Below are 57,671 nucleotides of genomic sequence, written 5' to 3' on the forward strand. Positions count from 1 at the left end.
AATCTCTAAGAGATGGAACTCTCTTAAAGTATAATGCACCCATTTCTAATGTCTCTCTAAACGAAAGAGCAAACAGTTCTTTTAAAACTGCTAAGGAAAGAATTAGTGCGTCTGGGTATTTCTTAGGTCTACCTTTGGAGGTAGATTTTTGAGGAAGTTGTGGTAAAATATTGTTGTAAAATTTTTTAACAAGTTTGAGTATTTTCTTTATGTTAGTTCTTCTCATATCAGGGGAGATTATATCATCTCCCCTTTTATTTTTGAACCACTTCCTCTTATTTTTGAAACACTCCCCAAAAGGTATTGACTATTTTACATTTTATGTTAAAATAAATTACGGTGACGCCGGGGTGGCGGAATTGGGAGACGCAGCGGACTTAAAATCCGCTGGGGGTTACACCTCCGTGTCGGTTCGAGTCCGATCCCCGGCACCACTTGAGAATAATAGGAGTGTTGTTATATACGATGCGGGGTGGAGCAGTCTGGAAGCTCGTTGGGCTCATAACCCAAAGGCCGCAGGTTCAAATCCTGCCCCCGCTACCAGAAAAAGGTGGAACCAAAAAGGGTTCTACCTTTTTTTTATCTAGTCTGGGAGTGTTTTAGGTGTTAGTATCGAGAAAGAATTGTTTTTCATTTGTTGACTGTGAAAACATTCGTAGTAATTTTCTTGATATTTTTTACAAATTTGTGGAGAAAATTACTATAAAGACTGAAGATTTTTTGCATAAGATGATGAAAAGATTGTTGTGGTAAAATCTTCAAGGAATATTAGAATTTAGTAGATATTATTTGGTAGCACATTGGTTGCCAATTACATCGTTTATAATAGAATAACAAAAACATTTTGTGAAAATTTTATGACGAGAGATGTTTTTCTTTTTTTTAAAAATAATGAAAGGTAAGAAAAAGTAGATTAATAATGATAATTTTCATACTATGACTTCTAAATTTATATTTATCACTGTAAGATTTATTGGGATAGCTATAAATTTTTTAATTACGAAGGGGGAGTTGTATGAGATTTCACAGATATCATTTTATTTCAGTATGTTTTTCTATATTGTTTTATTTAATAACTTCATATGTAAACTCAATGGGTTCGAAATTGGGGTTAGCATATTCGCAGATTGGTATGATAAATTTTTTTGGTGCACTTTCTTACGTGATAACTAGTATTAGTATAGGTCATCTTGGTGATAAGTTTGGTTATAAAAAGATATTGATAGTGGAGTTTTTACTGTATTTTTTCTTTTTAGTTGTTTCATTGAATTTATCAGGTGTATTTTCTTTAGTAGTAATAGCTGTTATATCAAACTTATTTTTTGGAAGTTTTTATCCTCAAATTGAAGGACTAATATCAAAAAGCGAATCGTTAGCAAATTTTCCACATTCTAAAACAGTTATGAGATTTAATCTTTCGTGGAGTTTTGGAAATATCATTGGGATGGCTTTGGGCCCATTTATGACTGTAAAATATCCACAAATAATATTTGGATATGGTTTATTTCTTTCTGCTGCTATGAGTATTTTTGTTTGGTATGATTACAAAAGCTTTGGAAATTACATAAAACTTTTGGGTTGCGATTTTAAAATGGAAAAGATAGTGAAAAATATAAAAAGATATAGGTTAGTGTATAGAAGTACGTTGTTTTTTTCAGGACTTTTGTATACGTCAGTTTTGGCTCTTTTTCCAAAATTAATAAGTTCATATGGTACGGCGCTTAGTTTAACAGGATTTTTAATTGCCTTTGCAAATTTATCAGTTTTTTTGACTTTTTTATTTATGGGAAAATTTAACTTTTGGGTGGGAAAACCAAAGATTTCTTTTTATTTTTTATTAGTATTGCCGGTAACTTCCCTTCTTATGTTTTTTAAACCATCGCCAATGTTATTTTTGGTAATTTCTTTCTTGAGTGGAATGTGTTACGCTATTCCATATACATTTGCAATATACTATGGGCTTCATTCTGAAGAAGATGATCAGGGAAAGCAAGGAGGATTTCATGAAGCTGTAATTGGTCTTTTGTTTGGTTTTGGTCCATTAATTGGTGGAACTTTTTTGGATTATTTTTCTGGGATAAAGGGGCTTGGAATTTTTGGACTATTGTTGACGATTATAGTATTTTTTATTCAAATAAGGTTTTTAATAAAAAAATAGGGGCTTTTGCCCCTTATTTATTTAATCTTTTATATACTTCATGTGCAAGGAATGAACCTACATGTTCTGCAAATGTATTAGGGCCAAACCCCGCATCGTATCCCAGTTCTTTTGCAAGCTCATGTGTTATTCTTGGCCCGCCAACTACCAATACTAATTTTTCTCTTAAGCCTTCTGCTTCAAGTAATTCCACAAGTTCGGTAAGGTGTTTTATATGTATATTTTTTTGAGTAACGGTTTGTGAGACAAGTAATGCATCTGCGTTAACCTCGATTGCTTTTTTTACAAATTCTTCAACTGGCACTTGACTTCCCATGTTGTATATTTCGAACATTTCGTATCTTTCAAGTCCGTAGTGTCCGGCAAATCCTTTCATGTTTAAAATAGCATCTAGCCCAACTGTGTGTGCGTCAGTTCCTATAGTGGCACCTACTACTACTATTTTTCTGCCTATTTTTTCTTTTATAAATTTATCTATCTCATACATTGTCATTTCCTCGACGTGGACTTTTGGAACATGTATACTTGTATAGTCTATTGTGTGAATGCAATCTCCATAGCCAATGAAAAATGTAAAACCCTTTGTTAATTCTTTTGAAAATACTATTTGTGGATTTTCAAGACCCATTTTTTTCATTAGTATTTTTGCCGCTTCTGTTGCTTCATCTCCAAATGGTACAGGTAGTGTAAAACTTACTTGTAATTTCCCATCATTCATGGTGTCACCGTAGGGTTTAACCGCTTTAAGGTTTAGTGTTTTGTCTATATTCTTTTTTTCAAGATTGTATCCACTCATTCTTGACACCTTCTTTCTAACATTTTATCAAAAAATGGGTTTATATAATTTTTGCCTTTCATAAATACTCCGTCAAGTCCTTTTCCGCCATTTATTGGTCTTTTTATATTTGCAAATACTCCTAAACTTAAAGCTTTAAAAAGCCCGATTTCTGATATTTTTTCGAGGAGTTCTATAGCTTCATTTAAAACTTGTTTGGCTCTATTTTGTATTAAACCATTTTCTTTAAAGTATATTTCATCTCCTATGTTTTTCATGTTATTAAATATGTATTTTGCCGTTTCGATTGCAAGGTATCTATCTGACATAAATGGTGTATGGATAGCTTCAGTTAACATGCCTAGAAGTTGGATTCCTTGTTTAGTCCAAATTGAAATTACGTTGAACATTGCATCTTGAACTAGTCCTTTGAATATATTTCCTGTCATATATTTTGTTGGAGGCATGTATTTTAAAGGAGCTTTTGGAAATATTTCCCTTGCCATTTGAGCTTGTGCAAGCTCGTATAAAAAGCCATTTTCAAGATCAGGATTCATTTCAAATGCGTGGCCTAAACCCATTTGTTCTTCGGGAAGATTTGCTATTAATGCAAGTTGTTCGTTTATAAATTGTGAGGCAAGAACGGTATGTGCTTCTTGATATGCATCGGCAGTTGTAAGATAATTGTCCTCACCTGTGTTTATTATTATCCCAGCAAATCCATTTATTACTCTTGAAAAATGCTGATCAATTATAGTTCTTTGCATATTAATATCCCGAAATAGGATGCCGTAAAGGGCATCGTTTAACATCATATCTAATCTTTCAATAGCTCCCATTGCGGCTATTTCTGGCATACAAAGGCCTGATGCATAATTTACTTGTCTGATATATCTTCCGACTTCGCGGGAAACCTCATCTAGTGCTTCCCTCATTATTTTAAAGTTTTCCTGAGTAGCATAAGTCCCCCCAAAACCTTCTGTAGTTGGGCCATATGGTACATAGTCAAGTAAACTTTGTGCAGTAGAACGAATTACCGCAATTATATCTGCACCTTGTCGTGCGGCAGCCTGTGCCTGGACGACATCTTCGTATATATTTCCCGTGGCAACTATTACATAAAGATATGGTTGCTTTCCATCACCAATTTCATTTATCATTTTTTCTCGTGTGTTTTTATTTTCTTTTATACGGTTTATTGTGCTTTCAACTAATGGATTTAGAATATCCAATACATTTTCTATGGGATGTGTTTTTACTTTGCTTAAATCCAATTCTTTTTTGGATATTTTTTCTGCTATTTCTTGTGGAGAGAGTTCTGTTTCTATCATTGCGTTTCCAATAAAATATGCTGCACCTTGTTCTAAAATTCCTTTTTCTTTTAAGTGATCAACAACGACATTTGGAAGAGGGACTTTTTCGTTATTTGTTCCATCTATACCTAAAAATCTGCATATTGTTCTTTCGATAGAAGTTGTGGAGCGAGGTTCTACGAATTCTTTTATATCTTTGGCTATTTTTTGGGCAAGTTTTTTTGCGTAGTCTACTTTTTTGAAATCAAGTCCTAGTTTACTCTCCATTTTCCAATACCTCCTCTATTTTTTCCACTATATTGTTGTCTATATCTAGTAATTTTAATATTTTTATTGCTTCTTTTGGGGAATTTTTTTGCGTTATTTCTTCAAGCGAATAGTCAAAATAATCTTGTAATTCTTTGTTTTTGTCTATTTTTTCTATATCTTTTAATCCCTTAACTCTTAAATGACGCATATTTGAAGATAGTACATTGTCAAAATGTGTAGTTATTGCGCATACTATATTTGGTTTGTTAAATAACTTTGCAATTGCTTTAACTATAGCTCTTCCTTCTAATGGGTTTGTCGTACGCGCAGGTTCATCAAGTAAAATCAAAAATTTTTTATTACTTTGTATTTGTTTAAATATGTTATTTAAAATTTTCATTTCAGCGGCAAATGAAGAAAGTCCAAGTTTTTCATCTTGAAAATCTCCTGAAATAAAGAAGATATCATCAAAAATTGGCAAAAAGGCGTTTTCCGCTGGAATATAAAATCCTTTTTGAAATAAAATTTGAGAAAGTGCTATTGTTTTTAAAAGAATAGTTTTTCCACCCATATTTGCACCGGTTATAATTTGTGTGCCGTTTTTTAAGGTTATATCTACTTTTTGAAAATGTTTTCCGGTATTTTCGAGTATTTCTTTTACTTCAGGGTTAAAAAGCTTAGAAAGTTTTATAGTAAGTTGCTCCGATATATTGGGTTTTTTTAGATCCAGTTTTGTGGAAAGTTCCATTTTTGATATGGAAAGATCCAAAAATCCAATAATTTCATAGTTTTTTAAAAAATTATGTGAATGTCTGGATAATTTTTCGGAAAGATTTTTGCATATCTTTTCCTCTATTTCTTTTTCTTTTATGGATAACTTGAGTAATCTTTCTTCATCTTTTATTTTAGCTTTTTCTTTTCTTATATTTTCAAGTTCTTTGTCATAGCTACTGTATATGTAAAAGGTTGGAAGGTTTTGGTTTTCTGGATCTAGAATTTGGAAAGGTTTATGTAATTTTTCAAGCTTAAAGCAATCAAGAAGATTTAAATCTTTGAGAATTTCAAATAATTCGTTTGAAAAGTATGAGAATTGTTTTAATTGAAACAGTTCAATTTCATCAAGTGTTGTTCCAGTTGTTAATTTATTTATAGTTTTAAGTATATCCTGAAAATGTGAGAGAATGTTTTTGATTTTATCAATTGGTATATCAAACAATTTTTCCATAGCTTTTAGATGGAATTGTATTGTATCTTTATCCGATAAAAGATTTAGATTTTCAAGGTATCTTTTTCCAATTTGCGAGGAAAAGTCCAAATTTTGTTTGATGTAATCAAAACCTATATCCATTCACCTTCAACCTTTCTAACGTTTAATATGGGTAATTTTATTTTGCTTGATAGTTTTTCGATTAGTAGTTTGTCGTCTATTACAAAGCCATTTGGGGAATATGGATTTACCGTAACTAAACACAAATTTGGTTTGTGTAGCACCAATATCTTTCCACCTTTTTTTTGATAGAGTTTTAAATAAAAACTATTTACAAATATTTTTGAAAAATCCTTAACTACCAAAGTTGGATAGGTATTATTATTTATCAATTTCTTTAAAAATTTTTCAGTTAATGCCCCGCCTATTAGAATTTCCTTTTGGTCTTTTATTAAACTTAAATCATTAATATTCAAAGATGAACGTGCTATTAGTTTTAAATCTTTTGTAAATATACCTGATTTTATATCCAACTTTTCAGGGTATAAAGGAAGGTTTATTTTGTAAAATAAATCCAATGTTTTTTCAACTATTTTTTCTATATCCAAACTTACTGCAGCACCAGTTGAAAGTACTACTGCATCGCTTAATGTTGAACTACTTATTCTAGACAATGCCCCGTCTATTAGTATTTTTTCTGCTCCAAATGTTTGAAGTATTGAATTTATTTCTTTGAGCCATTGGATTGTAGTGGGACCTGATAAAATTATTTTTCCTTTTTCAAGTGCCTTTGCAATTATTACTCTTCCCGTTGATGTGCTTCTGTCTGAAACATATAGTATTTCTGAAAGAAAATTTTTCCTTTTGTAAAAATTTTCTGTAGTTACAAATAAGATCCCATTATCGACTAATATGTTTGGTTTTTTTGTGAAAGTTACTTGATCTGTATCTTCACCATCAATTCCAATTGATGTGACTCCTAGTACAAAATCTTTCTGCAAATGCTTTAGCAGAAAATTAAACGTTTCTGTTTTTCCTGTGTTTTTTTCCAATCCTACAATTGCTATTGTTTTGAATTTTTTAAACAAATTTATCAAAGGAATTTTAACGAAAGTAGAGCATCTCCTTCCACACATAATTCGTCTTTTTCGTTAAAAATTAACGTGGAAACTTTTATCCTCTTTTTTTCATCATGCTTTTCCAATACTTTTATTTTTATTTTTATGTTTTCCCCTACGTATACAGGCCTTAAAAATTTTGCGTTTTGTGACATGTATATTGTTCCAGGACCTGGAAACTCCATTCCCAAAACATATGAAATATAACCAAGGAGAAGAATGCCGTGGGCAATTCTTCCTCCAAAAATAGATTTTTTGGCATATTCTTCATCAATATGTACAGGATTTTTGTCTCCTGTAATTTCTGCAAATTGAAATACATGTTTTTCTTCTACCTTTATAACCTTTTCATATGTTTGGCCAACGCTTAATTCTTCATATTTCATCTTTTTTCTCCCCTTTTTTCTTTCCAGTTTTTGATTCTTTCATGTCTTTCAAGGTGTGTAGGTTCGATGGATATTTTTTTGCTTTCATAAAGAGAAGCAATGCCTGTAAACTCGTATTTTCTTCTGTATTCACTATCGTCTACATCTGATTTTGTTTCTTCTGGTTCGTGATATGCAACGATAACACCTTCATAATTACGTAAAATTGCGGTGTTATTTGAATAAGAGATTAGATATTGCGGCATTAACCTAATTTTCCCGCCACCTGCTGGTGCATCAACAACGTATGTTGGAACACAAAAACCTGAAGTATGTCCAATTAAGCTTTCTATTATTCTCAATCCAGTTCCAATGGATGTTCTAAAGTGAGAAATTCCTTGTGAAAGATCACATTGGTAAATATAGTACGGTCTTACCCTTATTTTTACAAGTTGGTGGACAAGTTCCATCATAATATATGGACTATCGTTTATTCCGCGTAAAAGTACAGATTGATTTCCCAATGGAATACCGGCATCTGCAAGCATTTCACAAGCTTTCGAACTTTCAGGTGTTATTTCTTTTGGATGGTTAAATTGCATATTAATCCATATTGGATGATATTTTTTTAGCATATTGGTGAGTTCTTTTGTAACGATTTGTGGCATGACCACAGGTGCCCTTGTTCCTATTCTAATTATCTCCACATGTTTTATCTTTCTCAATTCTTTTAATATGTATTCAAGCATATCGATTCCAGCAAGTAATGCGTCTCCACCGGAAAGTAATACATCTCTAACTTCAGGAGTTTCCCTTATGTATTCGATAGCTGCATCTATTTCACTTTTTGTTCTAGCTTTATCATGTTGACCTGCAAATCTTCTTCTTGTACAGTGTCTACAATACATAGCACACATATCGGTAATTAAAAACAAAACCCTATCTGGATATCTGTGTGTTAATCCTGGAACTGGAGAATCTTCATCTTCGTGTAGTGGATCAACCATATCCCAAGGTTTTAGTTCAAGTTCTTTTATTGTAGGTACTGCTTGTCTTCTAATGGGGCATTTTGGATTATCAGGATCCATAAGCGAGGCGTAATAAGGTGTTATTGCCATTCTCAAAGTTTTAAGGCTTTGTCTTATTCCTTCTTCTTCTTCTTTGGTAAGGTTGATTACTTTTTTTAAAGTGTCTACGTCTGTTATTCTGTTTCTTATTTGCCATTTCCAATCATTCCATTCTTCCTCTGTTACATCTTTCCAAAGTGGTATATCTTTATAATGTCTCATCCTATCCCCCCATTAACAATATTTTGATTCAAATAGCTTTCTTATTTCATTAGATTCCCTGATAATATTCAAACTTAGTTGTGCGTGACCCTTAGTATATCCATTTCCAATTATCATGGTTATGTCTTTTCCCACACCTTCAGCTCCCAAGGCTGCCCGAGTGAAAGATGTTGCCATACTAAAGAAATAAATTATTCCTTCATCTTTAGTAATTAATATAGAAGACATTTCAGTACCTTCGACGTTAACGTTGTTAATAGTTACATCTGCAAGTTCACTAACTTCTGTGAATTTTTGGTATACTTCCACAGGTTTTGTGGCATCTGCGACTATTACGCGGTGTGCAAGGTTTAAATCAATTATTTTTTGAGCATTTTCCTTGGAATATTCTATTACAATAACTTTGCCATTTTTTCCAACATTTTTCATTGCTTGATAGGTACAAAGTATTCCAGATTTTCCACCACCACCTATTATTGCAACTGTCATTCCAGGTTTTACAAGTTTATTTACTTGCGCTGGTGCACCTGCAACATCTAAAACGGCAAGTGCAAGTTTTTCTGGAATGTCATCTGGAAGTTTTGCGTAAATTCCCGTTTCAAATAATATTGCTTTTCCCTTTATATCCACTTGTTCCGCATCAATTTTTATATCTAGAATTTCGTCAATTTTTAGTGGGGTAAGGGAAAGGGATACAAGGGTTGCAATTTTATCTCCTACCTTTAGGTCTGTTTTTAAATCTTTTCCTATTTCTTTAACAGTCCCTATTAACATACCACCACTACCAGTTACGGGATTTTGAAGCTTTCCCTTTTCTTTTACTATTGAGAGAATTGTTTTTTTTATGCATTCGATATTGTTGTTACACGAATTTTTTATCTGAGTAAAGCTTGCAGAGTCCACGTTTAAAGTCTTTACATCTATTAGTATTTCGTTGGAATAGATTTCCATGTTGTTATCTATTTTTTTTGCAGCTTGTGGTAAAAAACCTTCTGGTTCAATAACCCTGTGCGTTCCATATGGACATCCCTTTTTATTTACCATCTTACTCCTCCTTTTTTATTCCCAAAATTTTTCTTGCCTCATCTGGGGTTGCAATTTCCCTTCCCAACTCCTTTGCAATTCTTACAATTCTTTCCACAAGTTGGGCATTCGATTTTGCAAGCACCCCTTTTTTATAATAGATGTTATCTTCAAATCCCACTCTGACGTGTCCACCCATGAGTATGGCGTGAACTGCCAATGGAAGTTCATATTTTCCTATACCTGCAACACTCCATGTAGAACCTTTTGGAAGTTTTGAAACTAGATAAACGAGATCATCTATCGTTGCTGGTATTGCCCCAGGCACTCCCATAACAAAATCAAAATGGAGTGGTAAATCAAGTATTCCTTTTTTTACTAGATTTAATGTATTTTGAATCATTCCACGTTCGAAAACTTCAATTTCTGGTTTTATACTTCTTTTTTTCATTTCAATAGCAAACTTTTCTATGTATTCCATTGGATTTAAAAAGACATCATTTCCAAAATTGCAAGTTCCTGCACTAAGTGTTGCCATTTCTGGATTTGTTAGTAATGGTTGCATTCTTTCTTCGAAGGTGTGCCACGTTGCTCCACCTGTGGAAGGTTGAAAGATTATGTTACACTTTTTTTCTATCTTTTCCTTTATTTCTTTGTAGATTTCGTATGATTGTGTAGGTGTTCCATCATTGTTCCGTGCGTGGATATGTGCAATAGATGCACCTGCAAGGTAACATTCGTATACTTCATCTGCAATTTCATCTGGTGTAATGGGAAGATTGGGCTGTTTTTCTTTTGTAACTTCTGCACCTGTTACGGCAACGGTGATTATAAGTTTTTCCATGTTATCCCCTTCTTTGTTTGTCGAGTGGAACTACACATGTTCCTATAGCTTTACAAACAATTATTGGTTCTTCCAATACATCTGCTGCACTATCGTTTATATCCGGTCTTGCAGTTATAATCTTTTTTGCTATAAATTCCATTTTTCTAGAAGTTTTACCGACTTTAATTATTTGGCCAGTTATTTCTATAAAGTCCCCTGCATAAACAGGTGCTAAAAATTCAATATTTTCATATGCGCGAAACAATCCTTCATCTCCATCATGACGAATGAGTAATTCCGTTGCAACATCACCAAAAAGCTGCAAAATTTTTGCACCATCAACTAAATTGCCACCATAATGGGCATCTGCACTACTCATTCGTACTTTTAATGTGGTTTTCACATAATCCCCCCTTTATTTTTACATTACAGTTTTAATATTAACAGAACAGGGGGTATTAAGCAAAATTTGTAAAATATTATTAAAAATGATTAACTTAATTTAGCTTTTTTAATGTGTTTTTTATTTATTTTTTCAAAGATACTTTTAAATTTTTATTTTTTATTTGATTTTATGAGTTTTTGTATGGTAAAATAATTCTGTCTTTAATGAGAGGAGTGTATTAAACTATGAGGAAGATCTCCTTGGTTATTTTGCTTGTCTCAGTTTTTGCATTTCCCAGTTATTTTATTTTAAGCTATTATGTACAACCTGGGGATACTATATATAAACTATCTCAGGTATTTGGGGTTTCACCGTCTGTCATCCTTGATTGGAATGATATTGATCCGTATAATTTGAAGGTCGGCGAAGTTTTAAAGATACCTCAACCTTCTGGTATTATATACGAGGTTCAACAAGGAGATAGTCTTTATTCAATTGCGTTGAGATTTTTTGCAACGGTAGATGATATAAAAGTTGCAAATGAATTAAAAAGTACTTATATTTACGTGGGACAAAAATTATTTGTTCCTTTGAATTATGTTGGGAAAGCTTTTAATATATATGATAAAAATTTTATTTGGCCGATTTTTGGAAAGATTTCTTCTACATATGGATGGAGAATGCACCCTATTTATCATAAAAAAAGTTTTCACACAGGGGTAGATATTTCTGCACCAATGGGGACTCCTATCTTTTCTGCTACAAATGGAGTTGTGAAATTTGCAGGTGAATATGGGGGTTATGGACTTGCAGTTATAGTTGATTATGGTAGTTACGACATAGTTTATGGTCATATGTCGAAAATATGTGTGTATAAAGGTCAGAGCTTAAGAAGAGGTGAATTAATTGGAAGAGTAGGTTCAACAGGGGTAAGTACCGGCCCACATTTACATTTTGAAGTGAGAAGAAATGGAAGACATACAAATCCTATGGCTTTTCTTCCTTCGTATGGAAGGATGTACGTGTTAAGGGATGAAGGTTTGTATTTAGGTGGTGAATAAAAAATGGAATTTTTTGAGAGGGTTTATAGGATATCTAATGAAGATGTAGAAAAATTGGAAGAATATTTTTTTGATAAACAAATTAACAATTATTATTTTTATGAAACAAAAGAGGGAATTTTTTTAGTTGTAGTTAGTGAAAAAAAGGAATTTGATTTTGATTTTTCATTTGACATTGTTGAAGAAAGGGTAACATCATCAGATGATTGGGTGAAGAATTTAATTTCTCGCCCTTTTGAATTCATTGAAGGTGTATGGATAGATCCAGATTTTCACGATATAAAAAAGGGAGTAGTTATAAAGATAACACCAGGACTTGCATTTGGTACAGGACTTCACGATACAACGAAACTTGCTGCGTCTTTTTTGAAGGAGTATTTAAGACCAGGTATGGATGTTTTGGACTTAGGTTGTGGTAGCGGTATATTAAGTATTTTATCTAAAAAATTAGGTGCAAATAGAGTTTTAGGTGTTGATAATGATCCACTTGCCGTTGAATCTGCTCTTGAAAATGTAAAAAAGAATAATGAAGATGTTGAAATTAGAGAGTCAAACTTGTTTAAAAACATAGATGGGAAGTACGATTTGATTGTATCAAATATAATTGCCGAAATTTTAATAGAAGCGTTGGAGGATATGCCTAAATATTTAAAAAAGGATGGAATAGTTATTTTATCCGGGATTATAGATTCAAAATTAGATTTATTTAAGCATTTAAATATTATAGAACATCGGAGGAAAAACGAATGGAATGCACTGGTGATAAAGTTTTAAATAAAATAGTTGCCAAACAACTTGGACGGAAGATTACTAATTTTTGCAATGTTACACGTTTTTGTTCTTATGGATTTCCACAGGTTGTTGTTAGTTTGCCTGTTAAAGATGGAAAACCTTTTCCTACATTGTATTATTTAACGTGTCCTTTTCTTGTAAAAGAGGTATCTCGATTGGAAGAAAAGGGAATGATAAAAGAAATTGAAAGAATAATAAGCGAAGATGAAAGGTTTAAAGAGCGTCTATTTTTAGCACACAAGAAAGTTATATATTTAAGAGATAAGTTTTTTTTAGAAAAAGAGTTTTTAGATTTTAAACGTTGGAGAGAAGAATTAAAGAAAGTAGGAACAGGAGGGATTTCAAATTTTTCAAAGGTAAAGTGTTTGCATCTGCATTTAGCAGATTTTTTATCTGGGATAGAAAATCCAGTTGGAGAACTTGTTTTTAAAAAATTAGAAAGATCGGAATGTGAAGATAAATATTGTGAGGGATTATAGTGTACATAGAAATAGTTGTTCCTGGAAAACTTTCTAAGCATCTTCAAGATGCTTTTGATTTTTATTTGGGGAAGATAAAAAGATTTGCGAAGGTAAAAGTAACTTTTGTTAAATTGGGTGGAGATCTTAACAAACTTTCGAGAGGTGTTATACTTAAAAATGAAGCAAAGGAGATTTTAAGTAAAATAAAGGGGAGGAAATTTGTTTTACTTGACCTTTTTGGGAAACAAATTGATAGTTTGGAATTTTCTAAATTTTTAAGCATGCAGATGCTTGAAGGGGAGATTGTTTTTGTTATAGGAGGGCCATTGGGGGTAGATGAGCAATTAAGGAGATTATCTTTAAAGAGGATATCGTTATCAAAATTTACTTTCACACATGAAATGGTACTAATATTGCTATTAGAACAGATTTTTAGGGGATTTAAAATAATAAATAACGAAAAATATCACTATTAGGAGTGTGAAAATGATTTACATTGCAACTTCAAACCCGCATAAGGTTGAAGAAATTAGGATTATTTTAGAAGGTATAGAAGTTGAAAGGTCTCCTAAAAATGTGGAGGTTATTGAAGATGGAAAGTCTTTTTACGAGAATTCCATGAAAAAAGCCTATTATTATGGACTTGCTTTAAATACACCGGTTATTGCAGATGATTCCGGACTTGAAATTAATGCATTGGGAAAATTTCCCGGAGTTGAAAGTGCAAGATTTATGGAAGGAAAACCTTATGTTTTAAAAATGGAGAAAATTCTTAAAATGTTAGAGAGCAAGGTTGATAGATCTGCACAATTTGTTTGTGTTGCAACTTATTTTAATCCCAAAAAGGGAGTGCTGATTTCTGTGGAAGGAAAAGTTGAAGGAGAAATTTCAAGAGAAATAAAAGGGAATTTTGGATTTGGATATGATCCATTTTTTATTCCGCACGGATATGAAAAAACTTTTGGGGAATTGGGAGACGAGGTTAAAAGAAAGATAAGTCATAGAAGCCGTGCATTTAGAAAGTTGTTTAAAATTTTAAAAGAGGTGGAGGAATTTTGAGAATTCTTTTATCTAAAAGTTTTTTAGTGGAAGAATTTGATCCGGATATTTGGATTACAACTGATTTTGAAAGTTATAACGTTCCGTATACGATTTTTTATAACGGTGAGCATGTGTTTATCCACGGACAGTACAGGCTTGTTGATGTAGTCTTGAGAAATACTAAAAGGAAAATTAGATTGGAAAATTACGTTGTCTCAATAATTAATGGAACTCAGATTGGAATTGCCGAAAATTATTTAGAGGATGTGGATTTTTTCTTTTTATTTGACAAGACAGTATATACATCTAAATTTCTTTTGAGAAAAGCACAGATAATGGTTGCAAGTGATATTTCGAAAAGGATGTGTTTTGCAATATTGCTCTTCAAAGATAGACCAAATTATATTCGAGTACTTCCAGAGAATGGAATAGTAGATGATAGTATGTCTTATGTTTTATACGAAAAGCTTGAAAGAAGTGAAATATCGTGAAGATAGTTTATATAGCTTTGGGTGGAGCATTGGGTGCATTATCAAGATATTTTGTTTCAAAATTTGTTAATTCCCACCTTCCTTTTGGTTATATCCCCTTTGGAACTGTTATTGTTAATGTTGTTGGTGCCTTTTTATTATCTTTTCTAATGTTTTTAAGTATCGAAAGGTTGGAGATTTCAAGGAGTTTTTTGGCGTTTTTTGGAACGGGTTTTCTAGGATCATTTACCACTTTTTCAACGTTTACATATGAATCTTTATCTTTATTTTTAACAAGTCCGTTTAGGGCTTTTTGTTATTTTTCTTCAAATGTAGTTTTGGGATTTTTAGCCGCATTTTTGGGGATGGTACTTGGAAGGGGGAGAGTTTTGTGAAGTTGCTTAGAATTTATTTGGGGGAAAAAGATGTACATTTTGGAAAACCTGTTTTTGAATATATTGTAAAACTTGCATACGATGAAGGATTAAAAGGAATAACTGTTATGAAAGGAATAATTGGCTTTGGACACAAGAGGCATATACATAGGAGTGATTTTTTTTCTCTATCTGAAGATTTGCCAATAGTTATTGATATAGTAGATGAAAAGAATAAAATTGATATGTTTTTACAAAAAGTAAAGGAGCTAAATTTTGATGGATTGATAGTTGAAATGCCGGTAAACGCGTATTATATGGAGAAGAAAATATGACTTTTTTACTTACTTGTACAACAGGCCTTGAGGCGGCTGTAGCACTTGAGTTGAGAAAGATGGGGTATAAGATATTGGAATCGGTTTCAGGACGTGTGTATATTAAGGGAGAGCTAAAGGATATACCTTTCCTAAACATTAACCTTAGGACAGCCGAGAGAGTTTTAATATTGCTTGAGCGAAAAAAGGTAACAAGCTTTGAAGAACTTTACAAGGCAATATACAATATTAATTGGTCGGATTTTGTGGATGGTAAAGTTTATATTTCGGATATTTCATCTGTAAAGTCAAAACTTTCCGCAAAAGGTGCGATAATTTCCGTTGCGTATGCTGCTATAAAGAAAAAGGTAAAACAAAGAAAAAATACGATATTTCCCGTTAGGTTAGTTTTAAAAAGAGATGAACTTCAAGTACTTTTAGATACAACTGGAGAAAAAGCGTTAAGTAAAAGAGGTTATAGATTAAAGACATCTAAAGCTCCTTTAAGGGAAACAATAGCGGCTTCGATGATTTTGCTTTCAAGGTGGAATAAAAATATGTTGGTTGATCCATTTTGTGGAAGTGGAACAATTCCAATAGAGGCTGCTTTGATAAAATCTAATACTCCACCGGGGATTTTTAGAGATTTTGTTTCTGAAAATTGGGGATTTTTAGAGTGGCCTAAAAGGATAAAAAAAGATATAAAAGATATAAATGTTTCTGGAATATTTGGATACGATATTGATAATTCTATTTTAAAGGTTGCAAGAGCTAACGCAAAAAGGTTTAGAATATCGGGTTTGGTTTTTGAGAATAAATCTTTTGGAGATTATACCTTTGATGACGTGTGGGTTGTTACCAATCCTCCGTATGGTGAAAGGATAAAAACAGATGTGGATTTTTCTTTATTCTTGAAAAAATTTAAAAATTCCAAATTTTACATTCTTTCACCGGATAATCAATTTGAAAAATTTTTTGGTAGAAGGGCAACAAAGAAGATAAGATTTCAAAATAGCGGAATTTGGGTTTGGTTTTATATGTTTTATTGAGGAGGTAGTATATGATCTTAAGGTTTTTAAATGAGGAGCTTTTGAATGTTCAAAAACCCGCAAGATATATTGGAGGAGAGTTTAATCAGGTTAGGAAAGATGTTGAGAATAAATTTAGAATTGCACTTGCCTTTCCAGATGTGTATGAAGTAGGAATGTCACACTATGGTCTTGAATTATTGTACCATTACATTAATTCATTTGAACAATTTTACGCAGAACGGGTGTTTTTGCCATGGGTTGATATGATAGAGCTGATGGAAAAAAAAGATATACCACTATTTACTCTTGAAACAAAAACCCCAGTTTTTAACATGGATGTTTTGGGAATATCAATAGAATATGAGTTATCTTATACAAATGTATTAAAACTTTTGGAACTTTCCAAAATAAATGTTGAATCTGAGAAAAGAAAAGATGGTGATCCAATAGTTATTGCAGGAGGCCCTGTTGTTTTTAATATTGAGCCTATAGCCGGTGTTTTTGACATAGTCTATATAGGGGATGGGGAGAAAAATTTAAAGCAATTGTTGGATTTATTATACGAAACAAAAGGGGCAAGAAGGTTAGAGAGGTTAAAAGAGGCAGCAAAGATTCCGGGGATATATATTCCCCAGTTTTACAGACAAATGGGAAAAAAGGTTGTTCCAATTAAAGATGTTCCAAAAAAGATTAAAAAGAATGCTATAGGTGATCTTGATGAATGCTTTGTCCCGATAAGACAGATTATTCCAAATGTACAAAGTATTCACGATAGGGGAGTTATTGAGATTAGTAGGGGTTGTACTAGAGGATGTAGATTTTGTCATGCAGGTTATGTATATAGACCTGTAAGAGAAAGAAGTAAGAAAAATGTTGTTGAAAATGCAAAAAAAATTTTGAAAGAAACAGGATATGAAGAAATTTCGCTTTTATCATTATCTGCTATGGATCATACAACTTTAAATGAGATTGTAGATGGTCTTTTACCTTATATTAAAGAGAAAAAAATTTCAATGTCTATTCCTTCTACAAGGGTTGATGCGTTTAACATTGAGTTGCTTTCAAAAATAGCTTCGGTTAGAAAAAGAGGAATTACCCTTGCACCAGAGGCTGGTTCACAAACGATGAGAAATAAAATAAACAAAAATATAGATTTTGATGAAATTTACAACAGTGCTTTGGAAGCTAAAAAGGCAGGTTGGAATAAAATAAAGCTCTATTTTATGGTAGGATTTCCAAACGAAACAGAGGGTGATATAAAGGAAATAGGTGAGTTGTTAAGTGAAATAAAAAGGATGAAGTTTAAACTTGTTACTGCATCTGTTAATTTGCTTGTTCCAAAACCTCACACGGCTTTTCAATTTGTCAAAATTAGAGAACCAGAATATATGGAATATATTTATAGTATTTTGAAAAATTACAAAAGATATGCAAAAATTGATGTAAATGATGGAAAAAAAAGTTTTGTTGAGGGAATTTTATCAAGAGGTGATAGGCATTTATTTAAGGTAATTATGAAAAAATATAAGATGTCTTATTATGACGAATGGACAGAGTTTTTTAATTTTGATGAGTGGATAGAGTCATTTAAAGATATAGATTTAGACAAATACAAAGGACCATATAGTTTAAAAGATGATTTTCCATGGGATCATATAGATTCAGGGGTTACAAAATACTTTCTTTGGAAAGAGTATGGAAAATTCTTCAGAGGTGAGAGTACAAAAGATTGTAGGAATGTTTGTAGTTATTGTGGAGTATGCCAGATTTTAAATGTGGAAAATAACCTTAAGATTTGATTTGGATATTTTGATATGTTATAATAAAGCTTAGAAAAAACTTGGATGGAGGTGTGTCTGGTGGACAAGGTGATGTTAATAGTACATGGAATTATTAGTGTTATTTTGATTTATCTTTCTTTAAAACAGATGGGAAAATTTGCGGAACTTGGTGGAGCGTTTGGTTCGGGATCTATGAATACGATATTTGGAAGAGAAAAGGGGTTAGATACAGAAGGAAAAATTACCGTTTTGTTTGGTATTTTGTTCTTTGTCTCAAGCATTTTGACAGCTTTCTTTATTTCCAGATAGGGGTGAGTTTTTTTGCAGAACCAAATTGAAATACTCAAAAGAAATGTAGTAGACTTAATTTCAGAGGAAGAGTTAGTAGAAAGGTTAAAAGAAAATAGACCACTTAGAATAAAGTTGGGTGTTGATCCGTCTAGACCAGATCTTCACTTAGGACATGCTGTTGTTTTGAAAAAATTAAAGGAATTCCAAGATTTAGGTCATCATGTCATTTTGATTATTGGTGATTTTACCGCTATGATTGGAGATCCTACTGGGAGAAACACAACAAGGCCTATGCTGTCTGCTGAGGAAGTCAGAAAAAATGCCGAAACTTATGCAAGTCAAGCATTTAAGATATTGGACAAAGATAAGACGGAAGTTAGATTTAATAATGAATGGCTTGGGAAGATGAATTTTGCCGATGTAGTCAAACTTGCTGGAAAGTATACAGTTGCAAGGATGTTAGAAAGGGATGATTTCTCCAAACGTTTATCAGAAGGTCAACCTATAAGTATTGCTGAGTTTTTATATCCTTTAGCGCAAGCATATGATTCTGTTGCAATAGAGGCCGATGTGGAAATTGGCGGGACTGATCAACTTTTTAACTTCTTAGTTGGAAGGAAAATTCAAGAGGAATTTGGGCTAAAACCTCAGATAGTAATGACAATGCCTATTATTGAAGGAACGGATGGAAAGTTAAAGATGAGTAAAAGTTATGATAACTACATTGCATTTACTGATGAACCGAATAACATGTACGGTAAAGTAATGTCTATACCTGATGAACTAATAATAAAGTATATGAGGCTTGTGACAGATATTCCAGAAAACGAAATAGATGAATACGAAAAGTTGATGAAAGCAGCAAAGATAAATCCAAGAGATGTAAAAATGAGACTTGCAAGGGAAATAGTGGCATTTTTTTACGATGAGAACATCGCAAAAGAAGCTGAAGAAAATTTTGTAAAAGTATTTAGGAAAAAGGAATTACCAGATGAAATGCCCGAAGTTGAAATAAAAAGGGGAGAGTACAACATAGTAGATTTGATGGTTTTGGTCGAAGCAACATCAAGTAGGAGTGAAGCAAAAAGGATTGTTAACCAAGGTGGCGTGAAGTTCGATGGAAATAAAGTAAAAAGTTTTAAAGATTTTGTTACGATCGAAAAAGAGCATGTATTAAAGGTTGGCAAAAGAAAATTCTTTAGATTGGTTGTAAAAGATTAAATTTAATTAAAAAAAGGCTTGAAATATCTTAACAAAAAATGTTATAATAAATCTGTATGGTAATTTAAATGTAACACAAAATAGGAAGGGAGGTATTTTCATGAAAAGATTGTTAGTTATTGTTGCTATGGTTTTAGTTTCAGCGTTTATTTTTGCAGAACTAAAAGACGTACCAGAAAATCATTGGGCATACGATTCAGTAATGATGTTAGAGAAAGCGGGTATTGTAACAGGTTATCCAGATGGAACATTTAGGGGGGCTAGTAACATAACAAGGTATGAACTTGCGGTGTTTTTGGCACGTGTAATGAATTTACTTGAAAAAGAGATTCAAAAGGTTTCCGTAACAGTTGATGTTCATGAAAACGACATAAATGCTTTATATGAAATTTCCGGAAGCTTAAAAAAGGCACTTAAAGATGTAGCAAAAAAGGAAGATGTTGAGGTTTTATCAAAGAGGTTAGATGTTATTGATAAAGATGTTATTAGGATTTATGAATCTTTAACAAAGAAAGTTTCATCTGAAGATGTAGAAAAAATGGTTAATGAATCTTTGGATTCAATAAACGGTCAAATTAATTTCTTGTACAAAAAAGTAACATTAGCTGAAGAAAATGCCGCTAAATATACAGATGAAAAATATACAGAGCTATCTGCTAAATTATTGAATGTCGAAACAAATGTTAATAATGCAATTCCAATGTTGAGAAATCTTGTTTATCAAAATTCCGAAAGTATAAAATCTCTTGATGCAAGGTTGGTTAAATACATAAACGTAAAGATAAAAGGTGTAGATAGAAAATTAAGTGAGATAAAGGATATAGCACAATTTAATTCGGATACTTTAAATGGTCTTGCCGCAAAACTTGGAGAAGTAGAATATGCTTTAAGGAAACAGATTGAAAAGACTAATAAAAATGTTGAAGGGTTAAAAACAGAGGTAACTAATGTAAAGGCAGCAGTAGATGAAAATAAATCCGCAATTGAAACAAAAGCAGAAAAGGAAGATTTAGACGCTGTATCTAAGAAAGTGGATTCAACAAATATGCTTTCGATATTTGGTTTAATTTTAGGTGTCGTTGGTGTTGGTTTGGGTGTATATGCAGCGTTTATTAAATAAAAATAATAAGTGATTGTTATCAATTATATTAAAAAGGGAGGTTTGTGCGTATGAAGAAGCTTTTGGTATTATTAGTATCGTTGTTTGTTTTGACGGCAGTTTTTGCAGCAGAAGCTACACCTGTAGTTTCTTGGAGTGGTAGTGCAAGCTTTACATTGGGTGTAGATGAAAAAGGTTTGGATGTTTCAAGTAAATTTGATCCAAAGGTAAGTTGGTCACCATCTTCTGACTCACAATTTGGAGTAAGCTTTGGGATCGATTTAATCGGAAAATCTTTAACACTTTACAGCATTAGCTTTGAAAACAGCATTTTTGCTCTTACATATGCAGATGGTGCAAGTGCATTCCAATATTTTGTTGGTACGGATAGTAATGGAAATCCATTAATGAATGCTGAAGGAAACATTGAAGTAACACTTAGTGGAGTTGAAGGACTTACCTTGGTATACCAAGACATTTTAAGAACAGTTGATTACGACACTGGTGCGTTAGCTGGAGAAAAATGGTTCAACGATTTTGTAGGTGTAAAGTATAGCATTGCAGGTGTTGATTTAGCAGCGGCATTTTATGATGCAGACACAGTTGCGACAGCAAACACGTTCGAATATGGTCTAAATGCAAAGACATCGTTAGATCTTGGTATTGCTACAGTAGACCTTGATGGTGTGTTTGGTATGGTAGATGGTACAAACACAACGGCATATGGTATTTCCGAAAGTATCAAGGCAGAATTTTCTATTGTAACACTTACTCAAACATTCGCATGGAAAGAAAACGTTTCTATGTTCGAATATGCAGGAGATAGTGATGCAAAGAAACTTACAGTTGGTGCAGAAGTATCCTATGAAATTTCTCCTGTAACATTAGGCGCAAAAGCAACATTAAAAATTGCTGATCTTTCTTCGCCAACAGAATTTACAGTTCCAGTTAGTGTAAACGCATCATTTGAAAATGATATGGTAAATGCAGATGTATCTGCAGCATGGGATGATGTAGTTGCAGCAGCAACAAATTTGACAGTTGATGCAAATGCAAGTGTAACACCAGTTGATAAATTTACACTTTCTACTTCTGTAAAATACTTAACAGATGGAAATGAATTTGGATACAATGCAAAGGTAAGCTATGCACTTGATGATAACACAACAATATGTGCATTCTATGGAACACTTTATGATAAAGATAGAGATGGTTCAGCAGATATCAATAAAGACGATGCACAATGGTATGCAAAACTTAGTTGGAGTGTAAGCTTCTAATATAAAGTTTGTTTAAAATTGCCCCCGCATTGTGCGGGGGTTTTTATTTGTAATATTTGCATATACAAATTGAAACATTTTTTAGGTATAATATAATTGTGAAATAAAAAACTTGGAGGTGAGTTTATGTACATTGAAATTATTGATGTTTTTGCAAGAGAAGTGCTTGATTCCCGCGGAAATCCTACTGTTGAAGTTGAAGTTATGCTTGAAGATGGTTCTATTGGAAGGGCAATTGTACCTTCAGGGGCATCTACTGGAAAATTTGAAGCGTTAGAATTAAGAGATGGTGATAAAAGATACGGAGGAAAAGGAGTATTAAAGGCAGTTGAAAATGTGAACGAAAAAATTGCCCCTAAATTGTTAGGATTAAACGCATATGATCAAACCTTTATTGATAAAACATTACTTGAAATTGATGGAACGGAAAATAAAAGTAATATAGGTGCAAATGCAATTTTAGGTGTATCAATGGCAGTTGCAAGAGCAGCAGCAAATTCATTAGATTTACCACTTTATAAATATCTTGGTGGAGTTAACGCAAAAATATTACCAGTACCATTAATGAATGTTATTAATGGTGGAGCTCACGCGGACAATAATTTGGATATTCAAGAATTTATGATAGTACCAGCAGGTGCACCAAGCTTTAGGGAAGCCCTAAGATATGGAGCAGAAACCTTCCATGCATTAAAGAAAATTCTAAAAGAAGCAGGTCATGTTACGGCTGTTGGTGATGAAGGTGGATTTGCGCCAAATCTTAATAGTAATGAAGAGGCTATACAAGTTTTAATTAAAGCAATTGAAACAGCAGGATATGTTCCTGGAAAAGATATATTCATTGCGTTGGATGTTGCTGCAAGTGAATTTTACAATGAAGAGACGAAAAAATACTTTATTGATGGTTCTGAAAAAACGTCAGACGAATTAATAGAATATTACGAATCTCTTGTGAACAAATATCCTATTATTTCAATTGAAGACCCATTTGATCAGGAAGATTGGGAATCATATAGTAAATTTAATGAAAAATTAGGCAAAAAAGTTCAGATTGTCGGAGACGATTTATACGTTACTAACGTAAAAAGACTAGCAAAAGGAATAGAAGTAAAAGCAACAAATTCGATATTGATTAAATTAAACCAAATAGGTTCAGTTACAGAAACACTTAATGCAATAGAAATGGCAAAAACAAATAACATGACTAATGTTATTTCACATAGGTCTGGAGAAACCGAAGATACGTTTATTGCGGATTTAGCAGTTGCCACAAATGCGGGACAAATTAAGACAGGATCCCTTTCAAGAAGTGAAAGAATTTCAAAATACAACCAATTATTGAGAATAGAAGAAGAACTTGGAGAAGTTGCTGAATACAGGGGATTAAAAGCGTTTTATTCAATAGATAAATAAAATCATAGCCCTCCAAATGGAGGGCTATAATTTTCTTACTGCGTCAAATTTTTCTTGGTCTGCAACATGTAAGTATATGCTGGTTGTATTTAAATTTGTATGTCCCAAAAGTTCTTGAACAACCTTTATGTTGACCCCTTTTCTGATTAAATGTGTGGCATATGAATGTCTTAAAGTATGTGGATGTACATCTTTTTTTATTTGGGCTTTTTTTACCCCTTCTTTAATCCATCTGAATACTGTAGAAGGATGTACGTGTTTTTTTCCGTTTTCAAATACGTATATTTTTGGATTAAATGTGTCAATGTATTTTTGTAATAGTGGAACTACCTTATCTGGAAGAGGTACTAATCTATCTTTTCTTCCCTTTCCCATTTCCACTCTTAAAAAAGGTGGAATAAAAGAAATATCCGATACCCTTAGATTACAAAGTTCACTTATACGAAGACCTGCAAAGTATAAAAGAGAGATAGCAATTTTTTGCCGTAACTTATTTTCCTCAGAAAATGAAGAAATTAATTTTTGCACTTCATCTTCGGTCAAAAAATCTGGGATTTTTCTTCTAATTCTTGGATGTTTAATTCTTTCCATTGGGTTTGAAGAGATTGCACCGGATAATTCAAGATAGCTAAAAAATGAATTTAAACTGGATATGTATCTTGATATAGTAGTTTCTCTAGGGCTATCACCAGTAATTTGTCCTTTGGATAGTGCTTTTAAAAAAGATTCAATGTCACTTCTCTCAATATCTGAAATATTTTTTTTTGTAAATTCAAAAAATTTCCTTACATCTTTTATGTAGGCTTTTAGGGTATTTTCCGAATGTCTTCTAACGTGTGCAAGATAATCTCTAAAATTTTCCAGGTAATCCATCCTTATCCTCCTAGGATTTTTTTTAGATATTTTCCAGTTAATGATTTTTTGGAATGTGCTATTTGTTCAGGTGTGCCTTTTGCAACTATATATCCTCCATCATCTCCACCTGTTGGGCCTAAATCTATTATGTAGTCTGCTGTTTTAATTACATCCAAGTTATGTTCTATAACTATTACAGTATTACCTTTATCAACAAGTTTATTTAGTACATGGATTAATTTTTTGACATCGTCAAAGTGTAAACCGACTGTTGGTTCATCAAGTATGTAGATTGTTTTTCCAGTAGCTTTTTTCTTAAGTTCAGATGCAAGTTTTACACGCTGTGCTTCACCGCCTGATAAAGTAGGTGCCGGTTGCCCAAGTTTTATGTATGAAAGTCCCACTTCGTTTAATACACTTAACGTAGAGTAGATGCTGGGAATGTTTTTAAAAAACTCCAGTGCTTCTTCTACAGTCATGTCTAATATTTCCGAAATATTTTTTTCTTTGTATGTAACTTCTAAAGTTTCACTGTTGTATCTTTTCCCTTTACATACTTCACATTCAACGTATACGTCTGGTAAAAATAACATTTCAACCTTTATTACACCCTGCCCTTTGCAATGTTCACACCTTCCACCTTTTACGTTGAAACTAAAGCGTCCTGAGTTATACCCTCTTGCTTTTGCAAGAGGGGTCATTGAAAATAGTTTTCTAATTTCATCAAATACTTTTGTATAAGTAGCGGGATTACTTCTTGGTGTTCTACCTATTGGAGATTGATCAATTGCAATAACTTTGTCTATATACTCTAAACCTTCTATATAATCATATGCACCTGTTTGTAATTTTGAGTTATGGAGATGATTCATTAATGTTGGGTATAGTGTATCTAAAATTAAAGAACTTTTTCCAGAACCGGATACCCCTGTAATGCATATAAATGTTCCTAATGGAAATGTAACTGTGAGGTTTTTTAAATTGTTGTGTTTAGCACCTACAAGCACAAGTTCTTTTCCATTTCCTTTTCTTCTCTTATCTGGAACTTCTATTTTTAATTTTCCAGTTAGATACTTTGCAGTAATTGAATTTTTTGCGTTTTTAATTTTAGATATTGGCCCTTGAAATACAACTTTTCCACCATTTACCCCGGCTTTAGGGCCAATGTCTATAAGGTAATCTGCGTTTTTAATCACATCTTCATCGTGTTCAACTACTATTACAGTATTACCCAAATCTCTGAGCTTTTTTAGAGTGCCGATTAATTTTTCATTATCACTTTGGTGTAATCCAATAGTTGGTTCATCAAGTACATATGTAACACCTGTTAAACCTGATCCAATTTGAGTTGCAAGTCTTATTCTTTGTGCTTCTCCTCCGGATAGAGTTTTTACATTCCTTGAAAGGGTAAGATAACCAAGCCCTACTTCATTTAAGAATAAAAGCCTTTTTTCTAGTTCTTCTATTAATTCTTTTACTATCTCCATCTTCTTGGAGGGTAATTTTTCCTTTAGTGATTTGATAAATTCGTATTCTTGTGAAATGGGAAGTTCTGTAAAATCAGTTATATTTATTTTTTTAATTAAAACTGATAGTGCTTCTTTTCTTAACCTTTTTCCATTACATGCATGACAGGTGTTTTCTATGAAAAATTTGTTTAGTATCCATTGTCTCCCTTCTTCGGAAGATGCGTATTCGTATCTTTGGCGGACAATTGGGATAAGTCCATCAAAGAAAGTGGTACCATACAATATAGCTTCTTGTGTATCTTCGGGAAGTTCTCTAAATGGTTTTTCGGGAGATCCACCGTAAATTTTTAATATCTTTTTGATCTTTCGTGGGATCCACCCATCTTCTTTGTGCCCAATTTGGATAGCTTCAAAAACAGGTTTGTCAAAATCAACAACCTTTTCAGGATCAACTTCTAATGTGAATCCCAAGCCATGACACCTTTGACATGCCCCGTATGGGCTATTGAACGAAAAAAGTTTTGGAGTAATTTCCGGCATGGATATTCCACAAGTAGGGCACATCATTTTTTCAGAGTATATTTTTGTAGTGTTATCATCCATATTTTTTATATATATAACGCCATTTCCTTCCTTTAGAGCTAGTTCTATAGAATCAAAAATTCTGTATTTTGTATCTTTGTCAACTTTTAATTTTAATCTATCTACTACTAAGAAAATATTGTGTCTTATGTTTTTGTTTAATTCAGGTACCTCTTCAATTCTGTATATTTTGTTGTCTACTTCTACTCTTACATAACCTTTTTCTAAAAGTTTTTCAAATACATCTTTGAATGTTCCTTTTTTTTCAATTGCAATAGGAGATTCTACGTATATTCTTTTTCCGTCAAAATTTTTGTATACGTCTTTTACTATTTCATCAATACTCATTTTTTCAAGTTTTCTACCACATTTATAACAGTGGGGTTCTCCAATTTTTGCATACAACACACGTAGGAGATCATAAATTTCTGTGATCGTTCCTACTGTGGAACGTGGATTGTGAGATACACTCTTTTGATCAATGGCTATGGAAGGAGAAAGGCCTTCTATACTTTCTACATCTGGTTTTTTTAGGTTTCCAATAAATTGCCGTGCATATGATGAAAGACTTTCAAGATATCTTCTCTGTCCTTCTATGTAAATGGTATCAAGGGCTAAAGAACTTTTTCCAGAGCCCGATAAACCAGTTATAACTGTCAATTTATTTTTTGGAATTTTAACAGTTATGTTTTTTAGATTATGAACTTTTGCACCTTTTACTACAATATAATCCATTTTATACCCCTTGTATATTTTTGTTTACATATTCTATTATAATTCTAACACATTCATTAATATTGTGAAGTGATGTATTGATTTCAAGATCAAAGTCATCTGATATTTCGTATATTGAATCTACATATTTTGAAAATGGGGTGTTTTTTTCTTTCAATTTTGAAGAGAGATAGATTTCAAAAAATTTTACAGGAGAATTTTTTGAAATTTGTTTTCTTATTTTTTTTAACGGAGATACAGAGGGGACTATTACTATAAATTTTTTAGAAAGCATATACGAAATATTCCCAAGAATTAGCATTCTTGTTTTTATATCAAGATTTATATTCGCAAAAATTTCATATCCTTCTAATATTATTGAATTTTGATAATATTCATTTAGTTTCTTTGCAAGAGTAGACTTTCCCGTACCACTTTTTCCCGTAAGCCAAATTATAAAATTACTCATTTACGATTCTCTCCAAATTATCTAGTGCTTTGTTTATTTCTATTTTATCAAGTAATATTAGTTTTAGTATATCACTTACATTTTTGTGAAAGTTAACGTATCTTAAATCAAATGGTATAGGTTTTCCAGGCATTGTTTCGTCAAAAAATTTATAATATTTTTCTGAAAAAAACTTTTTAAACCTTGGGGATTTTAATAGCAGTGTTAACCACTTTGTGAAATCTTCATTTCCATCTTTTGTTGTAACGAATACTTTGTAATCTTTAAATGGGATTAATGGTTTTGGTAGTGGTTTCACAACAAACTTATTTGGCATTAGTTTTTTTAGGGTAGGATATAAAAATGTCCCTTGAAACATAAATATTGATTCCTCGTTGTTAAATGACGCTATTTGTGCCTGTTTATTTAGAAAATCAAAGTATCCATTTTTATACCAACTTTTAATCTTGAGGATTGCTTTTTTTGTTATTTCATCGTTTAAAACAAATTTTTCACCAATTAGTGGGATTTTTCCGTACCCCATTAAAAATGTAGAAAACCAATATGCACTAATTGGATTTATTGCAATTTTTTTACCGGTTGTTTTTAGTATTTTTTCTATCTCCTTTATGTCCCAATTTTTTATCATATCTTCAAATTTTTTATTTACATAAACAACCTGTGTGTCAAAATAGAAGTTGTATGCATTACCTTTTATTATATTTAACTTTTTGTATGTGGGATAATCAAATGCGCTTGCCATTATTACATCTGGAAGTTTAATATTACTTTTACTTTGTGGAATAATTTTAGAAGAAATTTTGGGTATAGACAAAACTTTAATTTTTACATCATTTAACTTTGTATAATTTTCAATAAATGTTTTTATGTCATCTGTTCCTTCCCAAGAAAGCCAAATTTCCCAATTTTTTTCTTTAAGGTATTTACCATCTACTTTTATTTCTTTTATTTTTTCACCTTTGAAGTAGTAAGAGTTTGAATCTTTTAAGACTGTATCATAAAGATCTACATTATAGATATTTTTTTCCGTGTAAATTGTGATTTTTCTTATTTCTTTAAATGGCTTTATTAATTCAATTACGTGGTATTCGGGTAAATCAGTTGAAAAATACAATATGGAAAAAAATAAAAACATAACTCCAAATAATTTCTTCACAACAACCCCTCCTTAGTAATTTAGTAATATTGTAGATGGGAAATATCTGTTATTTTTATTAATATCATCGAAAGAAAGATTAATATTAATAGATTTATTATACTTATTGCTGAAAACACATTCCATTGTGGATAGTGATTGCTTATTGTTCCAACGTAGTTGTAAAGAAGTAGACTCAACGGGTATTTTTTGTTGTCGTATAAAAATAAAAGTGGAGGAAGAAAAGAGTTAAAACCATTTAAAGTAGAGAGCAAGAATAGTGAAGAGATTAATGGAAAATTATTTGGGATTAGTATTTTAAAAAAGAATTTGTTGTTTGAAAGGCCATCTAGCTTCGAAAGATAGAATAATTCTTCTGGAAAATCTTTAAATGTGTAAAATGAAAGTAATGTTAGAAAAGGCAAATTTTTTGACGTTATAACAAGTATTACAGAAAAGAATGTATTTAATATGTGAATTTTTGAAAATATGTAAAATATGAATATCAATGAGTGTAATCCAAAAAATATTTTTGAAAAATTAAAGAAGGCGAGAAAAGATTTTCCAAAACGAAAATGTAGAAGTTTAAATGCAAAATATGTAGATAGGAAAATTCCAAGAAAAGATACTGAAAATGAAATAATAAAAGTGTTGAAAAAAGAATTGAAAAAATCTTTGCTAAACACTTTTTGAAAGTTATCGAGTGTAAAATGACCTTTTAAATATATACTTGGGGAACTTGAAAATGAAAGGTTGATTATTATTAGGAAAAAAGCAATTATTGTAAATATCCATATGTAAGCTAAAATTTTGTTAAATATTGAAATGTTAAACTTTATACGTATCTTTTTTCTAAAGAAATAAAAAGAACTTAAAAACGTAATTGTAAGTGTAAAGATAGCCGCTATTTTTGATGTGTCAATGTTTTGATTGAAAAATTTGTAAATAAGTACCTCAAGATTTGTAGTTGCACCTATAATTCCTTTATTAGTAATTCCTATTTTCATAGGTGCACCGCCTTCTAAAAGAAGCCATGGTACTTGAAAATCTTTAAAGGCGGATATGAAATTTAAAAACAATACAGCACTTATTGCTCCTTTGATATTTGGAATTACTATTTTGTTGTAGTATAAGCTTATATTATTTGAATCTAACAAAAATGCTTCAAGATATTTTTGATTGATATTTTTGATATACGAATACAAAAAGAATGCGGAAAAAGGTATTAAAAACCACGAAGAAATTAGTATTGATATAATAAACGACAAAACCGGATTTACGGTAATATCCGTATATTTTTCAAAAAATGTCCTAAATATTGGGACGCCAATATAAGGTGGAATGACCCATCCAATTATTAAAAAAATGAGTATTTTTTTTAGTACCTTTGATAGGTAGAGTGCAATGTATGTGGATAAAATGCTTGAAAGGATAGCATATAATACAGAAATGATAAGGCTCAAATAAAAATATTTGGCCTTTAACGTGGCAAGTAGCACTGATAAAGTGAATGAATTGTTATGTATAAATGCAAAAAAAGTACCGTAAAATAACGGCAAAAAATTTAAAAAGAATACGAATATTATTATGGCTATCATGTCAAGAAGATTATAACATTTTATAGGTAGGAAAAACAAATTTACTCTTGATTGCTCAAATTATCAATTTGTTCTTTTATTTTCTTTGCAATATTATATTGTTCACTTTTTAAAGCTTTGTTGAGTTTTTGCTTTAAGAAAAATAATTGTCTTTGTTGTATGTCTTTTATTAATCGTTTTTTTGTTAATTCATCATGTTTGAATAATGCGCTCTGTACAGCAAGAGGCATTAAAGTTAAAATCTCAACATTGTTTACTATAAATTTAGTAGACTCAGAGAAGATATCCTCTGCATATTCTATGTGTGCAGCAATTAATTCTACTCCAGCTTTTGTATATTTTGTTGTATCATATTTTATTGTTTCTTCAAGACAACTCTTGCAAAACGCTATTTCTTTTTTTGCAATATCTATATCAACTATAAAAAAGAAATCGGCTTTTCTTCCACATCTGTTACACTTTTTCACACTTTCACCTCTTTTGAGTTGAAGAGGCTCATGGCTTTATCAATCCCATCATTGATTATAGATTTTAAAGCTTCAATGGATAGTGTTAATACTTTGTCTAATATTTTCAATTCCGTATTTGAAAATTCTCCCAATACGAAATTCACCAAATCAGTATCTTCAGGTAAAGGTCCAATGCCTATTCGAATTCTTTTAAAATTGGTTCCAAGATACGATATTAGCGATTTTATACCATTATGTCCACCATGTGAACCTTTTTTTCTTATTCTTATTTTTCCAAGTGGTAAACTTACATCATCGTACACTATAATTATATCATCAAAATCATCTGGATTTAAATAGTTAAATATATCGCCACTAAGATTCATATATGTCAAAGGTTTAACCATGTATAGGTTATCTTTTATAGAATATTCGAAATTATATTTTTTTTTCCATGAACTTGCTATTTTATCTAGAAACATAAAACCCACGTTATGCCTAGTGAAGGCATAACGTGGACCAGGATTTCCAAGACCAACAACTAAAATTATATTATTCTTCCTCCTTTTTACCTTTTTCAATAACTTCAGGTTCTACTGATTCTTCTGCTGTTTCTTCTCCTTCAACTTCCATGCCTCTTGGAACGGCAACTGTAATTATTGGTTCATTTTCTGGAAGTTCAGCTTCCATGCCTTCTGGAAGTTTTAAATCTGAAACATGCAATGATTCACCAAGATCCAAGTTGCTAATATCAATTTCCAATTTTTCGATTATTACAGATGGCAATGTTTCAACTGGAAGTTCGTGGTGAATTACTTCAATAACTCCGCCTTTTTCCACACCTTTTGGCTTTCCTACAAATTCAATAGGTATGTTAATGTTCATTTTATGTCCTTTTTCTGGTACGTAGAAATCAATATGTTTAACTTCGTCGGTTAATTTATCATATTGTACGTTTTTAATAAATGCTACGTGGGAAAATACTTCTTTTCCAGATTCATCCTTAACGTTAAGTGCAATAGCACTTGCTTCTGTTACTTCGTGAAGAAGTTTAATCAAATTTGTCTTTCTAATGGAAATAGATAGTGGTTCAATATCTGGCCCATAAATAACACCAGGTACAAAACCTTGTTTTCTCAATCTTCTGACAGCCCTTTTGTTTCCAATAACACTTCTTACCAGGGCCTCAAGTTTGTGCTCTGCCATACTAAAACCTCCTCTTTTTATTTTTATGGGTTTTATTATTGTCTAAAAAGTATGCTCACCGATAAGTTCTTTCTTACTCGCATGATCGCTTCACCGAGTAGTGGTGCAAGTGAAACGACTGAAAATTTATCCGGTAAATTTTCGTGACTAATCGAGTCTGAAACATATATCTTCTCTATTACAGATTTTTGAATCCTTTCGATTGCACCGTCTGAAAGAACGGGATGAGTAATACATGCAATGACTTTTTTTGCACCATTTTCTTTTATTATCTTTGCGGCATTTACTAAAGACCTTGCCGTATCGGCAATATCATCCACAATAACTGCAGTTTTATCTTTTACATCACCTATTATATTTAAAATTTCTGCAACATTATCCTTTGGTCTTCTTTTGTCTAAGATTGCAAGTGGGCCACCCAATCTTTCTGCAAATTGTCTTGCCCTTTTTACACCACCAACATCTGGTGATACTATGACGTAGTCATCTTCTAATATTTTATCGCTTTTTAATTTTTTTGCAAATATGGGAAAACTCCACAAATTATCAAGTGGTATATCGAAAAAGCCTTGAATTTGTTCTGAATGTAAATCAACAGTCATTACCCTAGTTGCCCCTGCAACTGTAAGTAAATTTGCCACTAGTTTTGCGGTTATTGGATCACGGCCTTTAGCTTTTCTATCTTGTCTTGCATAGCCGTAGTATGGTATAACAACAGCTATACTATTTGCTGACGCCCTTTTAAGTGCATCTATCATTATTAAAAGTTCCATTAAATTTTCATTTACCGGAGGACATGTGGGTTGAATAATAAATGTATCATGTCCTCTAACAGTTTCACCAATTTTTACATTTATTTCTCCATCTGCAAATTTACCGACTTCACAATCTGCAAGTCTTGTGCCTATATACTCTGAAACCTTTATCGCAAGTTCTCTATTTGCATTTCCCGTAAAAATTTTCATTTCATTTTTTGTTATTTGCATTTTTATTTCCCCCTTTTTTTAAAACCCAATTTTCTTTATTAATCTGTCTTTCCCTTGCGATAGCAAGGCTGTTTTCTGGGACATTGTTTGTAATTGTCGAACCTGCGGCAGTAATGGAATTTTTTCCGATTTTCACAGGTGCAACTAGTGAACTGTTGCTTCCGATAAATACATTATCTTCAATAAACGTGGGATGTTTCTTTTTTCCATCGTAATTACATGTTATAGTTCCAGCACCAATGTTGACATTTTTACCAATGGTTGCATCACCTAAGTAAGTTAAATGTTGTGCTTTGCTATTTTGCCCTATAACTGTTTTTTTTGTTTCAACAAAATTTCCTATCTTAACGTTTGTGTCTAATATTGTTCCTTCCCTCAATCTCGCATATGGACCGACAGATACGTTATCTTTTACTTCTGCTTTTTCAACTTCGGATCTATTTATAATTACATTATTTCCTATTTTGGAATTTTTAATTCTTGTCATAGGACCTATGATACAATCTTCACCTATTGTCGTATCCCCTTCTATAAATGTAAAAGGATAAATAACGGTGTCTTTTCCAATCTTTACTTGAGGATCTATATAAACCACATCAGGGTCAATTATCCTTACTCCTTCTTTCATTAATTTTTCATTGATTTTTTTTCTTATTCTTTTTTCTAACCTTGCAAGCTGTATTCTATCATTAATACCTGTTATTTCATCTATATTTTCGGTTATAACAGTTGAAATTTTTTCCGTAAATCTCAAAATATCTGTGAGATAATACTCACCTTGTGCGTTATTGTTATTGATTTTATTTATATTTTCTATTAAATATCTACCTTTTATAATATAAATTCCCGTATTTATTTCTTTGATCTTTTTGATTTCATCGTCTGCGTCTTTGTCTTCTATTATCTTTATTTTATCATCTCTTACAATCCTACCATATCCACTAGGATTTTCCAATATTGCCGTTAGTATAGTAACATCACTGTTACTTTCCAAATGTACTTTTTCAAGTCTTTTTAAAGTTTCATATGATATAAATGGTACATCTCCGTATAATATCAACAAATTATCATCTTTAGATACAAATTCAATTGCGGACATTACCGCATGTGCTGTCCCCAGTTGCTTTTTTTGGATGTAAATTCTCACATCATTTGGTAGTTTATCTTCTACCATTTCATATTTGTGACCTAAAACAACTGCAACCTCTCCAAATCTTTTTGCAGTTCCAATTACCCACAAAATCATGGGTTTTCCAAAAATTTCATGTATAACTTTTGGATATTTTGAATTCATTCTTTTTCCCATACCTGCTGCTAAAATAAGGGTTCTCAACTTTTTTCACCCCTTTTTCTAAACTCTCTCAGAAATATTGGGATTATCAAAAGTCCGAAAAAATACCCTAGATTTCCGTATTTTATAGAACCAATCATTGAAATTGATATACCCAAAAGCGAGAAAAAAGGTATACTCCAAATAGGCTTTTTAAGTATATCATACAATATTGAAGAAAATGTTGCAATAAGTAGAAAAATTAGACCTTTTGGTTCATAACCACGAATAGTTGAAAAAAAAGCCAACGCTATCATTAAAATAAGCGTTAAGCTTAATAGACTTTGTAATTTTAAATTGTCTTTTTTGAAATAATAAATTCCCAGAAAAATTAGGGAAAAATAAAGATAAGATTTTGTAAAAAAGTATAGAATAATTGAAGATGCGATTGAAAATAATAGAAATGACACACTAACACCTCCAAATACTAATGGGCCCATATGGGCCCATTAGTGTATAATGAATATTATTTTCTGTTTTTAATTGTTGCTTGAGCTGCTGCTATTCTTGCAACTGGTACCCTGTATGGAGAACAACTTACATAATCAAGGCCTGCAGCATCAAAGAATAGAATGGATCTTGGATCACCACCGTGTTCGCCACAGACTCCAACTTTAAGGTCTTTTCTTGTGCTTTTGCCTTTTTCAGTTCCCATTTTAACCAATTGACCTACGCCATCCCAATCAAGACTCTTGAATGGATCATGTTCGAGTATACCTTTTTCAAGGTATTCTGGCATGAATTTTCCAACATCGTCACGGCTGAAACCAAATGTCATTTGTGTTAAGTCGTTTGTTCCAAAACTGAAAAATTCCGCTTCCTGTGCTATTTGATCAGCTGTCACGGCAGCTCTTGGGATTTCAATCATTGTACCTACTTTGTACATTAATTCTACACCGGATTCTTTTATAAGTGAGTCGGCTGTTTCAACTACTATTTTCTTTACGTATTTTAACTCGTTGATATGTCCTACAAGAGGTATCATTATTTCTGGAATTACATCGATATTTTCTTCTTTCTTTAGTTCAATTGCAGCGCCGATTATAGCTTTAGTTTGCATTACTGCAATTTCTGGATAGGTGATTGTAAGCCTACAACCTCTATGTCCAAGCATTGGATTCAATTCGTGAAGTTGTTCAACTACCGTTTTTAGTTCTTCAACAGTAATACCTATTTGTTCAGCTACTTCTTTCATCTGTTCTTCATCGTGTGGTAAAAATTCATGTAGAGGAGGATCTATAAGCCTTATGGTTACAGGTAATCCTTTCATTGTTCTAAACAATCCTTTGAAGTCTTCTTTTTGAAGAGGTAATAATTCCGCAAGTGCGGCTTCTCTCTGTTCTTTTGTTTTGGCAACGATCATTCTTCTTACTTTGGGAATTCTATCTTTTTCAAAGAACATATGCTCTGTTCTACAAAGTCCTATACCTTCTGCACCAAAATCTCTTGCAACTTTTGCATCTCTTGGTACATCCGCGTTGGTTCTTACACCGAGTCTTCTAATTTCATCGGCCCAGGTTAGAAGTTCAGCGACGGGTCCTTCAAGGCCTTGTGGTTTTACTGTTTTAACTTTTCCAAGATAAACACTGCCCGTTGTACCATCTATTGAGATCCAATCTCCTTCTTTTACGATGACATCGTTAACCTTAAATTCCAAGTTTTCTTCATCTACGAAGATATCTTCTGCGCCAACTACTGCTGGTTTTCCCATTCCTCTTGCCACTACTGCTGCGTGCGAGGTCATACCGCCTCTAGCAGTAAGTATACCTTCTGCTGCGTTCATTCCACCAACATCTTCAGGACTTGTTTCAGGTCTTACAAGGATAACTGGTTCTCCTTTTTTTGCCATTTCTTCAACTTTTGCAGCGTCAAAGTAAACCTTACCGGTTGCTGCACCTGGAGATGCGGGAAGCCCTTTGGCAATTAATTTTGCGTTTTTAATTTCATTTTCATCGAACTTTGCGTGGAGAACCCTTTCCACATCTTCAGGTTTGACACGTATAACTGCCGTTTCTTTATCGATAAGTCCTTCATGGACAAGATCTACGGCTATTTTAATAGCAGCTTGACTTGTTCTTTTTCCATTTCTCGTTTGAAGAATGTAAAGTTTACCTTTTTCAATTGTAAATTCTATATCTTGCATGTCTTTATAATGTTTTTCAAGATTTTTCATGATGCTGAGAAGTTCGTTGTATACATTTTCGTTGATTTTCTTGAGCTCATCTAGTGGAACGGGAGTTCTTATACCTGCAACAACATCTTCACCTTGTGCATTTTGTAAGAATTCACCATATGGTTTCTTCTCTCCTGTGTTTGGATCTCTTGTAAAACAAACACCTGTACCGCAATCTTCTCCCATGTTACCAAAGACCATTGTAACAATATTAACAGCAGTACCGAGTAATTCTCCTTCTTTTATGTTATTAATTTGTCTGTATTTTATTGCCCTTTCGTTCATCCAAGAACCAAAAACTGCGTCAATTGCAGCCCAAAGTTGTTTGTATGTATCTTGTGGGAATTCTTTTCCAAATTTTTCGTAGATTTTTTTGTAATCTTCAACTAATGCTTTAAGGTCTTCTGCATCAAGTTCAACATCCAATTTAACACCTTTAGCTTTTTTTCTTGCTTCTAACGCTTTTTCAAATTCTGCATGTGAAATTCCAAGTGCTGTATCACCAAACATTTGCAAAAATCTTCTGTATGCATCGTATGCAAATCTTTCATTATTTGTAAGTCTTGCAAGCCCTTTTACGGTTTCATCGTTGAGTCCAAGATTTAAAATTGTGTCCATCATACCTGGCATGGAAACAGCGGCTCCTGACCTAACTGAGACAAGCAAAGGTTTCTCTGGGTCACCTAGTTTTTTCCCTGTAACTTCTTCTAATCTTTTTAATGCTTCATCTACTTGTGTTTTTAAATCTTCTGGGTATGTTTTTCCATGGTCATAGTAATATTTACAAACTTCGGTTGAAATAGTAAATCCTGGTGGTACAGGAATACCAATGTTAGTCATTTCGGCGAGATTTGCGCCCTTTCCTCCAAGAATCTCTTTCATATCTGCACGGCCTTCTGCTTGGCCATTGGCAAAGAAATAAACCCATTTCTTTGACATTATTACACCTCCTTGAAAATCTAAGTCTAACTTTATTTTATCATATCGTATAGGTTAATACGGTTAATATTTTATGATTGTATTTTTCTATTTTGTAACAATTGAAAATTTTAAAATTTTTTGATGTGTGGTATAATACTAACAAAGTTAGATAAAATTAATAATTTGGGGGTAAAGTATGAATAAAGAAGAGTTAATGAAAGTTATAATTGAAAGGATAAAGAAATGCAAGTCATGTTCGTTGCATGAAAATCGAACCAATGTAGTACCTGGTGAAGGAAATTTAAATAGTCCCATTGTTTTTGTTGGAGAAGGGCCAGGTGAAGAAGAGGATATTCAAGGTAAACCGTTTGTTGGAAGGGCAGGTCAGTTATTAACCAAGATTTTGGAATCCGTTAATATTAAAAGAGAAGATGTGTATATAACTAATATTGTTAAATGCAGACCCCCGAATAACAGAACGCCCACAAAGGAAGAGGCAAGGGTGTGTTCTCACTTTTTATTTGCTCAATTAGAAATAATAAATCCAAAGATGATTGTCACATTGGGAAAACCTGCTTTGGAATTATTTTTGGGAAAAAATGTTGCAATTACTAAAGTTAGGGGAAATGAGTTTATATGGAAGGGTGGAGTAATAGTATTTCCTATGTTTCATCCAAGTTATTTGTTGAGAAATCCTTCAAAGGCAAAAGGTTCACCTAAAGACCTTACGTGGCAGGATATTAAAAGAGTTAGAAAGTATTATGACCAATTTTTAAAGGAGAGAGAAAATGGCGATTAAAAAGTTAACTCCTGCTCTTGAAAACTACCTTGTAACTATATACAAGTTGTCAAAAGAAAAAGGGGTTACAAGAATTTCAGAAGTTGCAAAGATAAAAAATGTTAGTTACCCTAGTGTTACTACTGCTGTGAAAAAGTTGGTTAATTTAGGTTATGTAGAACACGAAAGATATGGATTTATAAGATTAACCAATAAAGGAAGAAGAATTGCGATCACTATTTACAATGGAGAACTTAGAGTGAAGTATTTTTTTATGTACGTTATAGGTTTTTCAGAATCTAGGGCACAGCAAGTTGCCGAACTTATGATATACGGTTTAGATAATGAAACAAGAAAACAATTAAGACGTTTTTATGCTATAATGATTGATTTTGATGAAACAAAGGCAGAAATACTTATAAAGTTTTTAAAAGAACAAAGGAAAAAATTGGGTGTGAAAAATGTCCCAAAAGAAGCACTAAAACTTAAATTAAGGTTAAAGGAGGATGATTAATGAGAGTTTTAGTTACAGGCGGAGCTGGATTTATTGGATCTCACGTAGTTGATAAACTTGTAGACAATGGTTATGATGTTGTCGTTGTGGACAATTTATCAAAGGGAAAAAGAGAAAATGTAAACAAAAATGCAATGTTAATAGTAGCAGATATAAGGGATGAAAATAAAATGCGTGAAATTTTTAATGAATATAAATTTGACTATGTTTTCCATCTTGCAGCCCAAGCAAGTGTTTCTGTTTCTGTGAAAAATCCAGTGGAAGATGCAAATGTAAACATAGTAGGTAGTTTAAATCTCATAAAGCTTTCCATAGATTTAGATGTGAAAAAATTTATTTTTTCTTCAACGGGTGGGGCAATATATGGTGATGATGTTGATATTTACCCCACACCTGAAGCTATTTGTCCCAAGCCTATTTCACCATATGGTATTGCAAAGTTTTCCGTTGAAAATTATTTAAGATTTGCAAAGCATGAATTTGGATTAAACTATACAGTTTTACGCTATGCAAATGTATATGGTCCAAGACAAAATCCATTTGGAGAAGCAGGAGTAGTAGCAATATTTGTGTCTCGTATGTTAAAGGGTGAAAATGTAACTATAAATGGTGATGGAGAATATATTAGAGATTATGTGTATGTAGAAGATGTGGCAAATGCTAATTTACGTGCAGTAAAAGCAGGTGACGGTCTTGAAATAAACATAGGAACTTCCGTTGAAACAAGTGTTAATCAACTTTTTGGATACTTAAAAAAGATTATAAAGTATGAAAAAGATCCCATTTACGGTCCGCCAAGAAAGGGGGACATTAGAAAAAGTGTATTGTGTTATACAAAGGCACTTGAAGAATTAAGATGGAAACCTACAGTTGATATTGAAAAGGGGTTGAAACTTACAGTTGAATGGTTTAAACGAAATTTTAAGGCCTAAAAGTTTAGGGGATATAATTGGGCAAAACCATTTGTTTGGAAAAGCTGGTATATTAAAGATTGCCATTGAAAGGAACAATTTATTTTCCTCTATTTTTTATGGTCCACCAGGGTGTGGTAAAACTTCTACATTAGATGTTATAAAAAAACATACTGATTACGAAATCTATCATTTTAATGCAGCGATAACTTCAACGTTGGATATAAAGAAGATTTTGGATTACGCAGAAAAGGTAAAAGATGTCAAAAAAATACTGCTTTTTGTAGATGAAATACATAGGTTTAATAAGAAACAACAGGATATCTTTTTACCTGGTATAGAAAAGGGAAGTTACATCTTTATTGGGGCAACTACTGAAAATCCATTTAAAATGATTAATCCTGCCCTTTTATCCAGAGTAAAGGTAATTGCTTTTAAAAGGTTGAGCGAATCTGATTTAAAGAAGGTAATTGAACGTGCCATAAATAAAAAAAAGGTTAGTGTAGAAGAGGAAGTAATGGAATTTATAGTAAAAAATTCAGCAGGCGATGCACGCTTTGCCATAAATTTATACGATGTATTAAGTGAAATAGCACTTTCTTTAGAAAAAGACGTTGTTGATGAGGAAATAATAAAAATTTATAGTGGAGATGGAAAAAAGTTTTATACAAAAAAAGAACATTATAACCTTGCATCTGCATTTATTAAGAGTATAAGAGGTAGTGATCCAGATGCTGCTTTATATTACATGGCTCGTATGCTTGAAGGTGGTGAAGATCCTCGGTTCATAGCAAGAAGATTAGTTATACTTGCAAGTGAGGATATAGGTCTTGCAGATCCTATAGCCATTTTAATTGCTACCGCTACAGCGCAAGCCGTGGAATTAGTGGGACTTCCAGAGTGTGTTTTAAACCTTTCAGAATGTGTGATTTATCTTTCCTTAGCGCCAAAAAGTAATTCATCAACTGTTGCTATTTCAAAAGCTATGGAACTAGCTAAAAAAACACCTGATTTAAAAGTTCCATTTAATTTACTCAACGTGGAAAAAAGTGGTTATAAAAACCCGCATTATTATGGGGGATTTATTAAGAGATCTTACCTTCCAGATAAAATTTCAGATAGTATTTTTTACACGCCAAAGTCTATTGGAAAAGAAAAGCGGTTTAAAGAGATAGTTGACAAGCTGTGGAAAGGGGTGAAAAGATATGGAAGTGAAGGTTAATAATGTTTTGGTAAAATTGATAAATGGAGATATTACAAAGGAAAAAGTTGATGTAATTGTTAATGCAGCAAATACTTGGTTGAAGCATGGTGGAGGAGTTGCGGGTGCAATTTTGAAAAAAGGAGGTTATTCAATACAAAAAGAAAGCGATGAATATATCCAAAAATATGGGCCTGTAAATACAGGTAATGTAGCTGTAACCTTTGCGGGAAATTTAGATGCAAAATATATAATCCACGCAGTAGGGCCAATTTGGCATGGTGGAAGAAATAAGGAAGAAGAAAAATTGAAGAGTGCGATTTTAAGTGCTTTAAAAAAAGCGTGTGAACTTGGAGTAAAAACCATAGCATTTCCAGCAATTAGTAGTGGTATATATGGTTTTCCAGTGAAAAGATGTGCGGAAATTTTTAAAGAAAGTATAGAAAAGTTTACGAAGAATAACACTTGTCTTGACGAAATAAGAATTGTAAACATTGATAAAGAAGACTACGAAATTTTTGTTGAGGTATTTTCAAATGATTAATCTCATAAAAGCGTTATTTTTGGAATCTTTTAGAAATAAGATATCTTTTTTCTTTGGGATTCTTTTACCAGTTGTGTTTTTTATAATGTTTGCTCAAGTTTTTTCAAATGAAAAAGAAGTTTCATTTGCGTACTTTAGTGATAAGCCTTTGGATATACCTGGAAAATACTATAGTAATAAGGATGCTTTGATGAAGAATAGATATAATTACGCAGTATCTGCATTTGTAGAAAGCAAAAAAATTGTGGTTTATAAAAATTATAACGATTATACCGTTGATTTATGGATTGATGACTTGAAACGTAAAGTAAATACTATTGATTTCAGAGAAATTGTGAGAATAAACGAAAGAATTTTAGATTACAAAGTTTTAAATGAAAAAGAAAGTATTTACTTGGGTTCTTTTGTTTTGTCATTGGTTTCAATTGGTATGTTTTCAGCCATAAATTTATTTGAAAGATATAAAGAAATTGGAATAATAAGGAGATTTAGAATATTACCTCTAAATGCATTTTTGTTTGTACTTTCGTTTTCTCTTTCTCAATTTATAGTAAGTCTAATTTCTTTTGTTGTTGTAAGACTTGTTGGAATTTTTCTTTTCAATATAAACTTAAAGGTTGATTATCTATTTTTTGCGTTTTCATTTATTTCAGCCGTCTTGGGGATGCTGGGAGTTGGAATACTTTTGAGTATTTCGTTTGAAAAATTTGCAAATTCTGTTGCGCAATTTTTGTATACCATTTTTATATTTTTTTCTGGAATATACTTTCCCATAGATTTTCTTCCAAAATTTTTAAAAAACATTACTTATTTTTTACCCATAAGGTATATATTTGATAATTTTAAGTATTCTATATTTAAGCAGGATTCTTTTGGAAAATTTTTACTACAAAATGTATCTTTAATAATTTTTGGGGTTGTTTTATTGTATTTTGGTGGAAAAATTCTTTTTGCACCAGAAGAGTAGGTGAAATAATGGTAAAAGTGGTTAATTTAAAAAAGAAATATGGAGATTTTGAAGCACTTAAAGGAATAAGTTTTTCCATAGAAAGTGGAATTATATTTTCGTTTTTAGGTCCAAATGGTGCTGGAAAGACTACAACTTTGGAAATATTAGTGGGACTTAGAAAGAAGACTTCAGGTGAAATATATTTTTTTGGTCAAAAAGTAGATGATATTGATAAGAAAATAAAGGAAAGAATAGGGGTACTTCTTCAAAAAACGGAACTTTTTAGAGAGCTTACCGTGTATGAGACGCTAAAACTTTTTAGGAGTTTTTACAAAAAAGGATACGATCCTAAAAAAGTGCTAGAGATGATTGGACTTGTTGAGAAGACAAATGAAAGGGTTAAGACACTTTCTGGTGGACAATTTCAAAGGCTTAGCTTTGGATTATCTTTTATTAACGATCCTGAAATTTTGTTTTTAGACGAACCAACTACGGGGTTAGATCCACAATCTCGAAGACATATTTGGGATATTATAAGAGAATTTAAGAGGGATGGTAAAACTATCTTTTTAACGACACATTATATGGAAGAAGCGCAAACATTATCTAATAAAGTGTGTATTATAGATAACGGATTAATTATAGCTGAAGGTAGTCCAGATGAATTGATCAAACATTCAGGGTTAAGTACAATTGTTGAAGTAGATGGAGAATACAACTTTGGAAAAGTAGTGGAAGGGAAAACTATAATTGAGACTAAAAATATGAGTGAAGTGATAAATAAGCTTTTAAACGATGGCGTAGAAAAATTCATTGTACGACATCCAACACTTGAAGATGTATTCTTAAAGCTTACTGGAAAGGAATTGAGGGATTAATATGTTTAAAGCGCTTTTGAAAATAGAGTTTTTAAGAAGTAAAGAGGCGACTTTTTGGTTTGTATTATTTCCCATTTTGCTTACTTTACTTTTGACTTCTATTTTTGGAGATTTAGAAAAAAGGATACGTTTTAAAATAGGTGTTATTGGTAACTCGAGTGTATTAGATAGTTTTAAGGACTATTTTGATATTGTAAGAATAGAAAAAATAGAGCAATTTATTGAAAAGAACCTGGATGTAGTTGTAGTTTTGGAAGAAAATTTTGAGCAAAAATTTCAAAAGGCACTTTTTTTATCGAAAACAAAGCTTTTTGAGCCACTTAAAGTAGATGTTTACTATATTCCTGGAAAATTAGATTCAAAGATTGCCAAAGATGTTTTTATAAGTGCATTTTCAAAGGTTAATTATTTAATGGGAAGAGATATTCCAATTAAAATAATAGAGAAAAACAAAAATATAAGATACCAAGAATTTCTATATGGGGCTATTTTAGTTATGAACATTATGTCTGTTGTTTTTTTTGGATATTTAACTAATATTTCTTTCTATGAGCGAAAAGGTGTCTTAAAGAGGTTATCTGTTACACCTTATAACAGGTTTTACCTTACTTTTACTATGGTAGCCTTTTTGCAAATTTTATTATCTTGTGTTATATTCTCCATTTTTGATTATTTTGTATATGGAGTGGATATTTTTAGTTACAACGTATGGTTTTACGTTTTGTTTGGAAGTATGGTTTTTCTTTCCTTTGGTTATATGCTTTCAAAGATGTTCAAAAATCCAGAAACAACAATTGTATTAGGTAACATATTTTTTCAGGTATTTATGTTCGCAGGCGGTTTTTATTTTAATGTAAATAACGTAAAATTCATTTCAACCATTTCAAAAATAATCCCATCTACCTATTTGGTAGATGGGATACGTGCGTCGTATGGATATTCTATATACGACAATCACATATTTGTTCCATTGGTATGGTTTGTTTTGTCTGTGGTTATAAGTTTGGTATTGTAAATAAGCCATTTTCCATTATTTTGATTTTTTCTGTACCTTTAACTCCCCAAACGTTCATTTTTTCATTGCCCACCATGAAGTCAACATGTGTAAGACTACTATTAAGCCCCACTTCTTTTAATTGTTTTTCTGATAATTTTTCCCCGTTTTTTACACAACTTGGGTATGCTCTACCAAATGCAAAGTGTGAAGCTGCATTTTCATCAAATAGCGTGTTGTAGAAGATTTTTTTCATCTGATAAATGGGGGATTCAACGGATACAAGTGCAACTTCACCTAATTTTCTTGCACCTTCATCTGTGTTTAAAATGGTTTCTAGTATATCTTTGCCTATTTTTGCATCGTAATTTATTATTTTTCCGTCTTTAAAGGTAAGTGTAAATTTGTCTATAATGTTTCCACCATATACTAGTGGAAAACTATTTGAAACCACACCGTTTATTTTATCTTTATGTGGTGCTGTAAATACCTCTTCTGTTGGAATATTTGGAACAAAAACGATACCTTGTTTGTTTTTTTGACTTCCTGATATCCAAATGTGCTCTTTGGGAAGACCAACTTGTAGATTTGTACCAGGCCCTTCGTATATTAAATAGTCAAATTGTTTTTCATTTAGATATTTTGTAATGTGTGTTAATTTTTCTATGTGTTTTTTCCAGTTTTCAATGGGATTTCCTTCTATTCTACTGGCTTTTAAAATGTATTCAAGAAGTTTTTCCGTGTTTTCTTCACCTAATACCTTTTTTGCCCATTTTTTTGAAGGGTATGCAACAACACACCAAGAAATTTCATTAGCCATCATTCTTTTCATGATTTCTTTATTTGCGATGTTTACCGTTTTTGTATAAATACCTATTCTTTCAGGTGGAACGTCTTTTAGTGCATCTGGATCTGCACCAGTTATACTTAACACCGCTCCCTTTTTATCGAGTAAATATTGAGATGCCATTATTTCCCAATTTGGATATTCTTTTAACGCATCAATAGGTGCATTTTTTAAACGATATTTTGTGACTACTTCATCATTCCATCTTACGTATACATCATATGCACCTAGATTAAAAGCTTCATTTACTATTTCTTCTACAAATTCTCTTGCATCAAGCGGTGCTTTTATAAATAAAATTTGTCCTTTTTGAAGGTTAAGTCCAATTTGAAGTGCAACTTTTGCATATTTGTTTAACATCATATCATTCCTCTAAAATTTTTCTTATTTCTTTTTCTATATCCTCTGTTATTTTTTCCTTAATTTCTATTGCTTTAAGATTCTCATGTAATTGTTCAATCTTTGATACCCCAAGGATAACACTACTTACATTTGGATTCAACAAACACCATGCGATGGCAAGTTGCGAGAGCTTTGCATTCAATTCATCTGCAATTTTTTGTAATTTTTGTAATTTTTCAAATGTTTTTTCCGTTAGTATACCGTTTTCTTCAAGGTGTTTTTTTAGATTTGGAAATCTTGCAAGTCTTGAATCTTCTGGAATACCGTTGTTGTATTTTCCGGTTAGAATCCCAGAAGCAAGAGGACTCCAAATTGTTAACCCCATACCGTATTTTTCGTATATAGGTTGATATTCTTTTTCTACCCTGTTCCTTACAAGCATGTTGTATTGTGGTTGTTCTACAATAGGTGGTATGCAGTTTAATTCTTTGCATGCTATGTGGGCTTTTTCAAGTTGGTCCCCACTCCATTCGGAAGTACCCCAATAAAGTGTATAGCCGTTTCTCACTAAATAATCCATTGCAAGAACGGTCTCTTCAATAGGTGTTTCTGGATCAGGACGGTGGCAGTAGACAATGTCAACGTAGTCTAGTTGTAACCTTTTAAGTGAAGCAAATGTTCCTTCTAAAATGTGTTTTCTTGAGAGCCCTCTATCATTTGGTCCGTTTCCACCCCAAAATATTTTCGTGGAAACCACAATGTCACTTCTTTTGAATTCCTTTAAGACTTCACCTAACATGGATTCAGCCATACCATTTGCGTATGCTTCTGCCGTGTCAAAGAAGTTTATTCCATTTTTGAAAGCTTCTCTTACTATTTCTTTGGCTTTTTGAATGTCTAGTTGATTTCCGAAAGTGAGCCATGATCCAAGTGAAACTTCACTTATCTTTAATCCCCATTTTCCCACTTTTCTGTAATTCATATCTTTCACCTCCTTATAAAAAATTATATCATAAAATATTCACTTTGCGAAATATATTGTTTTTGGTTGAAATATGTTATAATTAGCATAACGAATAATTGGAGGGGAAACTTTTGAAAAATAGGGTTGATTTATTCAAGCAAAGTATATTAAAGTCGCTTTTTTTGCTGAGTTGGCCTTTAGTTATATCAAATTTAATGCAGACATTTTACAATGCAGTTGATGCTTATTTTTTGGGAAAGCTGGGAAAGATAGAGTTTTCTGCTCCTACAATAGTATGGCCACTTATATTTGTTTTTATTTCACTTTCTATAGGCTTTGCACAAGCTGGAGTAACGTTAGTAGCACAATTTACAGGAGCTTCAAATAAAAAGGCTGCAAGAAAAGCTGCAGGTCAAACCGTTGTAATTTCCACACTTTTAGGTATTTCTTTAGCGATAATAGCTATTATAATTTCACGTCCTGTAATTACTTTAATTGCCGGTGAAAATAGTAAAGAAGTAATAAATTATGCGGTTAATTATTTTAATATAATAATGATAGGGTTGCCATTTGGTTTTATCTTTAACTCCATTTCTTCTATTTTAAGAGGTTGGGGAGATTCAAAATTTACAATGAAATTGATGTTTATTTCAACTGTGGTTAATATAATTTTGGATCCAATGTTTATTTTTGGTTTTTGGTTTATTCCAAAAATGGGGGTGATTGGTGCAGCTTGGGCTACAACAATTGCAAGAGTTGTTGCAGCTGTAATTTCAATTGAACACTTATTTGCAGGGAAAAGAGGGTTTAAGATAGGTTTTGAAGATTTAAAACCAGATTTTTCATTGATAAAAAAGGTGTTTCGCATTGGACTACCAAGTTCTTTGAGTATGTCTATAACTTCTTTGGGATTTGTGGTTATAATGAGGTTCGTTTCTAGTTTTGGACCTACAGTTGTTAGTGCATATGGTGTGGGAAATAGAATTATAAACTTTATCACGATGATATCATTTGGTATTGGTAATTCTGTTACCACTATGGTGGGGCAATTTTTAGGTGCGGGGGATTTGAAAAGTGCTGAAAAAACGGTAAAAGTTGCGTTTATTTCAAATTTTTTAATCGTATTTTCCTTAAGTACTTTGACCTTTTTCTTTGGAGGAGAACTTACCAGGTTTTTTATAAATGATCAAGAGGTCATAAGAGTGGGATATATATTCTTTAAATACGTTTCTTTCTCTTTGCCATTTTTTACTTCTATGTCTGTTTTTATCAACACACTTGTGGGTGCTGGAAGAACGGAATTGTCAATGATAGTTGATATAACAAGATTATGGGGAATTAGGGTACCGTTAATAGCAATTTTTTCCTCTACTTTTGGCTTTACAGGATTGTTTTTTGCTATGATAATTAGTAATGTGGCAGCAATGATTTTGGCATATCTGTTTGTTAAATTTTCAGATTGGAAGAAAACAATTGTGCAGAAAAAAGGGGGTAAATGTGATGATATTTACTGACAAAAAGATTGAAAAAAAGAAAAGAAAGTATTTTATGGGGTTAGATTCAACAGATGCCAGTAAGATTATTGAAATTTTAAATAGTCTTCTTGAAGAGAAAGTTGAAACGGAAGAGGAAGTTGTAAAGCTGGTAGAAAAATTTACAGAACTTTCTGATATTGTATCTGAAGAAATGGGTTGGAGATACATTAACATGACGAGGTTTTCGGATAAAAAAGAATATGCCGAAGAGTTTAACGACTATTTTCAAAACGTTGTTTCGAAATTAAAACCCTATTATATAAAGCTTGAAAAGAAGATATATGATAGTAAGGTGGAATTTTCAAGAGAATATGTACATATGTTGAATATAATTTCAAATAACATTGAATTATTTAGAGAAGAAAATATACCTTTACAGGTAGAAGAAAGAAAACTTTCAAATAAATATGGCGCTATCTTTGGTTCTATAACTGTAAATTTTAGGGGTGAGGAAAAAACACTTCAACAACTTATACCATATTTAAAATCACCTGATAGGGTAATAAGGGAGGAAGCATGGAGAAAAAGGTTTGAAGGATTGTTAGAAAAAAGAGAAGAGCTTGATAACCTTTTTGATGAGTTAAAAGAAATTAGAATAAAGCAAGCAAAAAATGCAGGTTTTGAAAATTATAGAGATTATATGCACAAAGCAAAAGGAAGATTTGAATATACAGTAGAAGATGTTTACAAATTTCACGAAGCAGTGGAAAAGAAAGTTATGCCATTTTTTAGAAAAAGAATGCAAAAACGTGCGAAAAAATTAAGAGTTGATACATTAAGACCGTGGGATACAGCTGTTGATGTTGATGGGAAAGTACTTAAACCATATAAAACGGTAGATGAATTTGTTGAAAAGGCGATAAAAGTACTTGAAAAAGTTAAACCACTTTTTGGTGAAAGATTAGAAATGATGAAAAACACTGGATTGCTTGATCTTGAAAATAGAAAGGGAAAGGCACCAGGTGGATACAACTATCCATTACCGGAAACAGGTGCACCGTTTATTTTTATGAACGCAACAGGGCAGAGTGGAGATGTAAGGACCCTGCTGCATGAATCAGGACATGCTATGCACACCTTTGAAACGGTAGACATACCTGTTACATATTATAGACCAAATCGTATGGAAATAGCAGAACTTGCTTCGATGAGTATGGAATTGTTAACTATGCACCATTGGAATGAATATTATAAAGATAATGAAGAGTTAAAAAAGGCAATGATAGAAGAGCTTGAAAGTGCTATTTTATTCCTGCCTTGGTGTATGACAGTTGATGCATTCCAACAGTGGATCTACAGCAATCCAGGACACTCTGCTGAAGAAAGAGCAGAATATTTTGGAAAATTGATGGATAGATTTAATCAAGGAGTGGATTGGACAAATCTTGAACTTGAAAAGAAATACAGATGGTTATTCCAATTGCATATATTTGAAGTACCTTTCTACTATATAGAATATGGAATTGCACAACTTGGAGCATTGTCAATATATAGAAATTACGTCGAAAACTCAGAAAAAGCTATAGAGAGTTATCACAACTTTTTAAAGGTTGGATATAAAGTACCAATTGATAAGGTCTATGAAGTTGCAGGTATAAGATTAGATTTTTCAGAAGAGTATATTGGAGAGATTGTAGATTTTGTCGAAGATAGATTAAAAACTTTGGAAGGGGATTAATTTGTTTTTTGAAGATTTTAACGAAGAGTTTGAAAGTTTAGACGAATTTGTTGAAAGTATAAGAAAAAAAACGAATTGTCCAGAATGTGTACAATGTGGATATTGTTGTAAGATAACACCTTGTTATTATGGAAAATGGAATAATAAAAAGAAGCAATGTGAATATTTAACTGATGATAATAAGTGCGGTATCTATGACAAGATAGTTGAATTGGAAAAGGATAAAGAAGTGAAAATGTTTGGAAGCGGCTGTTGTTTAAACTATATGAATCCGGAAAGATTAAAAAAATTATCCCAAAAGTAGATTTATAGTTTTTCATTAGCTTCGGCATGTGCCGAAGCTTTTTTTGTCAAATAGTTAGTTATTAAAAAGTTTATAAGGTATAATTAATTTACTTTGGTAAGAATATGTTATAATAAAGTTGGTTGATAAAAAAATCACAAGGAGGGGTATAAATGAAAGTTGCGATTATAGGGTGTACTCATGCAGGCACTGCTGCAGCCATAAATACGGTGAATCTATATGAAGATGCAGAAGTGACAGTCTATGAAAGAAATGATACCATTTCGTTTTTATCTTGTGGGATTGCATTGCATGTTGAAGGTATAGTTAAAGAGCAAAGGAAACTTTTTTATTCATCGCCAGAGCATCTAAAAAGTTTTGGTGTGAAAACAAAGATGAAACATAATGTAAAAGAAGTAGATTTCAAAAATAAGACTTTGGTAGTTGAAGATATTAAAAGTGGTAAGGTTTTTGAGGAAACATTTGATAAGTTAATTATTGCTACGGGTTCATGGCCGGTTATTCCTGAAATTGAGGGAATTGATTTAAAAAATATTTTGCTTTCAAAAAATTTTTATCATGCAAATGATATAGTGAAAAATTTAAAAAACGTAAATGATGTAGCAATTATTGGTGCAGGATACATTGGAGTTGAACTTGCTGAGGCAATTAGAGAAAATGGTAAAAAAGTAACTTTAATAGATATTGAAACAAGAATTTTAGCCAAATACTTAGATGAAGAGATAACAGATGTTGCAGAGAAAAAATTAATAGATAAAGGTATAAAACTTGCGCTTGGTGAAAGGGTAATAAAATTTGAAGGAACTGAAAAAGTTGAGAAGGTAATAACTACAAAGGGTGATTACAAAGCTGATTTGGTAATTCTTTCTATGGGATTTAAGCCAAATACAAAATTATTTAGAGGAAAACTAAACATGCTTGATAATGGTGCAATAATTGTTGATAAGCATATGCAAACAAGTGAAAAAGATGTTTTTGCTGTGGGGGATTGTTGTGCGGTATTTTACAATCCGTTGGAAAGATATGAATATATACCTCTTGCTACAAATGCGATTAGAATGGGAACAATAGCTGCGTATAATTTAAAGAAAAAGAGGTTAATGCATTTGGGGACTCAAGCTACATCTGGCATAAAGATATACAATTTAAATATTGCGGCAACTGGAATTACAGAGCATATGGCAAGAGTAAATAATTTAAATGTAGGGTCAATTTTCATTGTGGAAAATCATAGACCGGAATTTATGCCATATTTTGAAAAGGTATTTTTTAAAGTAGTTTACGATAAAGACACAAAACGTATATTAGGTGCTCAAATAATGTCAAAAATTGATTTAACTCAATCTATGAATACAATGTCTGTTTTGATTCAAAATAAGATGAGAATAGACGAACTTGCGTTTGTTGACTTTTTCTTCCAACCGCATTTTAATAAACCGTGGAATTTTTTGAATGTTGCTGGTTTGGAATATTTGAAAAATCATTTCTAATTTAGGAAAAAAATATCGTGAAAAAATTAACGAAAAATTCATATAAAATTAACTATTTTAAGTAATTTTTTGGAGTATAATATTTGTGAGAACATTCACAGGAGGTGAAATTATGTGGGAAAGCAAGATGGATATTTACAATGTATTTGAATTGAGGTGTAAAACAACGTGTTATTTTGGTGTAGGTGCAATAAACAAAATCGGTGATATATTTGACAATTTGAAAGAACAAGGAATCAACAGTGTGATTTTTGTAACAGATAAAGTAGCTTATAAGGTAACGGGTGCGTGGGATGTTATAAAACCTGAACTTGAAAAAAGAAACATAAAGTATGTTATATACGAAGATGTATCTCCAAATCCAACAACAACTCAGATTAATGAAGCAACAAGGATTGCAATTGAAAATGGTGCAAAGGCTGTTATAGGTATAGGTGGAGGAAGTCCTATTGATGCAGCAAAAAGTGTAGCTGTTTTACTTGAATATACGGACAAAACTGCAGAAGAATTATACGAGGGAAAGTTTATACCAACTAAAGCAAAACCAATAATTGCAATTAATACAACACATGGTACAGGTACTGAAGTAGATAGATTTGCAGTTGCAACTATTTTAGAGAAAGAATATAAACCTGCACTTGCATATGATTGTATATACCCCACATATGCAATTGATGATCCTCAGTTGATGAAGACATTACCAAAGAATCAAACAGTTTTTACATCTATTGATGCTGTTAATCACGTAACCGAAGCAGCTACAACTCTTGTAGCGAGTCCTTATTCAATACTTCTTGCAAAGGAAACAATAAGACTCATTGCAAGGTATTTACCTCAAGCAGTTGCTCATCCAGATGATTTGACGGCAAGATATTATCTTTTGTATGCTTCTACAATAGCAGGGATTTCTTTTGATAATGGATTGTTGCACTTTACACATGCACTTGAACATCCATTGAGTGCAGTAAAACCTGATCTTGCTCATGGACTTGGGCTTGCAATGCTTCTTCCAGCCGTTGTAAAACATATTTACACCTCAAAGCCAGAGGTTTTAGCGGATATTTACAGCCCAATTGTTCCAGATTTAAAGGGTGTCCCAGGCGAAGCAGAGAAGATAGCAATTGGTATTGAAAAGTGGCTGTTCAACTTAGGAGTTACAGAAAAATTAGAAGATATGGGATTTAGTGAAAATGACATTCCAAAACTTACAAAACTTGCACTTGAAACTCCTTCTTTGGGATTGTTGTTGAGTATGGCACCAATTAGTGCAGATGAAAAAACAATTTCTTCAATATACATGGATTCATTAAAGCCTTTCTCAAAATGATAGTTGTTTTTTAGTTTTGTGGGGCCTTTTGGCCCCACTTTTTTGACAAAAAAATAGTTTGATGTATAATAGTTTTACGTAAATGTATCGGAGGTGGAAAAATTGAAAAGTGAAAATTTTGAACATGCTTTTTTGCTTTTTTCAGAAATTGAAAAGCTAAAATTTCAGATTTTAAGGGCAGATATGGAAAAGTATGGAATTCATCCCGGGCAAATTCCACTTTTTTTTATTATCAAAAAATTTCCAGGTATAACACAAAAAAAATTGGCCGAAAGAATAATGGTTAATACCTCTACAGTGGCAATAATGTTAAAAAGAATGGAGAAGGCAGGATTTGTAAAAAAGGTTGTAGATGAAAAGGATAGAAGATATTTTCATGTTTATCTTACAGATAAGGCAGAAGAAATACACGAAAAGTTACTGAGGAGTATGAAAAAGTTTGAAAGTGCGTGTTTTAAAGATTTTTCGAAAGGGGAATTAAATCATTTGGAAAAACTTTTGGAAAAAGTTGTTAAAAATTTGGAGGCGATGAAAGATGGGAAAAATTTTTAAATATTTGAAAAGATATACTTTTTTAATTATCTTGACCTTGTTTTTTGTTACTTTGCAAGCTGTTTTAAATTTATATCTTCCAAATTTGATGGCGGATATAGTTAATAAAGGTGTTGCAAGGGGAAATGTCGATTATATCTGGAGTGTAGGTTGGAAAATGCTTGGCATCACTTTGTTAAATGTTACTGCTGCTGTCATTTCAACATTTTTTGCCGCAAGAATTTCTATGGGATTTGGAAAAGATCTTAGAAGTATGGTTTTTAAAAAGGTAATGAATTTCTCTTTAAACGAAGTGGATAAGTATGGTGTTTCAACGCTTATAAATAGAAATACAAATGATATTACACAAATCCAAAGTGTTTTGTTTATGATGTTACGTATAGTTGCACTTGCTCCAGTTATGGCCATTGGTGGAACAATAATGGCGGTTTCAAAAAGCGCAAAACTTTCTATGGTTTTGCTTGTTTCGTTGCCTATTATGTTTGTTGCTATGTATTTTATTTTAAAATATTCAATTCCATTGTTTAAATCAATGCAAAAAAAACTTGATAAGTTAAATAGAGTTTTAAGAGAAAATCTTACAGGTGTTAGGGTTATTAGGGCATTTGCAAAAACAGAGTATGAAAAACAAAGGTTTGAAGATGCCAATGAGGATTTAACGAGTACAGCTCTTAAAGTTAACAGGATTTTTTCCTTGGTTTTTCCTTTGATATTACTGATTATGAATATAACTATTGTCTTTTTGATTTGGGTTGGTGCTTTACAGGTTGATAAAGGCACGTTGGAAATAGGTAACATGATGGCAGTTATGCAATACATTATGCAAATTATGTTTTCATTTATAATGATATCCGTTATTTTTATCTTTCTTCCAAGAGCATCTGCTTCAGCCGAAAGAATTAATAGTGTTTTAGAAGAAAAAACAAGGATAAAAGATCCAGAGCAACCGAAGAAGATCGATATCGTGGAAAAGATAGAATTTAAAGATGTTACATTTTATTATGAAGGAGGAAAAGAACCCGCAGTGTCAAATGCAAGTTTTACAATAAACCCAGGGGAAGTAGTTGGAATTATTGGAAGTTCTGGTTCAGGAAAGAGTACTCTTGTCAAATTACTCATGAGATTTTATGATGTTACTAAAGGAGAGATTTTAGTTAATGGAATTAACATTAAGGAAATTTCTCAAAGATATTTGAGGGAAAGGATTTCATTAACTCCTTCACGTCCAGTTATTTTCTCTGGAACAATTGAAGAAAATGTAAGAATAGGTAAAAAAGATGCCAGTGAAGAGGAAATTATAGAGGCCTTAAAGATTGCACAAGCTTGGGAGTTTGTTTCAAAGTTTCCTGATGGTATAAAAACGAAAGTTTCGCAAGGTGGAACAAATCTTTCAGGTGGTCAAAAACAAAGACTTGCAATTGCAAGGGCAATTGTGGGGAATAAAGATGTTTATATTTTTGATGATAGTTTCTCAGCTCTTGATTTCAAAACTGATGCAAAATTGAGAAAAACTTTGCGAGAAAAGCTATCAAATGCAACAAAGATAATAGTTTCTTTAAGAGTAGCCACGGTTATGAATGCAGATAAGATTATAGTTTTGGAAAATGGAAAAATAGTGGGTATTGGAACACATAAAGAACTTATTAGAAATTGTCCGGTATATAGGGAAATAGTTTCTTCTCAACTTTCAGAGGAGGAGATAGCATGAGTATGGGAAAACCTGTGCGTAGGGGAGGGCCCGGGGGACCAATAAGAGGGGCTGTTGAAAAGCCAAAAAATTTCAAAAAAACACTAAAAAGGTTATTAGGATATTTAAGACCATATGTAATCCCTTTGATAATTGTATTTGCACTTGCGATAACTGGAACAATATTTAGTATTATTGCTCCAAAAGTTTTAGGAAAGGCAACAACTAAGTTGTTCCAGGGATTTCTTGCAAGAAAAATATTTCCCAGGGCAAAAATAGATCTCCAGGGTATACTAAGAATTTTAATTGAAGTGGGAATTTTGTATGGTCTATTTGCGTTATTTATGTATATACAGCAATATATAATGGCAGGTGTATCACAAAGGGTTGTGAAAAAATTAAGGACGGAAGTTATGGAAAAGCTTTCCAAACTTCCATTGAGGTTTTATGATTCAAAAACACATGGTGAAATTTTAAGTAGAGTAACAAATGATGTAGATTTGATTAGTAACACTTTGAATCAAAGTTTGACACAACTTATTACTTCTATAGTTACAATAGTTGGGGTTATTATAATGATGCTTACCATTAACCCTTTGCTCACTTTGGTTACGATGGTTACACTACCTATCAGCATATCATTGATAGTACTTATAGTAAAGAAATCTCAGAAATATTTTAAAAATCAACAAGAATTTCTTGGAAATGTAAATGGACATGTTGAAGAGATGTTTGGCGGATTAATTGTTGTAAAAGGATATAACATGGAAGAGGAAAGTATTAAAAGATTTGAGGAGTATAACGAAAAGTTATATGGTTCTGCATGGAAGGCACAATTTGTTTCTGGAATAACTATGCCTATTATGAGATTTGTTGGTAATTTGGGATATGTTATAGTTTCGATAATGGGCGGAATAATGGTGACAAAACGCATTATCCAACTTGGTGATGTACAGGCATTTATTCAATACTCTCAACAATTTAATCAACCTATTTCTCAAGTGGCAAATATAATGAACATGATTCAGTCAACTCTTGCAGCAGCAGAAAGGGTTTTTGAAATTTTAGATGAGGAAGAAGAACCTGATCCAGAGAATGCCATAGAATTAAAGTCTGTTGAGGGGAATGTGAAATTTGAAAATGTTTATTTTAGTTATAGTAAAGATAAAAAATTAATTGAGGGCTTAAATATTGATGTGAAAAGCGGGCAAACTATTGCCATTGTTGGACCAACAGGTGCCGGAAAAACAACTCTTGTGAATTTATTGATGAGGTTTTACGAGATACAAAAGGGAAAAATTACCATCGATGGTGTGGATATAAGAAAATTGAGAAGAAATAATTTGAGAAGGTTCTTTGGGATGGTTTTACAAGATACTTGGTTGTTTAATGGTACTATTAGGGAAAATATTGCATATGGTAAAGATAATGCCACTGAAGAAGAAATAATAAATGCTGCAAAGTTAGCACATGCCCATCACTTTATAATGGCATTGCCTGGAGGGTATGATGCCGTTATTAATGAAGAAGCTTCAAATATTTCTCAAGGGGAGAAACAGCTTATAACGATAGCAAGGGCTTTTGTAGTGGATCCAGATATTTTAATTTTAGACGAAGCTACTAGTAATGTGGATACGTTGACTGAGAAATATATTCAGAGTGCTATGAAAAGATTGATGCATAGTAGAACTAATTTTGTTATTGCACATAGATTATCGACTATTAAAGATGCGGATATGATTTTGGTAATGAATGAAGGAAAAATAATCGAAAAAGGTACACATGAGCAGCTGATGAATAAAAATGGTTTTTATGCAGAATTGTATAGAAGTCAATTTTTAGGTGCTTATGTGTAAAACTCTCTGCGAATGCAGAGAGTTTTTTTCATGGTATAATTTAAGGGAAGGAGGTTGGTTATGTGAAGCATAGGGATGCGTTAAGGACATTGAAGAATGCCAAAGGGCAAGTTGAGGCGGTAATAAAGATGGTAGAAGATAACAGATATTGTATAGATATTTCAAAGCAAATTCTTGCAACGATTGCCCTTTTGAAAAAAGCAAATGTTCAGGTTTTAAATTCACATCTTGAGACATGTGTAAAAAGTGCGATTTTTTCAGAGGACGTAGAAGAAGTGGATAGGAAAATACAAGAATTGGAAGAAGTTATAAGTTACTTAAACAAAATCGTTTAGATGTGATAGAATATTACCAGAAAGGAGGCTTCAAATGGAGCCAGTAGTTGTAGTAAGGTATTCTGAAATAGGATTAAAAGGAAAAAATAGGGGATATTTTGAAAAAAAACTTATTGATAATATAAGAAAGATTGCAAGACCGCCTGAGATAAGCAAAAGGTATGGAAGAATAATTATAAGGTTAAAAAATATGTCATTTGGTGAAATAAAAGAAAGATTAAAATATGTGTTTGGAATACAAAATTTTAGTTATGCATATGCGGTAAGTCATGACATTGATGAAATAAAAGAGGCTGTAAAAAAATTGTTGAGTTTAAATATAAAAGGAAAAAAAACTTTTAAGGTTCAAACGAAAAGGTCTTTTAAACAATTTCCAATGACTTCTAATGAGTTGAGCGCATATATTGGCGCTTACGTACTTGAAGAATTTGACAATTTAAATGTTGATGTTCATAATCCAGATATAACAGTTGGAATTGAGATAAAAGAAAAGGAAGCTTTTATCTTTGTTGGTAAGGAAAGATTGTATGGAGGACTCCCAGTTGGTGTTTCAGGTAAGGCAATTTTACTTTTAAGTGGGGGAATAGATAGCCCTGTGGCGGGTTGGTATATGCTAAAGCGTGGGTTAAAACTTGAAACGTTAAGCTTTTTAAGTCCACCGTTTACGAGTGAAAAATCTGTAAAGAAGATATTAGATTTAGCTGAGGTTTTATCAAAATATACCCCTGATACCTTAAGAACTTATATCGTTCCTTTTACAG

58 protein-coding genes, 2 tRNA genes and 1 pseudogene (1 of these 61 running past the window's edge) are annotated in these 57,671 nt (G+C 32.2%); 37 read left to right on the top strand and 24 right to left on the bottom strand.

Going from position 1 to position 57,671, the window contains the following annotated elements; genetic code table 11:
* Positions 1–226 (bottom strand): annotated as a pseudogene (locus AS157_RS07975) (hypothetical protein); the annotation flags it as partial.
* A gap of 118 nt (positions 227–344) precedes the next feature.
* On the opposite strand from AS157_RS07975, the gene AS157_RS07980 reads away from it, so the two are divergent.
* The 4 genes from AS157_RS07980 (at position 345) to AS157_RS07995 (ending at position 2,158) form a co-directional block, all read left to right on the top strand.
* Positions 345–434: transfer RNA gene (locus AS157_RS07980), tRNA-Leu, on the top strand.
* Positions 435–466: 32 nt separating this feature from the next.
* A tRNA-Met gene (locus AS157_RS07985) sits at positions 467–543 on the top strand.
* A gap of 60 nt (positions 544–603) precedes the next feature.
* On the top strand, positions 604–753 hold the full coding sequence (locus AS157_RS07990) for a hypothetical protein (protein ID WP_156033489.1): 150 nt from the start codon (positions 604–606) through the stop codon (positions 751–753).
* A gap of 262 nt (positions 754–1,015) precedes the next feature.
* Positions 1,016–2,158: an MFS transporter gene (locus tag AS157_RS07995; RefSeq protein WP_077288852.1), complete on the top strand. Its 1,143-nt coding sequence runs from the start codon at positions 1,016–1,018 to the stop codon at positions 2,156–2,158.
* 13 nt (positions 2,159–2,171) lie between these two features.
* On the opposite strand, the gene kamE is transcribed toward AS157_RS07995, so the two are convergent.
* Genes kamE through kal form a run of 9 tightly spaced genes read right to left on the bottom strand, consistent with a single transcriptional unit; the run spans position 2,172 to position 10,726 of the window.
* Positions 2,172–2,954 (bottom strand): lysine 5,6-aminomutase subunit beta, encoded by a 783-nt coding sequence (gene kamE, locus AS157_RS08000; protein WP_077197908.1) that lies wholly within the window; start codon positions 2,952–2,954, stop codon positions 2,172–2,174.
* Complete coding sequence (gene kamD, locus AS157_RS08005; protein WP_077288851.1) at positions 2,951–4,513, bottom strand: lysine 5,6-aminomutase subunit alpha; 1,563 nt, start codon at positions 4,511–4,513, stop codon at positions 2,951–2,953. Before kamD ends, kamE begins: the two co-directional genes overlap by 4 nt.
* On the bottom strand, positions 4,503–5,843 hold the full coding sequence (gene kamC, locus AS157_RS08010) for a lysine 5,6-aminomutase reactivase ATPase KamC (protein ID WP_077288850.1): 1,341 nt from the start codon (positions 5,841–5,843) through the stop codon (positions 4,503–4,505). The genes kamD and kamC overlap by 11 nt, the downstream gene beginning before the upstream one ends.
* On the bottom strand, positions 5,834–6,838 hold the full coding sequence (gene kamB / locus AS157_RS08015) for a lysine 5,6-aminomutase reactivase subunit KamB (protein WP_077288849.1): 1,005 nt from the start codon (positions 6,836–6,838) through the stop codon (positions 5,834–5,836). Before kamB ends, kamC begins: the two co-directional genes overlap by 10 nt.
* Complete coding sequence (locus AS157_RS08020; protein ID WP_077288848.1) at positions 6,796–7,206, bottom strand: MaoC family dehydratase; 411 nt, start codon at positions 7,204–7,206, stop codon at positions 6,796–6,798. The genes kamB and AS157_RS08020 overlap by 43 nt, the downstream gene beginning before the upstream one ends.
* On the bottom strand, positions 7,203–8,474 hold the full coding sequence (gene kamA / locus AS157_RS08025; protein ID WP_077288847.1) for a lysine 2,3-aminomutase: 1,272 nt from the start codon (positions 8,472–8,474) through the stop codon (positions 7,203–7,205). Before kamA ends, AS157_RS08020 begins: the two co-directional genes overlap by 4 nt.
* A 12-nt stretch (positions 8,475–8,486) precedes the next feature.
* A complete protein-coding gene (kdd, locus tag AS157_RS08030) occupies positions 8,487–9,518 on the bottom strand; it encodes an L-erythro-3,5-diaminohexanoate dehydrogenase (RefSeq protein WP_077288846.1) in 1,032 nt (343 codons plus the stop codon).
* A 1-nt stretch (position 9,519) separates the two neighbouring features.
* Positions 9,520–10,341 (bottom strand): 3-keto-5-aminohexanoate cleavage enzyme, encoded by an 822-nt coding sequence (gene kce / locus AS157_RS08035; RefSeq protein ID WP_077288845.1) that lies wholly within the window; start codon positions 10,339–10,341, stop codon positions 9,520–9,522.
* A 1-nt stretch (position 10,342) separates the two neighbouring features.
* The gene (gene kal / locus AS157_RS08040) at positions 10,343–10,726 is read right to left on the bottom strand and encodes a 3-aminobutyryl-CoA ammonia lyase (RefSeq protein WP_143611738.1); all 384 of its coding nucleotides are present in this window, start codon (positions 10,724–10,726) and stop codon (positions 10,343–10,345) included.
* 227 nt (positions 10,727–10,953) lie between these two features.
* Here kal and AS157_RS08045 point away from each other — a divergent pair, with 227 nt between their 5' ends.
* The 15 genes from AS157_RS08045 to eno all read left to right on the top strand — a co-directional run bounded on the left by AS157_RS08045 (position 10,954) and on the right by eno (position 23,337).
* Positions 10,954–11,769: a peptidoglycan DD-metalloendopeptidase family protein gene (locus AS157_RS08045; RefSeq protein WP_077288844.1), complete on the top strand. Its 816-nt coding sequence runs from the start codon at positions 10,954–10,956 to the stop codon at positions 11,767–11,769.
* Positions 11,770–11,772: 3 nt separating this feature from the next.
* Entirely contained in the window at positions 11,773–12,543 is a 771-nt protein-coding gene (locus AS157_RS08050) for a 50S ribosomal protein L11 methyltransferase (RefSeq protein WP_077197901.1), read from the top strand.
* Positions 12,516–13,040, top strand: coding sequence for a DUF501 domain-containing protein (locus tag AS157_RS08055; protein WP_077288843.1), 525 nt, complete (start codon positions 12,516–12,518; stop codon positions 13,038–13,040). Before AS157_RS08050 ends, AS157_RS08055 begins: the two co-directional genes overlap by 28 nt.
* Complete coding sequence (locus tag AS157_RS08060) at positions 13,040–13,498, top strand: 23S rRNA (pseudouridine(1915)-N(3))-methyltransferase RlmH (RefSeq protein WP_077288842.1); 459 nt, start codon at positions 13,040–13,042, stop codon at positions 13,496–13,498. Before AS157_RS08055 ends, AS157_RS08060 begins: the two co-directional genes overlap by 1 nt.
* 10 nt (positions 13,499–13,508) lie before the next feature.
* Complete coding sequence (gene rdgB, locus AS157_RS08065; protein ID WP_077288841.1) at positions 13,509–14,081, top strand: RdgB/HAM1 family non-canonical purine NTP pyrophosphatase; 573 nt, start codon at positions 13,509–13,511, stop codon at positions 14,079–14,081.
* Positions 14,078–14,554: a hypothetical protein gene (locus AS157_RS08070; protein WP_077288840.1), complete on the top strand. Its 477-nt coding sequence runs from the start codon at positions 14,078–14,080 to the stop codon at positions 14,552–14,554. The genes rdgB and AS157_RS08070 overlap by 4 nt, the downstream gene beginning before the upstream one ends.
* Positions 14,551–14,928: a fluoride efflux transporter CrcB gene (gene crcB / locus AS157_RS08075; protein WP_077288839.1), complete on the top strand. Its 378-nt coding sequence runs from the start codon at positions 14,551–14,553 to the stop codon at positions 14,926–14,928. The genes AS157_RS08070 and crcB overlap by 4 nt, the downstream gene beginning before the upstream one ends.
* Complete coding sequence (locus AS157_RS08080; protein WP_077288838.1) at positions 14,925–15,242, top strand: DUF190 domain-containing protein; 318 nt, start codon at positions 14,925–14,927, stop codon at positions 15,240–15,242. The genes crcB and AS157_RS08080 overlap by 4 nt, the downstream gene beginning before the upstream one ends.
* Positions 15,239–16,270, top strand: coding sequence for a THUMP domain-containing class I SAM-dependent RNA methyltransferase (locus tag AS157_RS08085; protein ID WP_077288837.1), 1,032 nt, complete (start codon positions 15,239–15,241; stop codon positions 16,268–16,270). The genes AS157_RS08080 and AS157_RS08085 overlap by 4 nt, the downstream gene beginning before the upstream one ends.
* 11 nt (positions 16,271–16,281) lie before the next feature.
* Positions 16,282–18,051, top strand: coding sequence for a TIGR03960 family B12-binding radical SAM protein (locus tag AS157_RS08090; protein ID WP_077288836.1), 1,770 nt, complete (start codon positions 16,282–16,284; stop codon positions 18,049–18,051).
* 60 nt (positions 18,052–18,111) lie between these two features.
* Positions 18,112–18,342 (top strand): preprotein translocase subunit SecG, encoded by a 231-nt coding sequence (gene secG, locus AS157_RS08095; RefSeq protein WP_172799327.1) that lies wholly within the window; start codon positions 18,112–18,114, stop codon positions 18,340–18,342.
* Between the two features lie 12 nt (positions 18,343–18,354).
* Entirely contained in the window at positions 18,355–19,545 is a 1,191-nt protein-coding gene (tyrS, locus tag AS157_RS08100) for a tyrosine--tRNA ligase (protein WP_077288835.1), read from the top strand.
* Positions 19,546–19,645: 100 nt separating this feature from the next.
* Positions 19,646–20,665 carry an S-layer homology domain-containing protein gene (locus AS157_RS08105; RefSeq protein WP_077288834.1) on the top strand — a complete coding sequence of 340 codons (1,020 nt, stop codon included), beginning with the start codon at positions 19,646–19,648 and terminating at the stop codon, positions 20,663–20,665.
* 50 nt (positions 20,666–20,715) lie between these two features.
* Complete coding sequence (locus AS157_RS08110; protein WP_077288833.1) at positions 20,716–21,924, top strand: hypothetical protein; 1,209 nt, start codon at positions 20,716–20,718, stop codon at positions 21,922–21,924.
* 126 nt (positions 21,925–22,050) lie between these two features.
* Complete coding sequence (gene eno, locus AS157_RS08115) at positions 22,051–23,337, top strand: phosphopyruvate hydratase (protein WP_077288832.1); 1,287 nt, start codon at positions 22,051–22,053, stop codon at positions 23,335–23,337.
* Positions 23,338–23,361: 24 nt separating this feature from the next.
* Here eno and xerA read toward each other — a convergent pair whose 3' ends face one another.
* The 12 genes from xerA to ppdK are packed head-to-tail and all read right to left on the bottom strand — an operon-like array spanning position 23,362 to position 37,242.
* A complete protein-coding gene (gene xerA / locus AS157_RS08120) occupies positions 23,362–24,210 on the bottom strand; it encodes a site-specific tyrosine recombinase/integron integrase (protein WP_077288831.1) in 849 nt (282 codons plus the stop codon).
* Between the two features lie 2 nt (positions 24,211–24,212).
* On the bottom strand, positions 24,213–26,978 hold the full coding sequence (uvrA, locus tag AS157_RS08125; RefSeq protein WP_077288830.1) for an excinuclease ABC subunit UvrA: 2,766 nt from the start codon (positions 26,976–26,978) through the stop codon (positions 24,213–24,215).
* A gap of 1 nt (position 26,979) precedes the next feature.
* Positions 26,980–27,426 (bottom strand): adenylyl-sulfate kinase, encoded by a 447-nt coding sequence (locus tag AS157_RS08130; RefSeq protein ID WP_077288829.1) that lies wholly within the window; start codon positions 27,424–27,426, stop codon positions 26,980–26,982.
* Positions 27,419–28,582 (bottom strand): type 2 periplasmic-binding domain-containing protein, encoded by a 1,164-nt coding sequence (locus AS157_RS08135; protein ID WP_077288828.1) that lies wholly within the window; start codon positions 28,580–28,582, stop codon positions 27,419–27,421. Before AS157_RS08135 ends, AS157_RS08130 begins: the two co-directional genes overlap by 8 nt.
* A gap of 20 nt (positions 28,583–28,602) precedes the next feature.
* The gene (locus AS157_RS08140; protein WP_250880114.1) at positions 28,603–30,198 is read right to left on the bottom strand and encodes an ABC transporter permease subunit; all 1,596 of its coding nucleotides are present in this window, start codon (positions 30,196–30,198) and stop codon (positions 28,603–28,605) included.
* Positions 30,199–30,200: 2 nt separating this feature from the next.
* Positions 30,201–30,626 carry a hypothetical protein gene (locus AS157_RS08145; protein ID WP_077288827.1) on the bottom strand — a complete coding sequence of 142 codons (426 nt, stop codon included), beginning with the start codon at positions 30,624–30,626 and terminating at the stop codon, positions 30,201–30,203.
* Entirely contained in the window at positions 30,623–31,156 is a 534-nt protein-coding gene (gene pth, locus AS157_RS08150; RefSeq protein ID WP_077288857.1) for an aminoacyl-tRNA hydrolase, read from the bottom strand. The genes AS157_RS08145 and pth overlap by 4 nt, the downstream gene beginning before the upstream one ends.
* A 4-nt stretch (positions 31,157–31,160) precedes the next feature.
* Entirely contained in the window at positions 31,161–31,814 is a 654-nt protein-coding gene (locus AS157_RS08155) for a 50S ribosomal protein L25 (protein WP_077288826.1), read from the bottom strand.
* Positions 31,815–31,849: 35 nt separating this feature from the next.
* Positions 31,850–32,800 carry a ribose-phosphate pyrophosphokinase gene (locus AS157_RS08160; protein ID WP_075665390.1) on the bottom strand — a complete coding sequence of 317 codons (951 nt, stop codon included), beginning with the start codon at positions 32,798–32,800 and terminating at the stop codon, positions 31,850–31,852.
* On the bottom strand, positions 32,781–34,133 hold the full coding sequence (gene glmU / locus AS157_RS08165; RefSeq protein WP_077288825.1) for a bifunctional UDP-N-acetylglucosamine diphosphorylase/glucosamine-1-phosphate N-acetyltransferase GlmU: 1,353 nt from the start codon (positions 34,131–34,133) through the stop codon (positions 32,781–32,783). Before glmU ends, AS157_RS08160 begins: the two co-directional genes overlap by 20 nt.
* A complete protein-coding gene (locus AS157_RS08170) occupies positions 34,130–34,540 on the bottom strand; it encodes a hypothetical protein (RefSeq protein ID WP_077288824.1) in 411 nt (136 codons plus the stop codon). Before AS157_RS08170 ends, glmU begins: the two co-directional genes overlap by 4 nt.
* A 56-nt stretch (positions 34,541–34,596) precedes the next feature.
* Positions 34,597–37,242 (bottom strand): pyruvate, phosphate dikinase, encoded by a 2,646-nt coding sequence (gene ppdK / locus AS157_RS08175; RefSeq protein WP_077288823.1) that lies wholly within the window; start codon positions 37,240–37,242, stop codon positions 34,597–34,599.
* 178 nt (positions 37,243–37,420) lie between these two features.
* On the opposite strand from ppdK, the gene AS157_RS08180 reads away from it, so the two are divergent.
* From AS157_RS08180 to AS157_RS08215, 8 genes are read left to right on the top strand one after another with little or no spacing between them, the layout of a single operon-like run.
* On the top strand, positions 37,421–38,023 hold the full coding sequence (locus tag AS157_RS08180) for a uracil-DNA glycosylase (protein ID WP_077288822.1): 603 nt from the start codon (positions 37,421–37,423) through the stop codon (positions 38,021–38,023).
* A complete protein-coding gene (locus tag AS157_RS08185; protein WP_077288821.1) occupies positions 38,013–38,516 on the top strand; it encodes a metal-dependent transcriptional regulator in 504 nt (167 codons plus the stop codon). The genes AS157_RS08180 and AS157_RS08185 overlap by 11 nt, the downstream gene beginning before the upstream one ends.
* Entirely contained in the window at positions 38,516–39,448 is a 933-nt protein-coding gene (locus AS157_RS08190; RefSeq protein ID WP_077288820.1) for an SDR family NAD(P)-dependent oxidoreductase, read from the top strand. The genes AS157_RS08185 and AS157_RS08190 overlap by 1 nt, the downstream gene beginning before the upstream one ends.
* Complete coding sequence (locus AS157_RS08195; RefSeq protein ID WP_077288819.1) at positions 39,417–40,649, top strand: replication-associated recombination protein A; 1,233 nt, start codon at positions 39,417–39,419, stop codon at positions 40,647–40,649. The genes AS157_RS08190 and AS157_RS08195 overlap by 32 nt, the downstream gene beginning before the upstream one ends.
* On the top strand, positions 40,633–41,172 hold the full coding sequence (locus tag AS157_RS08200) for a macro domain-containing protein (RefSeq protein WP_077288818.1): 540 nt from the start codon (positions 40,633–40,635) through the stop codon (positions 41,170–41,172). Before AS157_RS08195 ends, AS157_RS08200 begins: the two co-directional genes overlap by 17 nt.
* Positions 41,165–42,139: an ABC transporter permease gene (locus AS157_RS08205; RefSeq protein WP_077288817.1), complete on the top strand. Its 975-nt coding sequence runs from the start codon at positions 41,165–41,167 to the stop codon at positions 42,137–42,139. Before AS157_RS08200 ends, AS157_RS08205 begins: the two co-directional genes overlap by 8 nt.
* 8 nt (positions 42,140–42,147) lie before the next feature.
* Positions 42,148–42,999, top strand: coding sequence for an ABC transporter ATP-binding protein (locus AS157_RS08210; RefSeq protein ID WP_077288816.1), 852 nt, complete (start codon positions 42,148–42,150; stop codon positions 42,997–42,999).
* A 1-nt stretch (position 43,000) separates the two neighbouring features.
* Positions 43,001–44,014 (top strand): ABC transporter permease, encoded by a 1,014-nt coding sequence (locus tag AS157_RS08215; RefSeq protein WP_077288815.1) that lies wholly within the window; start codon positions 43,001–43,003, stop codon positions 44,012–44,014.
* Here the strand turns inward: AS157_RS08215 and AS157_RS08220 are convergent.
* Positions 43,995–45,203 (bottom strand): aminopeptidase, encoded by a 1,209-nt coding sequence (locus tag AS157_RS08220; protein ID WP_231450270.1) that lies wholly within the window; start codon positions 45,201–45,203, stop codon positions 43,995–43,997. The genes AS157_RS08215 and AS157_RS08220 overlap by 20 nt on opposite strands.
* A gap of 1 nt (position 45,204) precedes the next feature.
* Positions 45,205–46,164 (bottom strand): potassium channel beta subunit family protein, encoded by a 960-nt coding sequence (locus AS157_RS08225; protein ID WP_077288814.1) that lies wholly within the window; start codon positions 46,162–46,164, stop codon positions 45,205–45,207.
* 113 nt (positions 46,165–46,277) lie between these two features.
* Here AS157_RS08225 and AS157_RS08230 point away from each other — a divergent pair, with 113 nt between their 5' ends.
* The 10 genes from AS157_RS08230 to thiI all read left to right on the top strand — a co-directional run.
* The gene (locus tag AS157_RS08230) at positions 46,278–47,660 is read left to right on the top strand and encodes an MATE family efflux transporter (RefSeq protein WP_077288813.1); all 1,383 of its coding nucleotides are present in this window, start codon (positions 46,278–46,280) and stop codon (positions 47,658–47,660) included.
* Complete coding sequence (locus tag AS157_RS08235) at positions 47,647–49,359, top strand: M3 family oligoendopeptidase (RefSeq protein ID WP_077288812.1); 1,713 nt, start codon at positions 47,647–47,649, stop codon at positions 49,357–49,359. The genes AS157_RS08230 and AS157_RS08235 overlap by 14 nt, the downstream gene beginning before the upstream one ends.
* Position 49,360: 1 nt before the next feature.
* Entirely contained in the window at positions 49,361–49,663 is a 303-nt protein-coding gene (locus AS157_RS08240; protein ID WP_077288811.1) for a hypothetical protein, read from the top strand.
* Positions 49,664–49,815: 152 nt separating this feature from the next.
* Positions 49,816–51,153 (top strand): FAD-dependent oxidoreductase, encoded by a 1,338-nt coding sequence (locus AS157_RS08245; RefSeq protein WP_077288810.1) that lies wholly within the window; start codon positions 49,816–49,818, stop codon positions 51,151–51,153.
* Positions 51,154–51,265: 112 nt separating this feature from the next.
* On the top strand, positions 51,266–52,480 hold the full coding sequence (locus AS157_RS08250) for an iron-containing alcohol dehydrogenase (RefSeq protein ID WP_077288809.1): 1,215 nt from the start codon (positions 51,266–51,268) through the stop codon (positions 52,478–52,480).
* 102 nt (positions 52,481–52,582) lie between these two features.
* Positions 52,583–53,032 carry a MarR family winged helix-turn-helix transcriptional regulator gene (locus AS157_RS08255; RefSeq protein WP_077288808.1) on the top strand — a complete coding sequence of 150 codons (450 nt, stop codon included), beginning with the start codon at positions 52,583–52,585 and terminating at the stop codon, positions 53,030–53,032.
* Entirely contained in the window at positions 53,016–54,740 is a 1,725-nt protein-coding gene (locus AS157_RS08260; RefSeq protein WP_077288807.1) for an ABC transporter ATP-binding protein, read from the top strand. The genes AS157_RS08255 and AS157_RS08260 overlap by 17 nt, the downstream gene beginning before the upstream one ends.
* Positions 54,737–56,575: an ABC transporter ATP-binding protein gene (locus AS157_RS08265; protein WP_143611737.1), complete on the top strand. Its 1,839-nt coding sequence runs from the start codon at positions 54,737–54,739 to the stop codon at positions 56,573–56,575. The genes AS157_RS08260 and AS157_RS08265 overlap by 4 nt, the downstream gene beginning before the upstream one ends.
* Positions 56,576–56,637: 62 nt before the next feature.
* Complete coding sequence (locus AS157_RS08270) at positions 56,638–56,910, top strand: metal-sensing transcriptional repressor (protein ID WP_077288806.1); 273 nt, start codon at positions 56,638–56,640, stop codon at positions 56,908–56,910.
* Between the two features lie 34 nt (positions 56,911–56,944).
* Positions 56,945–57,671, top strand: the 5' portion of a protein-coding gene (gene thiI, locus AS157_RS08275; RefSeq protein ID WP_077288805.1) for a tRNA uracil 4-sulfurtransferase ThiI. Its footprint extends 443 nt past the window's final position; 727 of the gene's 1,170 nt are visible here — the first part of the coding sequence; it begins with the start codon at positions 56,945–56,947; the stop codon falls past the right edge of the window.

This window comes from Thermosipho sp. 1244 (assembly GCF_018588215.1).
Classification (GTDB): domain Bacteria; phylum Thermotogota; class Thermotogae; order Thermotogales; family Fervidobacteriaceae; genus Thermosipho; species Thermosipho affectus.

Coding starts and splice junctions, on each gene's coding strand:
- AS157_RS08185 (WP_077288821.1), top strand. CDS start 38,013: ATGGCGATTAAAAAGTTAACTCCTGCTCTTGAAAACTACCTTGTAACT.
- AS157_RS08130 (WP_077288829.1), bottom strand. CDS start 27,426: ATGAGTAATTTTATAATTTGGCTTACGGGAAAAAGTGGTACGGGAAAG.
- AS157_RS08245 (WP_077288810.1), top strand. CDS start 49,816: ATGAAAGTTGCGATTATAGGGTGTACTCATGCAGGCACTGCTGCAGCC.
- AS157_RS08200 (WP_077288818.1), top strand. CDS start 40,633: ATGGAAGTGAAGGTTAATAATGTTTTGGTAAAATTGATAAATGGAGAT.
- AS157_RS08155 (WP_077288826.1), bottom strand. CDS start 31,814: ATGGCAGAGCACAAACTTGAGGCCCTGGTAAGAAGTGTTATTGGAAAC.
- xerA (WP_077288831.1), bottom strand. CDS start 24,210: ATGGATTACCTGGAAAATTTTAGAGATTATCTTGCACACGTTAGAAGA.
- AS157_RS08260 (WP_077288807.1), top strand. CDS start 53,016: ATGGGAAAAATTTTTAAATATTTGAAAAGATATACTTTTTTAATTATC.
- ppdK (WP_077288823.1), bottom strand. CDS start 37,242: ATGTCAAAGAAATGGGTTTATTTCTTTGCCAATGGCCAAGCAGAAGGC.
- AS157_RS08180 (WP_077288822.1), top strand. CDS start 37,421: ATGAATAAAGAAGAGTTAATGAAAGTTATAATTGAAAGGATAAAGAAA.
- kamB (WP_077288849.1), bottom strand. CDS start 6,838: ATGTGTGGAAGGAGATGCTCTACTTTCGTTAAAATTCCTTTGATAAAT.
- AS157_RS08215 (WP_077288815.1), top strand. CDS start 43,001: ATGTTTAAAGCGCTTTTGAAAATAGAGTTTTTAAGAAGTAAAGAGGCG.
- AS157_RS07995 (WP_077288852.1), top strand. CDS start 1,016: ATGAGATTTCACAGATATCATTTTATTTCAGTATGTTTTTCTATATTG.
- AS157_RS08225 (WP_077288814.1), bottom strand. CDS start 46,164: ATGAATTACAGAAAAGTGGGAAAATGGGGATTAAAGATAAGTGAAGTT.
- AS157_RS08085 (WP_077288837.1), top strand. CDS start 15,239: ATGACTTTTTTACTTACTTGTACAACAGGCCTTGAGGCGGCTGTAGCA.
- AS157_RS08090 (WP_077288836.1), top strand. CDS start 16,282: ATGATCTTAAGGTTTTTAAATGAGGAGCTTTTGAATGTTCAAAAACCC.
- AS157_RS08205 (WP_077288817.1), top strand. CDS start 41,165: ATGATTAATCTCATAAAAGCGTTATTTTTGGAATCTTTTAGAAATAAG.
- AS157_RS08160 (WP_075665390.1), bottom strand. CDS start 32,800: ATGCAAATAACAAAAAATGAAATGAAAATTTTTACGGGAAATGCAAAT.
- AS157_RS08220 (WP_231450270.1), bottom strand. CDS start 45,203: ATGATGTTAAACAAATATGCAAAAGTTGCACTTCAAATTGGACTTAAC.
- AS157_RS08105 (WP_077288834.1), top strand. CDS start 19,646: ATGAAAAGATTGTTAGTTATTGTTGCTATGGTTTTAGTTTCAGCGTTT.
- eno (WP_077288832.1), top strand. CDS start 22,051: ATGTACATTGAAATTATTGATGTTTTTGCAAGAGAAGTGCTTGATTCC.
- rdgB (WP_077288841.1), top strand. CDS start 13,509: ATGATTTACATTGCAACTTCAAACCCGCATAAGGTTGAAGAAATTAGG.
- kce (WP_077288845.1), bottom strand. CDS start 10,341: ATGGAAAAACTTATAATCACCGTTGCCGTAACAGGTGCAGAAGTTACA.
- AS157_RS08110 (WP_077288833.1), top strand. CDS start 20,716: ATGAAGAAGCTTTTGGTATTATTAGTATCGTTGTTTGTTTTGACGGCA.
- AS157_RS08055 (WP_077288843.1), top strand. CDS start 12,516: ATGGAATGCACTGGTGATAAAGTTTTAAATAAAATAGTTGCCAAACAA.
- AS157_RS08020 (WP_077288848.1), bottom strand. CDS start 7,206: ATGAAATATGAAGAATTAAGCGTTGGCCAAACATATGAAAAGGTTATA.
- kamD (WP_077288851.1), bottom strand. CDS start 4,513: ATGGAGAGTAAACTAGGACTTGATTTCAAAAAAGTAGACTACGCAAAA.
- AS157_RS08210 (WP_077288816.1), top strand. CDS start 42,148: ATGGTAAAAGTGGTTAATTTAAAAAAGAAATATGGAGATTTTGAAGCA.
- AS157_RS08265 (WP_143611737.1), top strand. CDS start 54,737: ATGAGTATGGGAAAACCTGTGCGTAGGGGAGGGCCCGGGGGACCAATA.
- uvrA (WP_077288830.1), bottom strand. CDS start 26,978: ATGGATTATATTGTAGTAAAAGGTGCAAAAGTTCATAATCTAAAAAAC.
- AS157_RS08050 (WP_077197901.1), top strand. CDS start 11,773: ATGGAATTTTTTGAGAGGGTTTATAGGATATCTAATGAAGATGTAGAA.
- kdd (WP_077288846.1), bottom strand. CDS start 9,518: ATGGTAAATAAAAAGGGATGTCCATATGGAACGCACAGGGTTATTGAA.
- AS157_RS08190 (WP_077288820.1), top strand. CDS start 38,516: ATGAGAGTTTTAGTTACAGGCGGAGCTGGATTTATTGGATCTCACGTA.
- AS157_RS08045 (WP_077288844.1), top strand. CDS start 10,954: ATGAGGAAGATCTCCTTGGTTATTTTGCTTGTCTCAGTTTTTGCATTT.
- AS157_RS08250 (WP_077288809.1), top strand. CDS start 51,266: ATGTGGGAAAGCAAGATGGATATTTACAATGTATTTGAATTGAGGTGT.
- kamE (WP_077197908.1), bottom strand. CDS start 2,954: ATGAGTGGATACAATCTTGAAAAAAAGAATATAGACAAAACACTAAAC.
- AS157_RS08235 (WP_077288812.1), top strand. CDS start 47,647: ATGATATTTACTGACAAAAAGATTGAAAAAAAGAAAAGAAAGTATTTT.
- kamA (WP_077288847.1), bottom strand. CDS start 8,474: ATGAGACATTATAAAGATATACCACTTTGGAAAGATGTAACAGAGGAA.
- kamC (WP_077288850.1), bottom strand. CDS start 5,843: ATGGATATAGGTTTTGATTACATCAAACAAAATTTGGACTTTTCCTCG.